We start from the raw sequence: 57,241 nt of genomic DNA, 5'->3' as shown, positions 1-57,241 counted from the left end.
AACTGTCGACAACGTGGTCGGCGCGGCGAAGGGGGGCCGACGGTGCAATCACCCGGAGCGGCGCAGGAGCGCGGGCCCACGGGGCGCGGCAGCCGGCGCAGCGGGGTCGTCGCGCTGGTGGCCGCGGTCGCCGCGACCGCGGCGGTCGTGCTCACCGCGCCCGCCGACGAGCAGGGCGCCGCCGTGCAGGACGTGCTGGGCGAGGAGCAGCTGCGGATCATGGCGCCGGCCTCGCCCGGCGGGGGCTGGGACCAGACGTCGCGGGAGATGCAGGCCGCGCTGCGCGAGCTCGTCGGGCGCACCGAGGTCTACAACGTCTCCGGTGCCGGCGGCACGATCGGGCTCAGCCAGTTCGTGCGGCGCACGGGTGACCCGTCCGAGCTGATGACGACCGGCCTGATCATGATCGGGGCCGTCACCGCGAACGGCTCGCCGCACTCGCTCGACGACACCACCCCGTTGGTCCGGCTCACCACCGACCACCAGGTGGTGGTCGTGGCCGCCGACTCGCCGCTCACCGACGTGCCCGGCCTGGTCGCGGCGATGCAGGCCGACATCGCAGGCGTCTCGATCGCCGGCGGTTCGGCGGGCGGCGCGGAGCAGATCATGGCCGGGCTGCTCGCGCAGGCGGTGGGCGCCGACCCGGCGCAGGTCAGCTACGTCGCGCACTCCGGTGGGGGCGAGGCGCTCAGCACCGTCCTGTCCGGTCGCGCGACCATCGGGATCTTCGGGCTCTCGGAGATCCAGCCCCAGATCGAGGCCGGCACCGTGCGGGCGATCGCGGTGTCCAGCGGCGAGCGGTTGCCCGCGCTGCCCGACGTGCCCACGCTGCCCGAGGCGGGCCTGGACGTGGTGGTGGAGAACTGGCGCGGCGTCGTCGCCCCGGCCGGCATCTCCACCGAGCAGGAGCTGGCCCTGGAGGACCTGCTGGTCGAGATGACGCGCACCGAGTCGTGGCGCGCCGCGCTCGCCGACCGCGGGTGGGGCGACGCGCTGCTGGCCGGGCCGGAGTTCGAGGAGTTCGTGCGGTCCGAGCAGGACCGCGTCTCGCGGGTGCTCGCCGAGATCGGACTGGGGTGATCGCATGAGCGCACCGGAACCGCCGGCCCTCGTCGTCGACCGGCACACCGTTCTCGCGACGGCGGCGCTCGGCGCCCTGATGCTGCTGGCCGCGGTCCTCGTGATCGTCGACGCCGCGCGGCTCCCGGACACCTCGGCCGTGGTCGGGCCCGCCGCGGTGCCGATGCCGGTCGGGGTCGCCCTCGGTGTGGTCGGGGCCGGCCTGCTGGTCGACTCGCGGCGCAAGCTGCCCCGCGCGGGCGCCGGCCGGCCGTGGCAGGCCCACGCCGCGCTGCGGGTGCTCGGGCTCGTGGCCTCGCTGGTCGGGTTCGCGCTGCTGCTGCCGGTGCTCGGGTACGTCGTCACGGCCACCGCGCTGTTCGTGGCGGCCGCACTGCTGCTGGACGCCCCGCGCGACTGGCGGGTGCTCGCCTGGGGATGGGCGCTCGCGGCGGTGGTGTTCCTGGTCTTCGACCGGCTCATCGGGCTCACGCTCCCGGCCGGGCCCTGGGGGTTCTGATGGAACAGCTCGGTCTGCTCCTGGAGGGCTTCGCCTCCGCGCTGACGCCGGGGCACCTGCTGTGGGCGCTGGTCGGCGTCACGATCGGCACCGCGGTCGGCGTGCTGCCCGGCATCGGGCCCGCGCTCACCGTGGCGCTGCTGCTGCCGATCACGTTCCGGCTCGAGCCCTCCAGCGCGCTGATCCTGTTCGCCGGCATCTACTACGGCGGGATGTACGGGGGCTCGACCACCTCGATCCTGCTCAACACGCCCGGTGAGAGCGCCTCGATGATCTCGGCGCTGGAGGGCAACAAGATGGCACGCGCGGGCCGGGCGGCCGCGGCGCTCGCCACCGCCGCCCTGGGCAGCTTCGTCGCCGGCACGATCGGCACGATCGCGCTCACCTTCCTCGCGCCTGTCGTCGCCGACTTCGCCACCGGGTTCGGCCCGCCGGAGTACGTGGCGCTGATGGCCGTGGCGTTCGTGACGGTGAGCGCGCTGCTCGGGCCCAACCTGCTCAAGGGGCTGGCGAGCCTGCTGGTCGGCGTCACGATCGGGCTGATCGGCATCGACGCCCAGACCGGCCAGCCCCGGCTGACCTACGGCGTCGACGCCCTGCTCGACGGCATCGACGTCGTCATCGTGGTGGTCGCGCTCTTCGCGCTCTCCGAGGCGTTCGGGCACCTGCTCACCGGCACCGGGCACGCGACGGTGCAGCCGCTGCGCGGGCCCGCCGTGCTCTCCCGCGCGGACTTCCGCCGGTCATGGCCCGCCTGGCTGCGCGGCACCGCGCTGGGCTTCCCGATCGGCAGTCTGCCCGCGGGCGGGGCCGAGGTGCCCACCTTCCTGTCCTACGCGGCGGAGAAGAAGCTCACGAAGCACCCGGAGGAGTTCGGGCACGGGGCGATCGAGGGCGTCGCCGGGCCGGAGTCGGCGAACAACGCGGCCGCGGCCGGCGTGCTGGTGCCGCTGCTGACGATCGGGCTGCCCACCTCGGCGACCGCGGCGGTGATCCTCACGGCGTTCCAGTCCTACGGGCTGCAGCCGGGCCCGCAGCTGTTCACCGAGTCCGGCCCGCTGGTGTGGACGCTGATCGCGAGCCTGTACGTCGGCAACGTGATGCTGCTGGTGCTCAACCTGCCGCTCGTGCGCGTCTGGGCGCGGCTGCTCGAGATCCCGGCCTACGGGATCTACGCCGGTGTGCTCGTGTTCGCCACGCTCGGGGCGTTCGCCGCCGGCGGCACCACGGTGGACCTGCTGGTGCTGTGCGGGCTCGGCCTGCTGGGCCTGCTGATGCGCACGGCCGCGGTGCCGGTGGCCCCGGCCGTGGTCGGGCTGATCCTCGGCCCGCTCGCCGAGCAGCAGCTGCGCCGCGCCCTCACCCTGTCCGAGGGCGACCCGGCGATCCTGGTGTCCTCGCCGATCACGGTGTTCCTGTGGGTCGTGGTGGTGCTGTCGCTGCTGATCCCGCTGCTGCTGCCGGTGGCCAAGCGCCGTAGGAGGGCCCTCACGAGGGCCTGACGGCAGGCGTGCGGCCGAGCGCCAGCGCCACGAGGGCGCCGATCGCCAGCACCACCGCCCACACCAGGACGGCAGGCGGGCCGAAGCCGTCGACCACCAGGCCGCCGCCGAGCGCGCCGAGCGCGATGGCGCCGTTGAAGACGCCCGCGAAGAGCGAGGAGACCGACTCGCGCGCCTGCGGGGCGGCGGCCATCATCCAGTTCTGCGCCGCGACCGACACCCCGCCGTACGCCAGCCCCCAGACGACGAGCGCGACCGCGGCGCCGGGCACGGAGGGTGCGAGCGCGAGCAGGACCACCGCGGCCGCCAGCAGCCCGGCGAGCCCCGCGAGGGTGCGGCGCGCGGAGCGGGCCGCCGCCGCGCCCGCCACGAAGTTGCCCAGTACGCCGGCGACGCCGTAGACCAGCAACAACATCCCGATCAGCGGTGCGCCCATCCCGCCGATCTCCTCCAGCACGGGCCGGACGTAGGTGTAGGCGCCGAAGTGGCCGACGACGAGCAGGGCCACCACGACGAGCCCGGTGGCGACCCGCGGGTCGCCGAGCAGCGCCAGCACCCCGCGCAGCGGCACCGCGCGCTCGGCCGGCAGCGCCGGGAGCGCCGCGGCCGTCGCGACCGCCACCACGGCCGCCAGCACCCCGACCACGACGAAGGCCGCGCGCCACCCGGCGAGCTCACCGAGGAACGTCCCCGCAGGCACTCCCAGCACGGAGGCCACCGCGATGCCGCTGAAGATCGTCGCGGTGGCGCGCCCGACGGCGGCGGCCGGCACCAGCCGCACCGCGAGGCCGGCGGCGAGCGACCACACCCCGCCCATGGCGATCCCCACCAGCACCCGGGCGACGACCATCACCGCGAACCCCGGCGACCAGGCCGCCAGCAGGTTCGCCGCGGCGAGCAGCACCATCAGCGCCACGAGCGCGCGCCGCCGGTCCAGCCGCCCGAGTGCGGGCACGACCAGCGGTGCGGCGACCGCCGCCACCAGCCCGGTCGTGGTCAGCGTCTGCCCTGCGGTCCCCTCGGTGATCCCCAGCGCCGCGGCCATGGGCGTCAGCAGCCCGACCGGCAGCATCTCCGACGTGACGACCGTGAAGATCCCGGCCGTCACCACGAGCACGGCCGCTCGGACCCTGCCGGACTGCCTCCGCTCCGCTCCGGCGGCTCGTGGGCCCTTCAGGCGCCGTCCTGCTCCTCCCGTGCTCGGTCGCTCGTTCCTCGCTCCCTGCGCGCGTCCCCCACAGGACGGCGCCGGCCCACTCGCTGTCATGCCCCCAGCTCAGCGGGAGGGGCCGCCGGGAACAACGGCCGATCACTCACGCTTCCATGAGTCGGGCTCATCGATCGGGGGAGGCGGCGTGGGCGGGCTGGAGGTCCGGGAGCTGGAGTGCTTCCTCGTGCTGGCCCAGGAGCTGCACTTCGGGCGCACGGGGGAGCGGCTCTACGTGTCGCAGAGCCGGGTGAGCCAGCTCCTCGGCTCCCTGGAGCGCCGCGTCGGCGCCCGGCTGGTGAGCCGCACCAGCCGCAGCGTGCGCCTCACCCCGCTCGGCGAGCGGTTCCGCGACGCGCTCGAGCCCGCCTACGGCGCGCTGCGCGCCGTCGTCGACGACACCCGCCACGCGGCGCGCGAGGTGGCGGGTCGCCTGCGGATCGGCTTCCAGGGCACCGCCGACGACCGCCTGCTCGCCGCGGTCACGGCCTACCAGGAGCGCCATCCCGGCAGCCGGGTCGAGATCACCGAGGTCGCGCTGTCCGACCCATTCGGGCCGCTGCACCGCGGTGAGGTCGACGCCGCCGTGGTGCTGCTGCCCGTCGAGGAGGAGGGGCTCGTGCTGGGGCCGGTGTTCTCCCGGCAGCCGCAACGGCTCACGATCTCGGTGCGGCACCCGCTGGCGGCCCGCTCCGAGGTGTCGGCGGAGGAGCTGGCGGCGGTGCCGCTGATCGCCGCCGCAGGCCCGGCGGGGGAGTACTGGCGCCGCGCGCACGCCCCGCTCGTCACGCCCGGCGGGCGCCCGATCCCCGAGGGGCCCGCGGTCACCACCCTGCAGGAGGGGCTGTGGCTGATCGCGGCGGGGCGCGGGGGGATGCTGCTGTGCGAGCCGACCGCCGCCTACCACCGCCGCGCCGACGTCGTCGACATCCCGGTGACGGGCCTCCCCGAGACCGCGCTCGGGCTGGTGTGGCACCGCGACCACGAGAACGCCCGGATCCGCGCACTGTCCGCGGTGGTGGCCGAGACCGTTCCGTAGCGTGGGAGCCGGCGCGTCACGCCCTGCGCCACCAGCGCGACCTGCGCGGCGGGCGGATCTCCACCGACCCCGCCCGCACCGAGCCGGTGATGCGGAACAGCAGCGGTGACGGGGTGTCGGTGCGCCCCCGCGAGCGGTGCTCGACGCTGCTCAGCGTGGTCTGCAACGCGCTGTGGTCGACGCGGGCACCGGCCGGCAGGCGCAGCTCCACCGAGCCCGCCACGACCTCCAGCTCGATCTCCACGACCTCGTGCGGGATGCGGGCGTCGGTGAAGTCGAGCTCCGCCGAGCCGAGCGTGGTGCGCACGACGAGGTGTGCCGGCACGTCCCACGCGCCGCGCCGGGTGACCGCGCCGAGGGTGCTGCGGACCTCGTCGCCGGTGCCGGTGCTCGTCGGGACGGGGCGCGCGGTGGCCGGGCGCGCGTGCACCGGCACCTGGGCGGGCCGCTCCGGGTGCGTGAGGCCGGGCAGGTCCAGCAGCACGGCGTTCAGCTCGCCGCGGGTACGGGCGGCGATGGCGGTGTCGACGCGGCGGGTGAACTCGTCGAGGTCGAGCAGGCCCGTGCCGGTGGCCCGCTGCAGCAAGCCGATCACGTGCTCGCGTTCGGCGTCGGACACGCGCAGGGACCGGGCGGCGGTCGGGTCGTCGGGCACGGGTCGCACGGTAGCCGGGTCACTCCGGGCTGGTCACCGCAGTCCGCCGCCGGCCCATGCGGTCGAGGAAGGTCTCGGCGGCGCGGGTGCCCCGGCGGAACAGCTCGTCCTGGTCGGCCTCGGTGAGGGAGAAGTCCAGCGCGGGGAACTCGGCGACGTCCACGAAGATCGTGCGCCGGTTCACGCCCTCCTCCTCGAGGTGGTAGCGGTTGACGTCGTCGTTCATCAGCGTGCGCAGCGATGCGACCGCCAGCCCGAGCGGCGTGCGCACGGCCTCGTCCGGCCGTTCGACGGGTGCACCCGAGAGCTTGATCCCCCAGGTGGGCCAGCGCGGCCTGCGGTCGTCGGTGCGGTCGAACACCGTGATCGGGAAGTTCGACAGCAGGCCGCCGTCGACCCAGGTGGCGACGCCGCGCCCGGTGCGCTGCTGCACCGGGCGGAAGAAGAACGGCGTGGCGGCCGACGCGCAGACGGCGTCGGCGACCCGCTGGTCGTCGGGCACGAGGTCGTAGCGGTCGTAGTCCCACGGCAGCCGCGCCAGCACCCGCCGCGTCAGGTCGCTGGTGTGCACGACGAGGGCGTAGCGCTGGTAGGGCGCGAGGCTGGTGTCCGGGTCGGGAGGCAGGCGCAGATCGGCGAACGTGTGGACGCCGACGGCCGCCAGCTCGCGCGCCACCCACGCGGTCAGCCGCTCGGTGCCGTGCACCCCGTTCTGCACGAGCAGCGCGACGCCGTCGCCGAGTGGCCCGGCCGCGCGCTGCAGGGCCGGCTCCTCGACGAGCTCGGCGAGCGGGGCCCGGCGCAGGACCTCCTCGAGCCCGTGCAGGTCGCGCCCGGCGCGCTGGTGGGCGGCCACGAACGCCGCGACGATCGCCCCGGCGCTCGTGCCGGCGATCCGCGGGAACCGGTAGCCCTCCTCGGTCAGGCGCAGCACCGCCCCGAGCAGGGCGATGCCCCGTACGCCGCCGCCCTCGAGCACGAGGTCCACGCATCGCTCGTCGGTCATTCCTGCCCCTCACCCGTCGCGGCTGCCGGGCCCATCGTGGCTCACCCCGCTGTCCCGGCGCGGTGGGCCCGCACCAGCAGGTACAGCAGGACGGGCGCGCCGACGGCGGCGGTCAGCACGCCGACGGGCAGCTCGTACGGGCTGACCAGGCGCCGGGCCGCGAGATCGGCCGCGACGACGACGCACGCCCCGACCCCGGAGGCGGGCAGGAGCCCGGGGGAGCGGGCGTCGAGCACGCGGCGCACGATCTGCGGGGCGACGAGCGCGACGAACGCGATCGGGCCGGCCGCGGCCGTCGCGAGCGCGGCCAGGACGACCGCGGCGGCGAGCAGGGCGGGTCGCGCGAGCCCGACGCGCCCGCCGAGGCCGCGGGCGAGCTCGTCACCCAGCTCCAGCAGCTGCAGCTGGCGGGCCAGCAGGAGGACCACCGGGGCGCCGACGACGAGCCCCGCGGCCACGGCGAGCACGTCCGGCCACGAGCGGCCCGCGACGCTGCCGACCAGCCAGACGGCGGCGCGGAAGGCCTCGTTGCGGTCCGAGCGCGTGAGCAGGTACGACGCCGCCGCGTTCATGAAGGCGCTGACGCCGATGCCGACCAGCACCAGGCGGTAGCCGCTGAACCCGCCCCGGTGCGCGACGGCGTACACGAGGGCGGCGGCCGCCGCGGCGCCGGTGAGCGCCCCGCCGACGACGGCCGCCGCCCCCGCCCCGACGACGATCACGACGACGGCGCCGGCGGAGGCCCCCGCGTTGATGCCGATGACGTCCGGGCTGACGAGCGGGTTGCGCGCCAGGCGCTGGAAGACCGTGCCGGACAGCCCGAGCGCCGCGCCGACGCCCATGGCCACGAGCGCGCGGGGCAGCCGGTTGCGGACCACGATGTCGTAGGTGATCAGCGTGCCGTCCCCGGAGAGGGTCGCGACGACGTCGGCCAGGGGCATCGGGTAGTCCCCGACCGTCACCCCGTAGAGCGCCACGGCGCACGCGAGGAGCCAGGCCACGGTCCCGAGCAGCACCGACGCCGGTGCCACCCGCACGGACACCGCGCCGCGGCGCAGCACACGCACCCCCTTCACAGCTGCGCGACCCGCCGCCTGCGGACCAGGTACAGGAACACCGGGGCGCCCAGGACGGCGGCGGTCACCCCGACCTGGACCTCCTCCGGGCGCAGCAGCACCCGGCCCGCCACGTCGGCCAGCAGCAGCACGAGCGCGCCCAGCAGCGCGGCCAGCGGCAGCACGCGCGCGTGGCCGGAGCCGGCGACGAGCCGGGCGACGTGCGGCACGACGAGCCCGACGAAGCCGATCGGCCCGGCGACCGCCGTGGCGGTGCCGGCGAGGACGACCACGGCGGCGAGACCCAGGCCGCGCACGAGCCCCAGCCGGGTGCCGAGGGTGCGCGCGGTGTCGTCGCCGAGCGTCAGCGCGTCGAGGGGCCGGGCGAGCGCGAGCGCCAGCAGCGTTCCCGCGACGACGAAGGGGAGGGCCTGGCCGAGCATCGCGAGGTCGGCGCGGGTCAGCGAGCCGACCAGCCAGAACCGGTAGCGGGCGAACAGGTCGTGGTCGAGCAGCACGATCGCCGAGGTGAGCGAGTGCAGCAGTGCGGAGACCGCCGCGCCGGCCAGGGCGAGCGTCACCGGCGTCGCACCGCCGCGGCCGGCCGAGCCGATCGCGAAGACCGCCGCCATGGCCAGCGCGGCCCCGGCGAAGCAGAACCACACGTAGCCGCCCAGCGAGCCGAGCCCGGTCAGGGCGAGCGCGGCCACCGCGGCGAGCGACGCGCCGGCGTTCACCCCGAGGACGCCGGGTCCGGCCAGCGGGTTGCGGGTCAGCCCTTGCAGGACCGCCCCCGCGGTGCCGAGCGCCGCCCCGGCGAGCAGCCCGGCGAGCGTGCGGGGCAGCCGCACGTGCCGGACGATCAGGTCGGCGTCGCCGCCCGCGGTACCGGTGAGCCCGGCGAGCACCTGCGCGGGCGTCAGCGGCTGGTTGCCCACGAGCAGTGACAGCGCCGCGGCGCCGCAGACCGCGACGACGGCGAGGCCCAGCGCGGTGACGGCGACGGCCGCCCGGCGGCGCGGGGCCGCGCGGCTCGCCGCCGGGGCGGCGAGGGTCGCGGTCACCGGCGGTCGGGGTGCACGAGGTCGGCCACCATCTCCGCGGCGCGGGGCACGCGCACCCCGGCGGCGCGGTCGGCGAACAGGAACCCGTGCACGCGGCCCTCCCGCACGGCGGTCACGCCGGCCAGTGCGGGGTGGGTGCGGATCCGCTCGACGTCCGGCCCCGCGTCGGCCACGGTGTACGCGCCGTCGCAGCAGGTGCTGGTCAGGATCACCTCGGGGTCGCGGGCGATGATCTCCTCGGCGCCCACGGGCACGTTGCGGCGGGTCGTCAGGTCGGCGAAGACGTTCTCCGCGCCGGCGATCTCGAGGATCCGCGTCGCGAAGTCCCGCCCGCCCGCCACCCGGAACGTGCCGTCGTCCTGCGGGGCCACCACGGCCACCCGGACCGGCGGTGCGCCGGCCACCCGCTGCTGCACCGCCGCGATGCGTGCCTGCATCTCGACCACGAGCGCGTCCGCCCGCTCCTGCACCCCGAACAGCCTGCCCAGCTCACGCACGTCGGTGTAGACGTTCTCCATGCTCACCGCGGCGGGGTCGATGGCCTCGTCGGACAGGCCGTCCGCGCTCGGGCACAGCGGGCCGAAGACCCAGCTCTGGACGCCGAGCTCGCGCAGGCTCGCCCGGGTGCCGATGGTCTCGGTGCCGCTCTCGGCGAACAGGCCGTTGTAGCCGGACACGACGAAGTCGGGGTTGGTCGCCAGCAGCGCCTCGCGGCTGGGCAGCTCGGGGAGGTAGTCGGTCGCGGCCTGGGCCCCGGCGTACTCGGGCAGGACCTGCGCGTCGAGGAACGCGGTGCCGACCACGCGGTCACCGACCCCGAGGGCGTGCACCATCTCGATCGCCGGTTGGAAGGCGGCGTAGATGCGCTGCGGCGGCCCGGGGACCGCGACCTCGATCCCGCAGTTGGTGGCGGTGAGCGGCCCGCCCCCCGTCGGCGCCGTGGCCTGCGGCGGCCCGCCGCACCCCGTGAGGACCGCCGCCACGACCATGATCATCCCGATGCGCCGCACGGCGTGCGACACTACAGTTCATCTGAACAACTATTCAATCGTCTCCGTCGCCCGTGCGGCGAGGAGGAAGCGCTGCGCGTGGGCGACGAACGGGCCGTGGCGCTCGACGAAGTCGTGGAGCTCCGCGAGCCGGTCGCGGTAGGCCTCCACGGTGAAGCCGGGGACGGTCCAGATCACCTTCCGCAGGAAGACGACCACGGCGGCGACGTCGAAGAACTCCATGCGCAGGGCCTCCTGGCGCACGTCGACGACCTCGAGCCCGGCCGCCTCCGCGGCCGCCGTCGCCGCCGTGGGCGCCGCGCCGGCGAACGCGGTGAACCGACCCGGCACGGGGTGGGCCGACTCCGGGTTCGGGCCCATCATGAACTCGGTCAGCTCCCGCACGGAGCCGGCGCCGACGTGCTGGGCCAGGTAGGACCCGCCCGGCCGCAGCACCCGCCGGACCTCGTCGAAGCGGACCGCCACCGGGTGCCTGCCGACGACCAGGTCGAACGCGGCGGGCGGGAACGGCAGGTCGTCCAGCACGTCGGCCTCGGCGACGGTGGCGCCGAACGGGGCGAGGGTGCGCCGTGCGATCTCCACGTTCGGCGGCCACGCCTCGGTGGCCGCGAGGGTGGACGGGGCCGCCGGGATCGCCGCCAGCGCCTCGGCCAGTACCTCACCGCCCCCGGTCTGCAGGTCGAGCGCGGCCCCGGCGGCCGCCAGGCGACCCGCCAGCAGGCGCGCGTAGCCCCAGGACGGGCGCTGCTCGCTGGCCCGGCCGGCGAACCAGGAGAAGTCCCAGCCCTCGGTGGGGACGGCCGCGCCCTCGGCGAGGAGGTCGTCGAATCGTGACATGCGGGGGAGGTTGGCAGACGGTCCCCGGGGCCTGCACGGCGTTTCAGCCGATGATCCGTTCCAGCTCGCGCTCCAACCCGGCCTCGCCCACGTCGAGGACCTCCAGCGGGAGCGCCAGGTACGCCGCCGCGGCCTCGGCGGCCGCCCGCACGCGGGGCAGCGGGTGCTGGGCGAGCCACACCACGCGGCGGTAGTGGCGGAAGTACTCCTCGCGCAGCTGCGGGTAGCGGTCCATGCCCAGCTCGCGCACGACGGAGCGGTCGAAGGAGAGCGCGAGGTAGTCGGTGAGGACGTAGGTGCCGGGCTCGCGATCCAGCAGCTCCCGCATCCGCTCGGCGCCGGCGAACACGTCGTAGCAGGTGGCCCCGCCCAGGCGCGGCACGTCGAGCCGCGCGCACACCTCGTCGAGCGCGCCGTGGGTGCCGCAGTCGGCGTAGGCGACGGCGACGCGCGCGTGCGTCCCGCGCAACGCCAGTACCCGCTCCTCGACAGCGGCGGCGATCCGCTCCGGCCGGTTGTGCAGCAGCGGTGGCAGCGGATGCACGGTCACGTGCCACCGGCGCCGGGCGACGACGGCGGAGACGTGGGAGGCGATCGCCCCGCACGCGACGACGGCAACGCGGCCGGACGTTGCAGCAAAGCCACTTTCCTGCCGCCTCGTTGCGTGGAAGTGGCTTTGCTGCAACTCAGCGGGCGGGGAAGGCCAGCTGGTCGATGAACCGGTCGTTGAAGTCCGGACGGTCGCTGAGCTCGACGTAGCGCACCTCCTCCAGGAGGGCCTGGGCCGCGGCGCGTTCACGGACCGACAGCAGCGCCATCTTCGCGCCCTCGCCCGCGACGTTCCCGGCGCTCACGATCCGCACCGCCGGGACGCCCGGCACCAGCCCGATCCGCACGGCCGCGGTGGGGGAGAGGTAGCTGCCGAACGAGCCGGCGAGCAGCACCTGCTGGACGTCGCCCGGGTCCAGGCCCAGCTCGGCGGCGAGCAGCCGCCAGCCGGTGGCGATCGCGGCCTTCGCGAACTGCAGCTCGCGGACGTCGCGCTGGGACAGGTACACGTTCTGGGCGAGGGCGAACACCCGCTCCTCCCCGACGCTGTGCAGCCGCCCCGCTAGCCCCGGCCGGACCTCGGCGGCGGCCTCGGGCGTGAGCAGTCGGCCGGACGCGTCGAGCAGCCCGACCTGCAGCAGCGCTGCCACCGCGTCGACGAGCCCGGAGCCGCACAACCCGATCGGCGCGACGTCGCCGATCACCTGCAGCGCCACGTCGTCGTCGCTGATCTTGACGCCCTCGATGGCGCCCGGCGCCGCCCGCATGCCGCACCGGATCTGCGCCCCCTCGAACGCCGGGCCGGCGGGCGCCGCGGTGGCCAGCACCCGCTCACCGTCGGAGAGCACGATCTCGCAGTTGGTGCCGACGTCCACGAACAGGCGCACGCGCTTGTCGCGGTCCATCCCGGAGGCGAGCGCGCCGGCCACGATGTCGCCGCCGACGTACGCGCCGAGCGCCGGGAACACGTACGCCCGCGCGGCCGGGTGCACGCGCACGCCCAGGTCGTCGGCCCGCAACCCGGGGAACGAGCGGGTGGACATGACGAACGGCGCCACCCCGAGGGGCTCGGGGTCGATGCCGAGCGCGAGCGCGGTCATCGTCGCGTTGCCGGCGAGCGCGATCTCGTAGACGTCGGTCGGCGCGACCTCGGCCTGGGCGCAGACCTCGTGCGCGAGGCCGTCGAGGGCGGTGCGGGCGTGCGCCGTGAGCCGGTCGAGCGCGCCGGTGTCGAGCATGGTCGCGCTGATCCGCGTGATCACGTCGCCGCCGAGGGGCTGCTGCGGGTTGAGCATGGACCCGACGGCGGCGGGGGTGGCCGTGGTGAGGTCCAGCAGCGTGGCCACGACGGTGGTCGTGCCGAGGTCGAACGCGATGCCGAACACCCGGCCGGTGGTGTCGCCGGGCTCGACGTCGACCAGCACGTCGTCGACGACCACGGCGGTGACCTCGAAGTCCCCCGCCCGCAGGGCGCGCGGCAGGCTGCGCAGGGCGTGCAGGTCGACGGCCGGGTCGAGGTCGTCGAGCGCGGCGCGCAGCCGCTCGAGGTCGGTGCGCTGGTCGGCCAGGGTCGGCTCGGGCAGCCGCACGCAGCGCTTCTGCACGGCGGGCCGCAGGATGACCTGGCGCCCGACGCCGACCGTCGCCGCCTTCGGCCGCGTGACCAGCGGCGGGACCGTCACCTGCACGTCCCCGGTGGCGGCGGCGCGGCAGGCGAGCCGCCAGCCCGCGGCCAGCTCCTCGGGGCCGAACGCGCGGGGGTCCAGCCGCGAGACCGGCACCTGCCCCCCGGTGACCCGGACCTTGCACTTGCGACAGGTGCCGTGCCCGCCGCAGGTGGAGTCGATCGCGACGCCGTTCCAGCTCGCGGCGTCGAACAGGCTGACCCCGGAGGGGACCCGCACGTCCCGGTCCTGCCCGCCCTCGACGGTGTAGGAGATGCGGATCCGGTCGGCGCTCATGACGCCTGCTGCTGGGCCCGGTAGGCCGCGATCCAGGCGGCGCCCCACTCGTCGTTGCCCAGCAGCAGGTCGGCGGCCTTGACGGCCTCCACGATCTGCGGGGTGCGCACGTCCATCACCGCGCTGGTGAGCCCGCAGCGCATCGCCATCGGCAGGAACGCCGCGCCGAGCGCGGGCCGGCCGGGCATGCCGAACGAGACGTTGGACGCGCCGAGCGTCATGTTCAGCCCGAACTCGGCGCGGATCAGCGCGATCGTGTCGAGGGTCTTGGTGACGAGCGTGGAGTCCGCGCCGATCGGCATGGCGAGCGGGTCGATCAGGATGTCGGAGAGCGCGATGCCGTACTCGTCCACGGCGACGTCGACGATCTTGCGGGTGATCTCGAGCCGCTTGCGCGGGTCGTCGGGGATCTCGTCCTCCTCGTTGGGCAGCGCGATCACCGCGGCCCCGTGCTCCTTGACCAGCGGCAGGATCGCGTCGAGCCGCTCCCGCTCCCCGGTGACGGAGTTGACCAGGGCCTTGCCGCGGTAGGCCCGCAGCCCCGCGTCGAGGGCCTCCACCACCGACGAGTCGATGCACAGCGGCAGGTCGGTGAGGTCCTGGATCATCGTGACGGCCGCCGCGAGCAGCTCGGCCTCGTCGCCCAGCGGCACCCCCATGTTGACGTCGAGCATCGTGGCGCCGCCCGCCACCTGCTGCTCGACGTCCACCGCGATCCGGGAGAGGTCGCCCGCGCGCAGCTTCTCGGCGAAGAGCTTGCGACCGGTGGGGTTGATCCGCTCGCCGATGAGGCAGAACGGCCGGTCGGGGCCGATGACGACCTCGCGCGTGGCGGAGCTGACCGTCGTGTGCACGGGCTACACCCCGACCGCGGTGCGCTTGCGGGCGAGCAGCTCCTTGGCGCGGCGCACGGCGGTGGACGCGTCGGCCGCGTACCCGTCGGCGCCGACGGCGTCGGCGTACTCCTGGGTGACCGGTGCCCCGCCGACCATGACGATCACCGACTCGCGCAGGCCCGCCTTCTGCAGTGCGTTGATGTTGGCCTTGAACATCGGCATCGTGGTGGTGAGGAACGCCGAGAAGCCGACGATGTCGGGCTTGTGCTCCAGGACCCCGGCGATCATCTTCTCCGGCGAGACCTGCACGCCGAGGTCGATCACGTGGAAGCCCGCGCCCTCCAGCATGATGTTGACCAGGTTCTTGCCGATGTCGTGGACGTCGCCCTTCACCGTGCTCATCAGGAAGGTGCCGACGGTCTGGGCGCCGGTCTCGGCGAGCAGGGGGCGCAGCAGGTCCAGCGCGCCCGCCATCGCCCGCCCCGCGACCAGCATCTCGGGCACGAAGAAGTCGCCGCGCTCGAACCGGGCGCCGACCTCCTCGAGCGACGGGATGAGCGCGTCGAACAGCATCGTCTCCGGGGTCATGCCCTGGTCGAGCCCGGCGTGGGTCAGCTCGAGCACGCGCGGTCCGTTGCCGACGAGCGTCTCGTCGTACAGCGCCCGGAGGATCTCCTCGTCGGTCATATCGCTTCCTTCCTCGGGGGACCCAGGTGGTGGCCGAGCTGCGCGGACAGCCCGCGCAGCTCGCTGACCAGGAGCTCCCCGAGCCGGGAGATCCCGTGGTCGTTGATCCGGGTGGTGGGACCGGAGACCGAGACGGCCGCGACGACGGCGCCGTCGACGCCGCGGACCGGGCCGGCGACGGCACCCAGCCCCACCTCGAGCTCGTCGAGCGAGACCGCCCACCCGCGCCTGCGGACCTCGGCGAGCGTGCGGTCGAGCTCCGCGTGGTCGGTGGGGGAGCTCGGCGTGGGGCGCTCCAGCGGCCCGGGCGGTGGCGGGAGCGCACCGAAGGCGTAGAGCACCTTGCCCAGAGCCGTGCAGTGGGCCGGCACGTCGACGCCGACCCAGTTGGTGGAACCCAGCAGGTAGCGGCTGTCGACCTGCGCGACCTGCACGACCTCGCGGCCCCTCGGCACGCTCAGGTTGACCGACTCCTGCGTGAGCTCGCCGATCCGCTCCAGGGTGGGACGGGCGAGCTCGACGAGGTCGGTCAGCGCGCTCGGGCGCGCGGCGTAGGTCGAGAACAGCGCGCCGGGCCGGAACGCGCCGCTGTGGTCGCGCTGCAGCAGCCTGCTGCGCTCGAGCGCCTGCAGCAGCCGCGAGGTGGTCGACTTCGCCAGCCCGAGCTCGTCGACGAGCGAGGTGAACGTGCGCGGCCCCCCGGACTCGACGACGAGCGCGAGCAGCGCGCACGCCCGGTCGACGGCCTGGCTGCCCAGTGGGGTCGTGCTCACCTGAATCGGCATCCGCGGACCCGTTCCCGAAAAGAGTTCCACGTTATGGAACCGTTGTTCCCACGAGTGCCGTTAGGATCCAACCGGCACCGGTCCTCGTCAAGTTCCGCTTTCCGGGTCGGCCGCGGGACCGACCTGTCGCAGGGAGGCCCGCATGTTCCGCAACGCCATGCCCCGATACGAGATCCTTTCCGAGGACGCCATGGCCACCCTCGACCGCGGATGGCGCCGGATCGTCGAGGAGATCGGCGTCGAGTTCCTCTCCGACCGCGCACTGGAACTCTTCCGCCAGGCCGGGCAGAAGGTCGAGGAGCAGTGCGTGCGGTTCGATCCGGAGTTCCTGCTCGAGCAGGTGGCGAAGGCGCCGCGCGCGTTCGACGTGCAGGCCCGCAACCCGGCCCACTCGGTGCGCATCGGCGACGACGCCATGGTCTTCGGCAGCGTCTACGGGCCTCCGTTCGTGCGCGAGGGCGACGTCCGCCGCGACGCCACGCTGGCCGACTTCGGCAACTTCGCGAAGCTCGCGCAGAGCTTCCCGGCCATCGACTCCGCAGGTGGGGTGGTGTGCGAGCCGGAGGACGCGCCGCTGGACTCGCGGCACCTGGACATGACCCTCGCCCTGCAGACGCTCACCGACAAGATCTACATGGGCAACGTCGTGTCGGGGGTGAACGCCCGCGACACCCTCGCGATGACCGAGATCCTCTTCGGTGGCCGCGAGGCGATCGAGGCCACGCCCGCCACCATCTCCCTGATCAACTGCAACTCACCGCTGCGGTGGGACGACCGGATGCTGGAGGCGCAGTTCGAGTACTCCGGCGCCAACCAGCCGGTGGTGCTCACCCCGTTCCTGCTCATGGGCGCGATGTCCCCGGTGTCCATTCCCGCGACGCTGGCGCAGCAGATGGCCGAGGCGCTCACCGGCATCGCGCTCTCGCAATTGATCAGGCCCGGGGCACCGGTGATCTTCGGTTCGTTCCTGTCCAACATCGACATGCAGTCCGGGTCGCCGTGTTTCGGCACCCCGGAATCGGGTATCGGGTTGCTCTGCACCGGTCAGATCGCCCGCAGGTTCGGGCTGCCGGTGCGTTCCGGTGGCGGGCTGACCTCCAGCCAGACCCCCGACGCGCAGGCCGGCTACGAGAGCCTCATGACGATGCTCCCCACCTTCCTCGCGGGGATCAACTGGGTGATGCACACGGCGGGCTGGCTGGAGGGCGGCCTCGTGGCCTCCTACGAGAAGTACGTGCTCGACGTGCAGGTGCTGGAGATGTTGCAGCACGAGTTCCGGCCCCTGGAGATCGACGAGGCGGCGCTCGCGTTCGACGCGCACGACGAGGTCCGCCACGGCGGCCACTTCCTCGGCGCCGCGCACACCATGGAGCGCTTCCGCACCTGCTTCTACCGCCCGTTCCTGTCCAGCTCGGACAACTACGACCGCTGGATGCGCGGCGGGGCGAAGGACGCGGCGGTCCGCGCCGCGGAGGTGGCCCGGAAGAAGATCGAGGAGTACGAGCCCCCGCCCCTGGACGACGCGGTCCGCGAGGAGCTGGAGGCGTACGTGACCCGGCGGCGCCGCGAGCTGGGCGACTGATCGGCGCTCGGGGCAAGATCCGCAGTATCGGTCGCCCATGGCTGTGGCGGCAGCAATGAGGACCCGATACTCGAGATCACGGTTGCGCGAACGCGACGTCCGCGGCCGCGGCCACGATCTCGATCTCGTCGCCCAGTGCCCACTCCGCGGCGCGGGAGGCCAGCTCGGCGGGGACTCCCGGGCTGCCCGGGCCGGCCGGCACGTCGTAGGTCGCGTGCGCGTCGTGCGGCAGGACGACGCCGAACCCGCGCTCCAGGGCGCCGCGGGCGGCGGCGCTCACGCAGAACTCCGACAGCACCCCGCACACCGCGAGCCGGGTGACGCCGTGCGCGGTGAGCAGGAACCCCCGCTGCACGTCGACGACGACGAGGGCCTGCGCCGGCCTCACCACGCCACGCACCTTGGAGCCATACGGGTGTTCTGGGGCGCGGAGAACAGCAGTACGGCTCCAAGGTGCGAGGGGTGCGAGGGGTGCGAGGGGTGCGGGGGAGTCACGGCTGCAGGAAGCGGGCGGCGGCCTGCGCGTAGACGTGCGCGCAGCGCACGATGTCGGCCACCTCCACGAACTCGTCGACCTGGTGGGCGATCCACTTGCCGCCCGGGCCGTAGACGACGGTGGGGATGCCGGCGTCGCGGGTGAGGATCGTGCCGTCGGTGGCGCCGGGCACCCCGCCGTAGCGCGCCGGTTCCCCGAGCACGGCCTCGTGGGCGCAGGCGAGCGCGGTCACCAGCGGATGGGTGTGCGCGATCTCGACGCACGGGCGGTCGTCGACGACCCGCGCCTCGGCCGTCACGCCGTCCCGCGCGCCGGCCTCGGCCGCCAGCTCGCGGACCCGCGCCACGAGCGCGGCGTGGTCGACCCCGGGGATCGTGCGCACGTCGACCGCAACGGTGGCCCGCCCGGGGATGACGTTGATCTGGTCGAGCGAGCCGGCGGCGCTCACGGTCGGCGTCACGTACACCGCGCCGAGGTGCTCGTGCGCCGGGTGCGTCGCCTGCAGCCGTTCCTGCAGGTCGGCGAGCGCCACGAGCAGCCGCCCGAGCGCAGGCAGCGGGTTGCGGCCGTGCTGGGGCATCGCGCCGTGCGCCATCGCGCCGTGGAGGTCGATCCTGATCCGCACGGCGCCCTTGGCCGACGTGCAGATCTCGCCCTCCTCGGGCTCGCAGATGATGGCGCCGTCGACGCCGCGGGCGAGCGCGGTGCCCGCGAAGTGCTTCGCGCCGAGCATCATCCCCTCCTCGTCGACGAGCGCGCACACGAGCACCCGGCCGGGGAAGGGGCCCGCGGCCTGCAGTGCGCGCACGCCGTGCAGCATGGCCGCCACCCCGGACTTCATGTCCGCGGCGCCGCGGCCGTAGAGGCGCCCGTCGCGGACCTCGCCTCCGTAGGGGTCGACGCTCCAGCGGTCCGGGTCGCCCTCGGTGACGACGTCGGTGTGGCCCTCGAACGCCAGGGTGCGCCCGGGCCCGCCGCCGCCCTCGACGACCGCGACGACGTTCGGTCGCCCCGGCGCCACCTCGCTCAACTGCGGCTCCCAGCCGAAGGAGCGCATCGTCTCGGCCACCAGCGCCGCGGCGGGCGCCTCCCGCGCGCCGTCCTCGTTCACCGTGCGCAGCCGCACCAGGTCGCGGGTCAGCGCGACGACGGCATCCTCGTCGACGGGGTAGCTCACACCTGCTCCTCGGGGACTCCGCGGGCGAGGTCGGCCGCGGACCGGCCGCCCAGCGCCCCGCGGATCGTGGGGACGGCGGCGACGAGCCGCCGCGTGTACGGGTGCTCGGGGGCGTCCGCGACCTGCGCGGACGGGCCGAGCTCGACCAGTTCGCCGCGGTGCAGCACGGCGGTCGTGTCGCAGACCTGGCGCACCACCGACAGGTCGTGCGAGACGAACACGAGCGTGAGCCGGAAGCGCTGCACGAGGTCGGCGAGCAGGTTGAGGATCTGCGCGCGCACCGACACGTCCAGGGCGCTCACCGGCTCGTCGGCCACCAGCACCGACGGTCGCGGCGCCAGCGCCCGGGCGATCGAGATGCGCTGGCGCTGCCCGCCGGAGAACTGGTGCGGATAGCGGTCACCGGCGTCCGCCGGCAACCCGACGGCCTCCAGGAGCTCGGCCACCCGTCCGAACACGTCCGGCTCCCGTCGTCCGGCCAGCGGCTCGGCGACCGCGTCGCGCACCCGCATCCGGGGGTCGAGCGAGCCCATCGGGTCCTGGAACACCACCTGCAGCCGCTCGCGCAGGAAGCCGAGGCGCCGTTCGGGCTGCCCGCCGACGTCGCGCCCGTCGAAGGTGATCGTGCCGGACGTGGGGGAGTCCAGCCCCGCGAGCAGCCGGATCAGCGTCGACTTGCCCGACCCGGACTCGCCGACCAGCCCGAACCGCTGCCCGGCCGCCACGTCGAACGACACCCCGCGCAGCGCGTGCACCACCGGCGGCGCCTGGGTGAGGGAGGTGCGCGGCCGGCGATAGCTCCGGTGCAGGTCACGGACGGCGATGAGGGGCTCGGCCTGCGGCGGGGGTTCAGGAGAGCCACGTTCCTGAACCTGCAGGACAGGAATGTGGCTCTCCCGAACCAGGGCGGGAGCCGTTCCCACCGGGTGGTGGCACGCGTAGCCGCCGCCGCCCTCGCGGGCGCTCCACCCCGGGAGCACCGCGCAGTCCTGCGCCGCGTTCGGGCAGCGGGTGCGGAACACGCAGCCGTCGGGGAAGCGGCCGGCTGCCGGCACCGAGCCGGGGATGGTGCGCAGGCGCCCGTCGCCGTCGAGGTCGGTCAGGTCGGACGCGGCGAGCAGCCCCCGGGTGTACGGGTGGCGCGGCCGCGTGAACACCTCAGCCACGGGCCCGGACTCGACGATCCGCCCGCCGTACATGACGAGGACGCGCTCGCACACGGTGGCGACGACCGCGAGGTCGTGGGTGATGAACAGCAGCGCCGCGTCGCGCTCGGCGACCCCGGAGAGGACGAGGTCGAGCACCTGGGCCTGCACCGTGACGTCCAGCGCGGTGGTGGGCTCGTCGGCGAGGAGCACCGACGGACCGTTCGCCAGCGCGATGGCGATCATGACGCGCTGGCGTTGGCCGCCGGAGAGCTGGTGCGGGTAGGCGCGCGCCAGGCGGTCCGGTTCCGGCAGGTGCACGCTCTTCAGCAGGGTCACGGCGGCGGCGCGGGCGCGGCGGCGGTCGGGCTGCGTGCCGTGCAGCAGCATCACCTCGGCGACCTGGTCGCCCACCCGCATCGACGGGTTGAGCGCCGACATCGGCTCCTGGAACACCATCGTCATCGCGGCGCCGCGGACGCGGGCCAGCCGCGGCTCCGGCGCGGTCACCAGGTCGGTGTCGACCCCCGCGAGCCGCACCGAGCCGGTGGCGCGCACGCCCTCGGGCAGCAGGCCCATCAGCGCGAGCGCGGTGAGCGACTTCCCCGAGCCGGACTCGCCGATCAGGCCCACCCGCTCGCCGGGCGCGAGGGTGAACGACACGTCGGAGACGAGGCGCAGGTCGGCCGTGCCGACGTGGAGGCCCTCGACCCGCAGCACCTCGGAGGCCGGCTCCGTCAACGGTCGGGTCACCGCTGGTCCACCAGCCTCGGGTCGAAGCGGTCGCGCAGTCCGTCGCCGAGCAGGGTGAAGCCGAGCACGGCGAGCGCGATCGCGAGGCCGGGCCAGAGGGCGAGCTCGGGGGTCGTGTAGAGCAGCTGCTGGGCCTCCTGCAGCATCCGGCCCCATGACGGGGTGGGCGGGCGGGTGCCGAAGCCCAGGAAGGACAGGGCGGCCTCGGCGAGCACCGCGATCGCGAACGACACCGACGACTGCACCAGCAGCAGCCCGGCGATGTTGGGCAGCACGTGCCGCGCGGCGATCGCCGTGCGCGGCCGGCCCGCGGCCCGCGCGGCCAGGACGTACTCGGTGGCGAGCACCTGCAGCGCCGCGCCCCGGGCCAGTCGCGCGAACGACGGCACCGTCGCGATCCCGATCGCGACCATCGCCGTGAGCGTGCTCGGCCCGTACACGGCACCGAACATGATCGCGAGCAGCAGCGCGGGGAACGCCAGCACCAGGTCGCTGGTGCGCATCACGAGCTCGCCCAGCCACCGCGGGCCCATCGCGGCGAGGATCCCGAGCGGGGTGCCGACGACGCCGGCCAGCCCGACCGCGACGACCCCGACGAACAGCGTGGTGCGCGCCCCGACCAGCAGCTGGCTGACGACGTCGCGGCCGAACACGTCGGTGCCCAGCCAGTGCGCGGGGCTCGGCGGGGCGATGCGGGTGGTGGGGTCGATCTGCACCGCGTCGTAGGGCGTCCAGACGAACGACAGCAGCGCGGCACCCACCACCAGCCCCACGAGCACCGCGCCCGCCGTCAGGCTCGCCGGGCGCCTCATGCGGGCTTCCGCAGGCGGGGGTCGAGCACCGTGTACGCCACGTCGACCAGGAAGTTGACCACGAGCACGGCCAGCACCAGCACGATCACCACGCCCTGCACGAGCAGCAGGTCCCGGTTGGCCACACCGTCGAGCAGGAGGCTGCCGAGCCCGGGGATCACGAACACCCGCTCGATGACCACCGCGCCGATCAGGAGCGTGGCCAGCTGCAGGCCCAGCACCGTGACGACCGGGATCGCCGCGTTGCGCAGCCCGTGGCGCACCAGGGCGCGGCCCGGGGTGAGCCCCTTCGAGCGGGCGGTGCGCAGGTAGTCCTCGCGCAGCACGTCGAGCACGGCCGAGCGGACGTAGCGGGTGAGCACGGCGCCCTGCACGAGCCCGAGGGCGAGCGCCGGCAGGACCAGCTTGCTCAGGAACGCGGCCGGGTCCTGCGCGGGCGGGGTCCACCCGCCCGAGGGGAACCAGCCCAGCTGCACGGCGAACACCGTGACCAGCAGGATGCCGGCGAGGAAGCTCGGCACGGCCACCCCGACCTGGCTGACCACCGAGATCACGGTGCCGGTCGCGCGCCGGTGCGCCGCGGCGGCGAGCACGCCCGCCGGCAGCGCCACCACCAGCGCCACCGCCATGCCCGACAGCACCAGCCAGGTCGTCACCAGCAGCCGGTCGACGATCTGCGGTCCGATGTCGACCTGCGTGACGTAGGAGCGGCCGAAGTCGCCCACCGGCAGGCCGCTGACCCAGTCCAGGTACTGGACGACGAGCGGGCGGTCCGTGCCGAACGCCGCGCGCGTGGCGGCCACGGCCTCCTCGGTGGCGTTCAGGCCCAGCGCCACCCGGGCCGGGTCGCCGGGCAGCACCGTCATGAAGGCGAACACGACCACCGTCGCCACCACGAGGCCGGCGACGAACACGGCCGTGCGGCGGACCAGCTGGACGACCACGCGCCTACCCGCGGGAGAGCGCGGTGAGGTCGAGCGCCTCGCCGATCCGGTTCTCCGGCAGGCCCTGCACGTCGACGTCGGCGACGATCAGGTTCGGGAGCAGGAACAGCCAGTCCGCCGCGGCGTCCTCGGCGATCCGCCGCCCCACCTCCTGCAGAGCGCTGACCTGCTGCTCCTGGGTGCCCTGCTCGGACTCCGCGAGCAGGCGCTGCACCTCGGCGTTGTCGTAGCGCCAGTAGTACTGCGGGTTGCCGAAGGTGCGGATGTCGCGGGGCTCGACGTGCGCGACGATCGACAGGTCGTAGTCGGCGTTCGTCAGCACCTCCTCGAGCCAGCGGGCGGGGAACTCCAGCGGCTCGATCTGCGCGTCGATCCCCACCGCGGCGAGCTGGCTCTGCACCACCTGCGCCGACGCGACGGCGTAGGGCAGGTTCGCGATCCGGAAGCGCAGCGTCGGGTTCGGGGTGCCGGCCTCGGCGAGCAGCGCGCGGGCGGCGTCCGGGTCGAAGGGGGTGACGTCGGGGAGCGGCTGGTACCACGGGTCGGTGGGCGGCACCATCGTGTCGATCAGCGTTCCGCGCCCGGCCCACGCCGTGCTCAGCACCGCCTCGTGGTCGATCGCCATCGCGATGGCCCGGCGCACCCGCGGGTCGCTCGTCGGGCCGGCCGCGTTGTTCATGGCGAGGGTGACCTCGCCGTTCGTGGTGCCCTCGATCACCTGGAACCGGTCGTCGCCCTCGAACTGGGCGAGCGACTCGGGCGCCTGCACGGTGCCGATCACGTCGATGCCGTCGGTGAGCAGGGCGTTCGTGGCGGCCGTGGCGTCGTCGAAGTACTGCAGGACGACCTGGCCGATCGCCGGCGCCTCGCCCCAGTAGTCGGCACGGCGGGCGAGCACCAGCGCGTCCCCGCGGCGGAACTCCGCCACCGCGTACGGGCCGGTGCCGACGGCGGTGTTCGCGAGGTCGCCCACGCCGGACGGGTCGAACATCGCCCCGATGCGGGTGGTCATGCGGAACAGCCAGCTGTTGCTCGGCTGCGCGAGCGTGACGCGGGCCTGGGTCGGCGACACCACCTCGACGCCCGAGACGACGCTCATGCCGTCCTTGAGCGAGATCGTCCACTCGTCGGACTGCACCCGCTCGATGCTGAACTTCACGTCGTCCGCGGTGAACGGCTCGCCGTTCGAGAACGTGACGCCCTCGCGGAGGGTGAAGTCGTAGACGAGCCCGTCGGGGCTCACCGTCCACGACTCCGCCAGCGCCGGCACGATCTCACCGGTCTGCTGGTCCAACGCCACGAGGCCTTCGTACACGTTGACCAGCAGCGCCTCCGGGATGGCGGCGCCGTCGGTGCGCGTGAAGTCGAGATTGGCCGGCTCTGCCGTCAACCCGATCCGCAGCGGGGCGTCCGGACCCGTGCCCGCACCGCCGCCCGGTGAGGCGGTGGAACCCGCGGAGCACCCGGCGGCGAGCAGCGCACCGGCCAGGACGACGACGGCCGGGCGGAGGAACGATCGCGACACCGCGAGATCCTCTCAGAGCACCCGGCGCAGGTCGAGGAGCGCGCCCCACGCGCCGGCACGCCCGGGTCCTCGCCGGGTGATCGCCACGTGCTCCCACCCGGACGAATCCCGTTTCCGGAGCCCCCGACCTGGGGGTGCGATCACCTACTTCCGGTAGCGCGCGAGGATCTCGTCCATCTCGTCGAGGCCACGTCACTTCTCGAGGAGGAACTCGCAGACCTGCGCCTCGGTCATCTCGGGGAACTCCTCGCCCATGGTGTCCACGAGGCGGGTGGCCTCGTCCCGGCTCAGGCCACGGGCCAGTGCCTCGGTCAGGTAGGTCTGACGCGCGGCGGACGGGCGCCCGCCGCCTGCGCCGCGTCCCGGAAGGCCGTCACGCCACTGCACCATCTCGTCCAATCGCTCGACCGCCCAGCCCGGCGCCCCGTCGATCTCGACGTCGGGCTCGGGGAAGGGGTGGGGGGAGTCGCTCGGGTAGCGGGAGCGCCACTTGTGCACGGCGTGCCGGCTCACCCCGAGCGCCTCGGCCACGCCGAGGACGCCGAGGTAGCGGTCCGTCATCCGAGCAACCTCGTCTCTGACGTGGACAGAGTAGGCGGGTCGAGGAACGTCGTCAATGGTAGAGACGAGGTTCCGGTCAGCTGCGCAGGAGCTCCACCACGGGCTCGAACGCCTCGTAGTACGGCTCGTGCACGGTGACGTAGGAGAAGCCGTAGCGCTCGCGGGAGGCCCGCAGCTGCTCGGCCATCTGCGCGGGCGTGCCGATGAGGGCGAACGGGGTCTCCAGCGCCTCGTCGACGGACATCGGCGCCGTGAACTGGCTGACCAGCTCGGCGGCGGTGGCGCGCCGGTCGTCGGTGGGCACGACGGCCTGGACGAGCAGGTGCCACTCGACCTGGGCGGCGCGCTCGCCCGCCGCCTCCCGCGCGAACCGAACGCGCTCGTCGGCCTCCGCGGCCGTGCCGATGCGCAGCGTTCCCGGCGGCTCGCCCTTCACCTGGTACACGCCGGCGACGCCGATGATGTCGGCGTACCGCCCCGCGATGGTGAGTACCCGGTCCCCGGTGCCGCCGACGATCAGGGGCGGGCCGGCGCCGTCGAAGCCGGTGCGCTGCACGGGCAGCGGCGCGCGCCCGCCCGGAAGGGCCGCCATGTCGGTGGTGAAGAACCGGCGCAGCTCGGTGATCGTCTCCTCGAGCCGCTGCGCGCGGGCGGTGAAGCCCTCCCACGGGATCCCGGCGGCGTCGAACTCCCACTTCATGTGCCCGGAGCCCAGCCCCAGCTCGAAGCGGCCGTCGCTGAGGATGTCCAGCGACGCGGCCTCGCGCGCCAGCAGTGCGGGGTTCCAGAACGGCGCGTTGAGCACGAGCGTGCCCACCCGCAGGTGTTCGGTGGCGTCGGCCGCGGCCTGCAGCACGGTGAACGGTGCCGGCCCGCCGAGGTGGTCGGGGGCGAACACCGTGTGGAACCCCGCGCTCTCGGCGCGGCGGCAGCGCTCCCGCACCGCCTCGCGCGAGGGGATGCCGAAGACGTTGACGGAGAAGCGGAAGTCGCGCGCCACGCGACCACCCTGCCGACGGCCGTCGCGAAGCGCAATGATCGTTCACTCGTGGCGGAGCGCCCGCCGCTTCGCACACCGACAGCTGCGCCCGCACACCGACTGCAGTCGGTGTGCGGGCGCGGCAATCGGTGTGGGAGTGGTGGAGTCGGTGTGCGAGCGGGCTCAGCGCGAGCGCGCGGCCAGCACCACGACGTCGGGATCGCCGCGTCCTGCCGGCACCTCCAGCGCCTCGACCTCGGTGAACAGGGCTCGGAGGCGCGCGACGAGCGCGGGGGCCGGGGCGGCGCTCCAGATCGCGAGCACCCCGGCGGGGGAGAGCGCGCGGGCCGCGGCGCCCAGCCCCGTGTCGGTGTAGAGGCGGGCGTTGGCGGGGGAGACCAGCCAGTCCGGCCCGTTGTCGGTGTCGAGGCAGACCGCGTCGAAGGAGGCGGGGGCGGCCTCGGCGAGCCGGTCGGCGACGTCGGCCTCGTGCACGGTGACGCGGGGGTCGGCGAGGGCGTCGCCGTGGCGCGCGGCGAGCGGCCCGCGGTTCCAGCGGATGACAGCGGGCTCGAACTCGACCACCTCGACCGTCGTGACGGCCGTGGTCGTGAGCGCGGCGGCCAGCGAGAAGCCGACGCCGAGCCCGCCGATCAGCATCCGCCCGGGCGGGGGCATCCGCTCGGCGGCCGCGGTGACGAGCAGCCGCTCGGAGATCCCGCCGCGCGTGTCCATCAGGAAGACGCCGTTGGCGACGATCTCGTGGTGCTCCCCGGCGCGGCGCAGCACGAGCTCGCCGTTGCGGCCGGTGGTGCGCTCCACGACCTCGGCGCCCGCCTCGGCCGTCACGACGCGGCCGCCGCGAGCGGCCCGGTGCGGTGGTCGGCGTCGATCACCATCGGGAGCATGCCGGAGGCACGCGTGCGTTCCGAATCGGGGTCCACGGGGACGAGTCTTCCACTGTGCGGTGATCGATCAGCCCGTCCGGGCGACGGGCTGGCGCAGGATCGTCCTGAGCTTCGCCGGTTCGACCCTGCGCGCGTCGCCGAGGTAGATCTCGTGGTGCGTGCCGACCATCGTGAGGCCGTGCCCGGGGATGAACTCGTGGTGCATGTGGCGCAGCAGCCCGGCCTCGTCGTCGTAGGAACCGATGTGGAGGGCCTGCACGCAGAGTCCCTCGGCCAGCGGCTCCAGCCGGAGGTCGTCGAGCCGCGTGGGGCGGTTCTTCGCGCCCACCTGCTCGACCGCCTCGGTGACCATGTCCTCCGTGATCCAGTCCGGAGTCATGATCATGAGGGTCCAGTCCCACCGCGCCTTGTCGCGGGCGGCGGTGAAGCCCTCCATGTCCTCGGCCCACCACAGCCCCTCCAGGGGCATGACCACGTAGTCCCGGTCGAGGTTCGTCCTGCTGGCGAACTTCAGCCTGTAGGCGACCGGGTAGAGCGTCGCGGTCGCCTCCGCGAACGCGGGGGTGTTCGGATCGCCGTGCCCGTCCACCATGAGGTAGCGGAGCTCGGGCACCTGCACGATCCGCGGCGTGTCCCGTCGCGCCGAGTAGCAGTCGAGCTCCCGTTTGAAGTCGATCTTCCTGGTCACCGCTCTCCTCGTGGGCCGTGGACGGGGCCGTCCCAGGCTTCCCCGGTCCACCGCGGCTGCGGCGACGCGACGCGGTGTTTGACAGAGGTTAGATATCTAACCTATTTTCCTCCCGCATCCAGGACGAGGAGGTCGGACATGCGCGCAGTCGTGGGATCCAGCCGGCGGTCGGCGCCGTACCGGCTCGGGCTGGTGGTGGCCGCCGCGGCCCTCGCCGCGGCGGGGTGCGCCGGCGGCGGGGACGCCGGTGGCGAGGCAGCGGGAGAGCCGCTGTCGGTGTGGCAGTTCTACGGCGACGAGTCGATGGCGACCGGGAAGCCGTTCTACGACCTTGTGGGCCGCTACGAGCAGCAGCGGGGCGCGGACGTCGACATCCGGTTCATCCCCTACGACGACTTCAACCGCACCCTCACCCAGGCCGCCGCCTCGGGTGACGGGCCGGACATCGCGCTGATCAGCGCGTTCGACACGGCGGCGATGGCCGACGCCGGGGTCGTGCAGGACCTGTCGGAGCAGGTGCAGGCGTGGGGCCAGCAGGACGCCTACTTCCCGACCAGCTGGGAGTCCACCCAGGCCGACGGCCGGACCTTCGGGGTCCCGCACCTGGCCGACGCCTACGCCGTCTACTACAACACCGCGATGTTCGCCGAGGCCGGGGTGGAGCCGCCGAAGACGTGGGCGGAGATGGAGTCGACCGCCGCCGCGCTGGCCGCCGACGGCCGCGCGGGCCTCGCCGTCAGCGGGATCGAGGGCGCCGAGGGGGCCACCGGCCTGCAGATGCGGATGCTGGCCGGGGGTGCCGAGCCCACCGCGATCGACAGCCCCGCCGGGCATGCGGCGCTCGAGTCGTTCCAGCGCATGGTCTCCGGCGGCGCGCTGTCGGAGGGCTTCCTCACCTGGAACGAGGAGGACGCCAAGAACCAGTTCGCCACGGGCCAGGCGGCCATGATGATCAACTCGGCCACGTACGTGAGCATCCTGCGCGAGGAGAACCCCGACCTGCAGTGGAGCGTCGCGGTGCTCCCGAGCGACGTGTCGGGGCAGACGGTGCTCTCCGCGGAGAACCTCACGATCGGCGCCACGAGCGACCAGCCCGACCAGGCATGGGACCTCATCGAGTTCATGCAGCAGCCCGAGGAGCTGGCCACCTACCTGCCCGAGCGCAACAAGCTCCCGGCGCGCGACGACGTGCCCGGCACCGCGGAGGACCCCGTGCGCGCGGTCTTCGCCGAGCAGCTCCAGCAGGCGTGGGCCCCGGACGCCGCGCTCGCGCCGCACAACAACGAGGTGCTGACGGCGCTGCAGGCCGCGCTCCAGTCGACGATCAGCGGGACCCCCGTCCCGGACGCCGCGCGCAGCGCACAGGCCACGATCGACGAGGCCCTCGCCACCTCATGACCACCGTCACGACCGGAGTGCGCGAACGCTCCCGCACCCCCGCGCCGGCCGGGCGATCCCCGCGCCGGCGCGGGGGGAACGGGGCCAACTACCTGTTCCTGGTGCCGGCGGTGCTGTTCGTCGGCGTCACGGTGGTCTACCCGCTGATCTACAACGTCGTGCAGAGCTTCCAGGACGTCGGCCTCAAAGAGGTGATCAACGGCGGGGCGGAGTGGGTCGGGTTCGCGAACTTCGCCGACCAGTTCGGTCGGGCGGAGTTCTGGCAGGCACTCCTGCTCTCGCTCGCCTACACCGTCGGGACGGTGGCGCTCAGCTACGCGGGCGGCCTCGGCCTGGCGCTGTTGTTCCTGCACCGCTTCGCCGGGCGCAACGTGATGCGGGCGCTGCTGATGCTGGCCTGGATCCTGCCGACGGTGGTGGGTGCGAACGTCTGGCGCTGGCTGCTCGACGGCTCCTACGGGCTGCTCAACGCGGTCCTGCGCGGGCTCGGCCTGATCGAGGGCGACGTCTTCTGGCTGGGACAGCCGGGCCCCGCGCTCGTCTCGGTGGTCGTGGCCACGGCGTGGAGCTTCGCGCCGTTCGCGATGATCCTGCTGGTCGCCGGCCTGCAGAGCGTGCCCGGCGTGCTGTACGAGGCCGCGCGCATCGACGGCGCGAGCGCCTGGCAGCAGTTCCGCCACGTCACGCTTCCGGTGCTGCGCCCCGTGAGCGTCACCGTGATGCTGCTGATCTTCATCTTCGCCTTCAAGACCTTCGACACGATCTACCTGATGACCGGCGGCGGGCCCGGCGGGGCGACGCTCACGCTGCCGCTGTACGCCTTCCAGGAGGCCTTCGAGTTCCGCCGCTACGACACCGCGGCCGTGGCCACGACGGTCATGCTCCTGGTGCCGCTGGTGTTGTCGGTCTTCTACTTCCGCTCGCTGCGCCGGGAGGAGTCGGCATGAGCACCCTGACCACCCCCGGGCGCCGGTTCCGCGGGGAGAACGTCCGGCTGGTCGTCGGCGTCGTCATCACCGCCGTGTACCTGCTGCCCGTCTACTGGATGCTCAACACCTCGTTCAAGGCGCAGGCCGACGTGTTCGAGCGCCCGCCCGCGCTGGTGCCGTTGCCGCCGACGCTCGCGGCCTACCAGACCGCGGTGTTCGGCGACCCCGACATCGCGCGGGGCCTGGCCAACACGGCGATCATCGCCACCGGCACCACGGTGCTCACGCTGGTGGTCGCCGTGCCGGCCGCCTTCGCGCTCGCCCGGCTGCGGCTGCGGTTCGTCACCCCGGCGCTGCTGCTGTTCCTCGCGGTGCAGATGATCCCGGCGGTCAACCTCGCGCTGCCGATGTTCGTGCTGTTCGGGCGCGTCGGGCTGGTCAACACCTACGCCGGGCTGATCATCGCCAACTGCTCGCTGTCGATCCCGCTGGCGATCACCATCATGCGGCCCTACTTCCTGTCGGTGCCCGGCGAGGTGCTCGAGGCCGCGCGGGTGGACGGGTGCACGACGTTCGGCGCGTTCGTCCGGGTCGCGCTGCCGGTCAGCATCCCCGGCGTGATCACGATGGCCGTCGTCAGCTTCCTCGGGGCCTGGGGCGAGTTCGTCTTCGGGCTGGCACTCGCGACCGGGGACGAGCTGCAGCCCGTCAGCGTCGTGATCGCGAAGCTCACCAACGCCTTCGGCACCCGCTGGAACGAGCTGATGGCCGTCTCGGCGGTCGTCGCGGTGCCGGTGATCGTGCTGTTCGTGCTGCTCCAGCGCTACATCGTCGCCGGTCTCACCGACGGCGCCACCAAGGGTTAGGGAAAGGGCTTCCTCCATGCTCGAGATCTGGGCCGCCACGCCGACTCCGTTCACGTCCGACGGGAAGCTCGCGCTCGACGTCGTCGCCGCGCAGGCCGCGCACCTGCACGCCGCGGGCGTGACGGGCGCGTTCGTCGGCGGCACGACCGGCGAGTTCCCCGCGATGGACGTCGCGGAGCGTGTGTCGCTGCTGGAGGCATGGCGCGACGCGCGCCCGGAGGGCCTGCGCCTGGGCGTGCACGTCGGGCACTCGGACATGGCGCAGGCGCAGCAGCTCGCCGCGCACGCCCAGTCCTGCGGCGTCGACCTCGTGGCCGCCGTCGGCCCCTACTACGGCGACGCCGCGACCCTCGACGCGCTGGTGGGCCACCTCGCCGACATCGCCGCGGCGGCGCCGTCCACGCCGTTCGGCTTCTACCACATCCCGAGCATGACGGGCTCGGCGTTCCGGCCCTCCGAGGTCGTCGCCGCGCTCGCCGCCGCTGCCCCCACGATGTCGGCGGTGAAGTTCACCGACGGCAACCTGCTGGAGTTCGACCGCACCCGGGCGGCCGCGCCCGGTCTCACCGCGTTCTTCGGGCGCGACGAGCTGCTGCCGGCCGGCCTCGCCTGCGGGGTCGACCGGGTGATCGGCACCCTCTACAACGGCATGGCGCCGCTCGCGCACGCCGTCGCCGCGGCCTTCGAGCGGGGGGACGCGGCGCAGGCCTACCGCCTGCACGCCCCGTTCCGGCAGGTGGCCACGGCCGCCGACGCCAACGGCGGGGTCGGTTTCCTCAAGGCGCTGATGAACGAGCTCGGTCCCGACGCCGGCCCGGCCCGGTCGCCGTGGGGGCGCCTGTCGGCCTCCGCCCGTGCGAAGGTGAGCGAGCTGGCGGGCGTCGTGCGCGCGGCGCTGGAGGGGGCCGATGGCTAGGAACCTGATCTACCGCGAGGCCCAGGCCCGGCTGCGGGACTTCATCCAGGAGGCCGGGCTGGGCCCCGGCGACCGCCTGCCCGCCGAGGCGGCGCTGGCGCAGCGGCTCGGCGTGAGCCGGCTGTCGCTGCGGGAGGCGACGCGCAGCCTGCAGACCCTCGGCGTCATCGAGGCCCGCCACGGCAACGGCCTGTTCGTCTCCGCCTTCTCCTTCCGCCCGCTGATCGAGCAGCTGCCCTACGGGCTCGCCGCCCCGGGCACCGCGCTGGAGGAGATCCTCACCGCGCGCGAGGCGATGGAGGTCGGCCTGATGCCGGCCGTGGCGCGGCTGAACCCGGTGCGGGAGCTGGGCGAGTGCGCCCGGCTCGCCGAGGAGATGTCGGCGCTCGAGGCGCGCGGGGAGTCGACCACCGAGGTGGACAAGCGGTTCCACCTCTCGCTGTACCGCGCGCTGGGCAACCCGCTCGTCGACAACCTCATCGAGGTGTTCTGGGAGCTGTTCACCCGGCTCGGCGACGCCATCCCGGTGCCGCCCGAGGGCGGGCGCGGGCTCGTGCACCTGCACATCATCCGCGCCCTGCAGGAGGGTGACGCCGAGGCGAGCATCTCCGCGATGCAGAAGCACTTCGACGACATCCGGGTGCGTGCCGCGCTGGTCGCGGGCCACGCCCGGCCGTCCGAGAACGCGGGGTGACCGGCGGGATGACCGGGTTGACCGCGCCGGAGCTGCGCGGGGTCTGGGCCACCGTGCTGCTGCCGATCCGGCCCGACGAGAGCATCGACGTCGAACGGCTCGCCGTCGCACTGGACCACGTGCTCGGCGCCGGGGTCCACGGGGTCTACACCAACGGCACTGCGGGGGAGTTCCACACGCTCACCGACGCGGAGTACGACGGGCTGCACGAGCTCGTCGCCGCGCGGTGCAGCGCGGCCGGCGTGCCGTTCCAGCTCGGGGCGGGCCACCCCAGCGGGCAGCTGTCGCTCGAGCGCATCGGGCGTGCCGCCGCGCTCGGGCCCGCGGCGATCCAGGTGGTGCTGCCCGACTGGCTGCCGCTGGGCCCGGACGAGGTCCTCGCCGCCGTCGAGCGGATGGCCTGCGCGGCCTGCGGGGTGCCGCTGGTGCTGTACAACCCGCCCTACGCCAAGACCCAGGTCACGCCGGAGCTGTTCGGGAAGCTCGCCGACGAGGTGCCGGCGCTGATCGGCGTGAAGGTGCCGGGCGGGGACGACGCCTGGTACGCGCGGATGGCCGACGCCGTGGGCGGGCGCCTCGCGGTGTTCGTCGCCGGGCACGCGCTCGCCTCCGGTGTCGCCCGCGGCGCCGCGGGCGCCTACTCCAACGTGGCGTGCCTGAGCCCGGCGGGCGCCGTCCGCTGGTACGCGCAGATGACCGCCGACCCGCCCGCCGCGCTCGCGTTCGAGGAGCGGCTGCGCGGGTTCCTCGACTCCCACATCGCTCCGCTGGCCCGCGCCGGCTACTGCGACCCGGCGCTCGACAAGACCCTGGCCGCGATCGGCGGATGGGCCGCCACCGGCACGCGGGTGCGCTGGCCGCACCGCTCGGTGCCCGAGGACGCGGTCCCGGCCCTGCGCGCCGCGGCCGAGGAGGCGGTTCCGGAACTGTTCGCCCCGGCGTGATCGGTCCGAGTCGCACGTCGCGGTCGGCCGGCGGCGACGGCGTCGGGCTCGGAGACGCGGGCGGCTACCAGGGCGATGATCCTTCTCAGGCGCACCGTGCCGTTGTTCGGACGACGGCGGCGTGCGTCTCGCAGCGATCACGGCCCTGTGATCGGTGCGAGGCGCACGTCGGGGCCGTGTCGAGCACAGTGTTGTGCGGGTCGCAATGATCTCGGCGGCGGGAATGCGCGCCGAGCGGGTCAGGCCGGGAGTGCGCGTGCCGCCTCGGCGCGCGCCTCGTCGGGGGTGAGGCGGCGCCCGCGCGTGAGCGCCGCGGCGAGGGTGGCGTCGTCGAGGGTGGCGTGGACGGCGGCGGTGGCGCGGCCGACGTCGGTGTGCTCGGCCGGGGAGAGCGGCAGCTGTGCCGTGTCGCGGGCCGCGGCGGCGGCGCCCAGCAGCGTGGCTGCCCCCTCGGCGGCGCCGGCGGCGGCGAGGGCGCAGGCCATCCCCTCGAGCGCCTGCACGGAGTCCCGGGGTGCGGCGATCTTCTGCGCGAGGTCGTAGGCGTCGCCGTGCAGGCGCGCGGCGCGGGCCGGGTCGCCGCGCAGCTCGGTGACGTACGCGAGCTCGCTCAGGACCATCGGGAGGTGCACGGCCACGTCCTCGCAGCGGGGCGTGTTGTCCAGCGCCTCGTCGAGGTGGAGCGCCGCCTCGTGCAGCCTGCCGTCCTTGCGCGCGGCGTAACCGAGCACGATGCGGGCGAACAGCTGACCGTCCCGGAAGCCCTGCTCGCCGGCGAGCGTGAGCGCCCGCTCGGCGTGCGCGACGGCCTGTACCTGGTCGCCCGCCTGCATCGCGATCCAGCCCAGCCACGCCAGCCGGGAGGCGACCTCGGGCAACAGGCCCAGCTCCTCGCACCAACGCAGGCCCTCGCGGTGCAGCGCGGCGGCGCGCTCGTGGTCGGCGGCGAGCTCGGCGAGCGCGCCGAGCCAGCACGTGGCCTGCAGCTGCCCCCAGCGGTCGCCCAGGCCCTGGAAGATCTCCGCCGCCCGCCCGGCCTCGCGTTCCAGGCCGGCATGGTCGCCGCGCACGTGGGCGAGCCGGGCGCGTCCCAGGTGCGCGGCGCCCTCCGTCCACGCGTCCCCGCAGGCGCGGCTCGTGTCCAGCGCCCGGTCGAAGAGTCCGGCGGCGCCGGGGAGGTCGCCGGTGGCGCCGGTGTCGGCGAGGAACCACTGGGCCCGCGCCCGTGCCACGGGGTCGGTGACGGTGTCGAGCGTCCGCACCGCCGCGGCGTGCGCGGCGGGGCCGTCCGGGTCGCCCAGCAGGAGGGCGGTCCCCGCCCGCCAGGCGACGACCGTGGCACGCAGCCCGGCCGGCGCCGGGCCGTCGAGCGCGAGCGCCGCGCCGAGGGCCCGGTGCGCCTCGTCCAGGCGCCCGCGCAGCACCCAGTACCACGCCAGCGCCGCGACGAGGCGCAGCGCGCGCTCCGGGGCGTCCGCGCAGGCCGCGAGCGCGGCCCGCAGGTTCGCCACCTCGGCGTCGAGCAGGCGCAGCCGGTGCGGGTGCTGCGGGCCGTGCAGCCCGGCGGCGAGCCGTTCGGCGAGGCCGGTGTAGTGGTCGGCGTGGCGGCGGCGCAGCGCATCGGCCTCGCCCGCCGCGCGCAGCCTGCCCAGGCTGTACTCGGCCACCGACTCGAGCAGCCGGAAGCGCCGTGGCGGGCCGGGGACCACCTCGACGAGGGAGCGGTCCACCAGCCGCGCCAGCAGGTCCGCGACGTCACCCGCGGGCAGGTCGTCGTCCGCGCTCACCGCGGCCGCGGCGTCCGCGGTGGCCCCGTCGGCGTGCACGGCGAGGCGCCGCAGCAGCATCTGCTCGGGCGGGGTGAGGAGGTCCCAGCTCCAGTCGATCATCGCCTGGAGCGTCTGCTGGCGGGGCGGGGCGCCGCGGTGGCCCGCGGCGAGCAACCGGAAGCGGTCGTCGAGCCGGGCGACCACGCCGTCGACGCCGAGTGCGCGCACGCGGGTGGCGGCCAGCTCCAGGGCGAGCGGGATCCCGTCGAGGCGCCGGCAGAGCACGGCGACCGGCGCCGCGGTCTCCGCGTCGAGCCGGAACCCCGTGGCCGCGGCCGCGGCCCGCGCGACGAACAGCCGCACCGCGCTGCTGGTGGCCACGAGCTCCGGGTCGGTCGTCCCGGGCTCGGGCACGTCCAGCGGCGGCACGTTCCAGACGACCTCGCCCGCGAGCGCGAGCGGTTCCCGGCTGGTGGCGAGCACCCGCAGGCCGGGGGCGGCCCGCAGCACGCGGTCGACGAGGTCGGCGGCGTGGGCGACGACGTGCTCGCAGTTGTCCAGCACCAGCAGGAGCTCGCGCTCCCGCAGCGCGTCGGTCAGCCGGACGAGCGGGCCCGCCTGCCCCTGGACGCCGGTGACCCGGACGTCGAGCGCGGCGAGGACGGCGTCGGCGAGCGAGTCGAGCACGTCCGGGTCGCCGGGGCGGCCGGTCGGCGCCAGCTCGACGAGCCACGCGCCGTCGGGGGCGCCGCTCGCCGCGGCCGTGGCGAGCGCGAGCCGCGTCTTGCCCACGCCGCCGGGCCCGGTCAGGGTGACCAGCCGGTCGGCGGACAGCAGCTTGGCGACGTCGGCGACCGCGCTGTCGCGGCCGACGAGCTCGGTGCGCGCGGCGGGGAGGTTGCCCGGGCGCCGGGCGGCGGCGCGCGTCGGCGGGTCGAGCGCCGGGTCGCGCGCGAGGATCGCCCGGTGCAGGGCGACCAGGGCCGGGCTCGGGTCCAGGCCCAGCTCGTCGGCCAGCCGGGCGCGCAGGTCCTGGTAGCTCGCGAGGGCCTCGGACTGGCGGCCCGCGCCGTACAGGGCGCGCAGCGCGAGGCCGCGCAGCCGTTCCCGCAGGGGGTGCTCGGCCACCAGCACGGCGAGCTCGCCGGCCAGCGGCGCGTGCTCGCCGAGCGCGAGCCGGGCCTCGGCCGCGTCCTCCTGCGCCACCAACCGCTGCTCGGCGAGGTGGGCGACGGTGCCGGCGGCGAACGGGGCGTCGGCGAAGTCGGCGAGGGCGGGCCCGCGCCACAGCTCCAGCGCCTCGGCGAGCAGCGTCGCGGCCGCGGGCGGCTCGGCGGTCCGCGCCCGTGCCGCGAGGGCGGCGAACCGGCGCGCGTCCACCGCGTCCGGCTCGGTCCGCAACGCGTACCCCGCGGGACCGGACACCACCAGCGCGCGCCCGCCCGGCTCGGCGTCCTCGAGCACCCGGCGCAGCTGCGAGACCTTCGCCGCGAGGGTGGCGTGCCCGCTCGGTGGGGCCTCGTCGCCCCAGATGTCGTGCAGCAGCCGGTCGGCGGGCACCGCCCGGCCCTCGTGCACGAGCAGGTCGGCGAGCAGGGCGCGCACCTTCCGACCGGGGACGGCGACGGGTGTCCCACCGTCCGTCCACACGGCCAGCGGGCCGAGCACCCCGAAACGCACGTCGCGCAGCCTATGCGGTGCCCGCGCGCGGGACGTCCGACCGCAAGGAAACCGAAAACGCGGCCGCCAGGATGGGGCGGTGCCCGGGCCGTCCCGCCCGCCGGCCGACCCCGCAAGGAGCACTTGATGATCACCGGTACGCGCGTGACGCTCGCCGCCGTCCTCGCGCTCGCCACCGTCGCGGGCTGCGCCGCGGGCGCGGACGGCCCCGGGGCCCCCGTGGAGCCCGCCCCCGCCGCCGACCCCGGTCGGTACGCCTCGGTGGGCGGGCTGGAGATGTACTACGAGGTGCACGGGCCGGAGGCCGGGCGCCCACTGGTGCTGCTGCACGGCTCGCTGTCGGGGATCGGGCCCGACTTCGGCGACCTGCTCCCGGCGCTGGCCGGGAACCGGCGGGTGATCGCGGTCGAGCAGCAGGCGCACGGGCACACCGCCGACGCCGACCGGCCGTTGCGCGTGGAGCAGATGGCCGCCGACACCACGGCGCTGCTGCAGCAGCTCGGCGTCGCGCAGGCCGACGTCCTCGGCTACAGCACGGGGGCGGCCGTCGCGCTGCAGATGGGGCTGACGCAGCCCGACCTCGTGCACAAGCTCGTGCTCGCCTCGCCGATGTACGACGTGTCGGGCATGCACCCCGGCCTGGTGGAGGGCCTGGCGGGCCTGCAGCCGGAGATGCTGCACGGCACCTCGTTCCACGAGTACTACCTGGCGAGCGCGCCCCGGCCCGACGACTTCGGGCAGCTGGTGGAGAAGAACAAGGACCTGCAGGCGAACTACCCGAACCACCCGGCGAGCGCGATCGAGTCGCTCGCGGCGCCCGTCCTGCTGGTGCTCGGCGACTCGGACGTGGTGCAGCTCGACCACGCCACCGAGTTCTTCCGGCTGCTCGGTGGCGGCGTGAACGGCGACATCGCAGGCCTCCCGCAGTCCCAGCTGGCCGTCCTGCCCGGGACGACCCACACAGGGGTGACCCACCGCCCCGAGCTGGCCCCGGCGGTGACGGCGTTCCTGGACGCCCCCGCGGGGAGCTGACACCGCTCGGGGCCGGCGGCTCCCGCGCACGAGTCGTGGCCGGGGTGTCGAGACCGGCGTGGCGGCTCCGTCCCAGGGGCAGATGCGGCCGGCGGGGCCGCGATCGCACGCACCGGGAGGGCAGCCATGCGGAAGCTCGTGGTCCAGCAGTGGGTCACCGTCGACAACATCGCCGCGGAGGAGGACGGCGGGCTCGGCTTCGTGTCGGGGGAGCCCTTCTCCGAGACCAGCAACCCCGCGTTCAAGGCGGAGCTGATGGGTTTCATCGACTCGGTCGACACGATGGTCCTCGGCGCGAACACCTACGCGATGTCCAAGGGCTACTGGCCCTACGCGGACGACCAGGGCGAGTACGGCGAGAAGCTCAACAACCTGACGAAGTTCGTCGCCTCGTCGCGGCTGGACGAGGCCCCATGGGGCGACTTCCCCGCCGCGACCGTGACACGCGACCCGGCCGCCACCATCGGGGACCTCAAGGCGCAGCGCGGCAAGGACATCTGGCGGTGGGGGAGCCTGACGCTCATGCACTCCCTGCTGGGCGCCGGCGTCGTCGACGAGGTCCGGATGCTGGTCTGCCCGGTGTCACGGGGCAAGGGGAGGCGCGTCTTCGAGGATCGGCACGACCTGGAGCTGGTCGACGCCACCGCGTTCGACAACGGCGTGGCACTCCTGCGCTACGGGATCGGGAAGTAGGCGGCGGACCCGGACCGGTCGGAGAGGTCTCAGCGGGGCGTGCGGTGGCGGGCCCTGTGGGCGGCCACGTTCACGCGGTTGCCGCACACCTCCGGCACGCAGTAGCGGCGCCGGCCCGCGCGGCTGGTGTCGACGAAGAGCCCCGCGCAGTCCGGCGCCGCGCAGGCGCGGAAGCGGTCGGGGCCCAGCGTGCGGAGCACGGACAGCAGCGCGGTGCCGGTGAGGAGGGCGAGCTCGTCGACGAGCGGGGCGCCCGGCCGGGACGCGACGCGCCACTGCCAGCGCCCGTCGCCGTCGCGGTGCAGGGCCGGACCGGTGCCCGCCGCGACGGTGAGCGCGGCCGCGGCCGCCGCGTCGGGGGACGCGAGCAGCCCGCGCAGCGTCCTGCGCAGCCGGTGCACGGCCCGGACGTCGGCCGGGGTGGGGTCGCCGGCCGCGGCGACGACCTGGTGGGCGGCCAGGAAGCGGGCGAGGGCTGCGGCGTCGGGGAGCTGCTCGCCGGTGCTGACCATGACCTCCGCGGCGGTGTTGACGAGGTCGGTCGCCACGGCGGCACCGAGCCGGTAATCGTCGAGCTGGACTTGCACCCCTTACGCCTCCACCCGTACCGTGTAATGGATGAACCGATCGTACACCTCTGTACCGGTTCGGCCGGGGGTCGTGCTGCTCGGCCTACTGGCGCTGGCGCTGAACCTGCGCAGCGCCCTGGCCGGCTATCCGCCGCTGATCGAGACCGTCCGCGCCGAGCTCGGGCTCACCGCGGGCGCGGCGGGGCTCGTGCAGACCGGCGCGGTGCTGATGATGGCCGTCGGATCGCTCGTCGGGCCCTCCACCGCCCGGCGGGCGGGCCCGGAACGGGCGCTGGTCGGCGCCGTGGGGCTGGTCGCGCTCGGCAGCCTCGTCCGCGGGATCCCCGCGGCGGTGCCGCTGGTCGCGGGCAGCCTGGTCGTCGGGCTCGGCATCGGCGTCGCGGGGGTCCTGCTCACCGGCGTGGTGAAGGAGCACCTCGCGTCCCGGGCCGGTGCGGTCACCGGGGGCTACGTCGTCGCGATGATGGTCGGCGCCACGGCCGCGAGCGCGGTGGCCGTGCCCCTCGCCGTCGGGGTGGGCGGCTGGTCGCTCGCGCTCGCCGTCTGGGCCGTGCCCGCGGTGCTCGCGGTGGCGGCCTGGGCGCCGGTCGCCGGGCGCATCGCCCGACCGGCCGCGGCGGCACCCCGGCCGCGCCTGCCGTGGCGCAACGGGTTCGCCCGGCTGGCCGCGGCCCACCAGTCCGCGGTGTCGCTGCTGGTGTACGGGTGGATGACCTGGCTGCCGCCCTACGTCACGAGCGAGGGGTGGAGCGCGCGCGACGCCGGCCTGCTGCTCGCCGTGTGGTCGGTGGCCCAGGTGCCCGGCGCGCTCGTGCTGCCCGCGCTCGCGGAGCGGTCGGGGCGGTGGCGGCTCTGGTCGCTGGTGGGGCTGGCCGCCACCGCGGTCGGCACGCTCGGGCTGCTGCTCGCCCCGTTGCCACCGGTGGTGGGACCGTGGCCATGGGTGCTGCTGCTCGGTGTCGGGCTGGGCGCCGGCTTCCCGCTGGGCATCGCGATGATCGCCTGGCGCACGCCGGACGGTGCCGCGAGCGCCGCCGCGAGCGGCATGGCGCTCGGCGTCGGGTACACGGTCGCCGGGATCGGACCGTTCCTGATGGGCCTGCTGATCGACCTGACCGGCGGCTACCCGGCCGCGATCGGCGTGCTGGTCGCGGCCGTGGTGCTGCAGGGGTACGCGATCGTGGCGATCGGCGACACCGCGCGCCGACCGGCACCGCGCGCTACCGCGGTGCCGCGGCGTCCAGCATCTCCGTGAGGTCGCTCCACCGTCGCCCGGCACGGTCCTTGGCGCTCATCACCGACACCGGCAACGGCCAGTCGATCGCGAGGTCGGGATCGTCGTACCGGACGGTCACGTCCTCGCTCGGGTCGTGCTCGGCGTCGATGCGGTAGCAGGTGTCGGACTCGACGAGCGCCTGGAACCCGTGCAGGCACCCGCGCGGGATGTACAGGCTCGCCATGTTCTCGTCGTCGAGCCGGAACGACTCCACGCGTCCCCGCGTCGGCGAGCCGGGCCGGGCGTCCACGACGACGTCGACGATCGCGCCGCGCGCGCAGCGCACCAGCTTCGCCTCGCCGTGCCCGACCCGCCCGTGCAGCCCCCGCAGGCCCCCGGCTACGGTTCGCGACTGGGAGTCCTGCAGGAACGCGTGCGGATCGACGCCCGCCCTGCGCGCCACGTCGGCGTCGAAGGTGCGGCTGAACCACCCGCGTTCGTCGCGGTGCGGCGACGGCTCGAACACCAGGAGGCCGGCGATCGCGGTCTCGCGGACGTGCATCCTGCCTCCGGTTCGACGCCCCGGGGTGACTTCCCCGGCGGATCGGGCGACCCTACCGCCGCGCGCCACCACCGCCGGAACGAGCCGGGAGAGCAGATGCCGATCGCCAGCCCCACCTGCCGCGCCTGTCGCAGTCCCGAGGGTGCCATCGTCCTCGACCTCGGTGCGCAGCCGTCGTCGGAGCTGTTCCCGAAGGTCGACGACCCCGGACCGGACGCGCTGTTCCCCCTGCGGATGTGGCTGTGCGCCCACTGCGGTCTCGCGCAGCTGGCCGACGACGCCGACGTGCCGGAGGAGGTCGTCGGGGCCGAGCCCGCGGCGCTGACCGCCCAGCGGGCCGACGCGGTCCGCGAGCTCGTGGCCGCGGGCGCGCTGCCGGCCGGTGGCACGGCCGTGGAGTTCCCGAGCCCGCACGGCGGCAGCTGGCTCGAGCTGCTCGCCGCGCACGGCTTCGCACCGGTGGCACCCGCCGACGGTGCCGCCCCCTGTGCCGGCCACAGTGCCGACCACAGTGCCGACCCCGGGGCCGACCTGGTCGTCGACGGCTGCTTCGGCGTCATGCACGCGAGTGACCAGCAGGCCGCGTTGCAGGAGCGCGCCGCGACCGTGCGCCCCGGCGGGCGGCTGGTCGTGCAGTTCCACTCGCTGCACGCCATCGTGGCCGGCACCCAGTGGAACGCGCTGCGGCTGGGGCACTACGCCTACTACTCCACGCCCGCGATGGTCGGTCTGCTCGCCCGGGCCGGGCTCACCGCCACGACGGCCCGCCGGTTCCCGCTCTACGGCGGCACCGTGGCCCTGGTGGCGGGCCGGACCGACGAGGACCCCGCCGTGGACACCGCCGCGTTGGACGCCGTGGTCGCGCCGGAGCTGACGGCCGGTGTCCTGCGGCCCGCCGCCGTCGGAGCACTGCAGCACTCGGTGCAGCGCACGGCGGGCTCCCTGCGGGAGATGCTCGTCGCGCAGCGGGCGGCCGGGCGCCGCGTGTACGGCTACGCGGCGGCGTCGCGCGCGGTGTCGCTGCTGCGCCTGGCGGACCTGGACGCCACGCTGCTGCTCGGCGTGGCCGACGCCTCCCCGGGCAAGCAGGACCGGCGGATGCCGGGCACCGACATCCCGATCATCACACCGGACGAGCTCGTGGCCGCCGAACCGGACGTCGTGCTGGTGTTCGTCTCCGAGCTGGTCGCCGAGGCCAAGGCCGCGCTGCCGCAGATCGAGCGCCGCGGCGGCACCTGGGTGGACGCGGGCGCCGGCCGCTAGAAGGGACGAACGGCCGTGAGTGGATACGGGTGCGGGAGCACGCGTATCCACTCACGGCCGCCGGAGGCGGCTGCGGTCAGGAGAGGATGCCGGTCGCCCACATCAGGGCGAGCAGCACCATCCAGATCGCCAGCGCGACGAGCACCCGCAGCCACAACCGCTTGAGCAACAGATCATCCGCCGCTGAGGTTGTCGATGACCAGCATCACCGACAGGAAGCCGAAGAAGACGAACGAGAGGGCCAGCACCGCCAGCCGGATCCCGCTGACCTGCAGCTCCTTCGGCAGTGCCTTCCTGTTCAGCCACGCCAGCAGCCCGGAGTAGAAGAACATCTGGACGCCCGCGATGGAGGACGCGATCACCACGAGCAGGAACGGCTGGTCGACGCCCGCGAGGAGGATCACCGAGCCCACGATGATCATGAGCCACACGGAGACGACGTAGATCCGGCTCTCGGTCCAGGTCGTGCTGTCCTTCAGCGCGTTGACCTTGAACTGGTCGGCGATCAGGCGGCTGGTGTAGTCGAGGATCCCGAGGTTGGTCGAGAAGAGCGCGACGGTGGCGGCGATCCAGAACGCGGTGCCGAACCACGGGGCCACGGTCTGCTGGAGGGTCTGCCCCTCCAGGAACAGGAACTCGAGGTCCTGCTGCTCCACCTGACCGACCGGCAGCGTCGAGTACGCCAGCACCGACAGGATGATCAGCGAGACGACCCCGACGAGGAAGAACGTGATGAACTGCTCCCAGTTCGCCACGCGCCACCAGCCGCGCCAGCGCCGCATGTTCTCGTCGTTGATCGGGAACATGTACCCGAGCGAGGGCCGCGCCTCCTCGTGCCCCGTGATCGGCGAGACGATCTTGGGCATGTGGGCGCCCATGCCCATGCCCTTGTCCCGGATGTAGTTGCTCTGCACCAGGTTGTTCGCGCCACCCGCGCCGGCGAAGGCGAGCGCGCCGAGGAGCAGCGGGATGCTGAGGTCCGGGTGTCCGAGCGGGAAGGTGGCCTGGCCGATGCCCTCCGTGACGAGCGCGCCCCAGGCCTCGCCCGTCGTGGCCACGGGGATCGCGACGATGATGATGAGCATGATGATCGCCACCAGCACGAACTGGATCTTCTCGACGGCCTGGTAGACGACCGGCGAGAGGGTGAGCGTGATGCCGATGGCGATCAGCGCCGCGATCGTGATCGGGACGACCGGTGCGTCCTCGCCCAGATCGAGCACGAACGTCGCGGTCGTGGCCGCGCCGGTCGCCCAGCCGGGCCAGAAGTTCTGGCAGAGCGCGAAGATGATGAACAGCCACCACCACGGCTTCCACAGCCGGGTGAAGCCGGTGATCGCCGACTCCCCGGTCGCGAGCGTGTAGCGCTCGATCTCCATGTTGAGGAAGAACTGGATGCCGAACCCGACGATCGCGGCCCAGATGAACACGAAGCCGATCTGGGAGGTGATGTAGGGCCAGAGGATCGTCTCCCCGGACCCGATGGCGGTGGCCAGGATGATGACGCTCGCCCCGGAGATCTTGCGCAGCGGCAACGGTTCGGGGAGGTCCCGGAAGTCGACCGGTGGCAGGTACTTGCTCGGGAGCGTGGTCTGGCTCTGCGCGGGCTCGGGGACCATCGGCGCCTCCTTGCGCGTCAGGGTGGCCGTTGTCCGCACCACCGTGTACAGACCGCCCGCGCTCACCCGGGTGGGTGAGCGGTTCGCTAGATCGCAGCAGCAGGGGTACGGGCTGTCAAGTTCTGAGGCGGTTCCGGTACCCAGCTGTGCCCGCCGGGCAGGATGCGGGCGTGGCACACCTGCGATGCGACTTCTTCTCCGACGTCCTCGGCCTGAGCACCTCGATGACCGTGCTGCTGCCCCAGCGCACCAGCACCCAGATCGGCATGGCGGGCGGCGGCGGGGACGGCCCGCCGCCCGTGCTCTACCTGCTGCACGGGCTCAGCGACGACGACACGACGTGGCTGCGACGCACCTCGATCGAGCGCTACGCCGCACCGCTCGGGCTCGCCGTGGTGATGCCGCAGGTGCACCGCAGCTTCTACGCCGACCAGGCGGCGGGTGGCCGGTACTGGACGTTCCTGTCAGAGGAGCTGCCCGAGGTCGTCGGCACGTTCTTCCGGGTGTCCGACCGGCGCGAGGACACGTTCGTCGCGGGCCTGTCGATGGGCGGGTACGGCGCGCTGCGCTGGGCGTTGCGGGCACCGGAGCGGTTCGCCGCCGCCGCGAGCCTGTCCGGGGCGCTCGACGTGGCCGCGCGCCGCCGCCCGCGCCCGGAGGACCCGCGCCTGTTCGAGCGCGTGTTCGGTGACGAGGAGGTCGTCGGGAGCCCACACGACCTGCACGCCCTGCTCGAGCACTCCGAGGTCGACGCCCTGCCGGCCCTCTACCTGTGCTGCGGCACCGAGGACGGGCTGCTCGGCGAGAACGAGGCGTTCCGCGACGCGTGCCGGGCCGCCGGGGTGCCGCTGCGCGCCGAGTTCTCGCCGGGGGAGCACGAGTGGGGCTACTGGGACGCCCGGATCCAGGACGTCCTCGCCTGGCTACCGCTGCGGGCCGCCCGCTCCTGACCTCCGGCCGTTCTGCAGGTGATCGATCTGAGCAGCACCTCACGGCTGTCGCGACCACCGTGGGGCGCGGCTCGGACCGATCTCCCTGACGTGATCGACCCGAGCCGCGCGTCAGAGCGGTCCGGACCACCGCCACGCACTTCTCGGACCGGTCTCCCGGACATGATCGGTCCGAGGAGCGCGTCAGGGTTGTCCGGGCAGCGGTGGTGCGCTGGTCGGAGCGATCGCCTTCGAACCCCCGGGCAGATCGGGGCTCCCGTCAGAGGTCGAGCACCAGCTTCGGGCAGGCGGCGCGGGACACGCAGGGGAACATCGTGTCGTGCGCCGCGCGCTCGTCGTCGGTGAGCAGGGAGTCGCGGTGGTCGACCGCGCCCGCGAGCACGGCCGTCTCGCAGGTGCCGCAGGTGCCCTCGCGGCAGGAGGACAGCGGCGCGGTGCCGGCCTCCTCCAGGGCGTCGAGGACCGAGCGGTCCGGCGGCACGGTCACCGTGACGCCCGACTGCGCCAGCTCGACCTCGAACGCCCCGGCCAGTACCGGCGCGCCCACCTCCGCCGGCGCGAACCGCTCGACGTGCAGGGTGCCCGGCGGCCACCCGGCGCAGCGCTGCTCGACGGCGTCCAGCAGCGGCGCCGGCCCGCAGCAGTAGACGAGCGTGTCCGGGGACGGCGCGCCGAGCAGCGCGTCGAGGTCGAGCAGGCCGTGCTCGTCCTGCGGACGCAGGTGGACGCGCTCGCCGTGCGCGGCGCGCAGCTCGGCGGCGAAGGCCATCGTCGCGGCGCTGCGCCCGCCGTACACCAGCCGCCAGTCCGCGCCCGCCGCCGTGGCGGCGGCGAGCATCGCCGCGATCGGGGTGATCCCGACCCCGCCGGCGAGGAACAGGTAGCGCGGCGCCGGGACCAGGGCGAAGTGGTTGCGCGGGCCGCGGACGGGCACGGTCGCGCCGGGCAGCAGCTTCTCGTGCACGAACGCCGAGCCGCCGCGCCCGTCCGGCTCGCGCAGCACGGCGATGCGCCACCGGTCGCGCTCGGCGGGGTCCCCGCAGAGCGAGTACTGCCGGGTCAGGTCCGGGGTGAGCACGAGGTCGACGTGCGCGCCGGGCTCCCAGGCGGGCAGCGGCGCGCCGGACGGGTCGCGCAGCACGAGCGTGACCACGCCCTCCGCGGCGTCGGCCCGTTCGGCGACGACGAGCTCGCGCGGCTCCCCGGTCACCGCGACACCCCGACGAGGGCCGGCTCGGGCCGCGGGTCCGGCGCGGGCGCACCGTGGCCGACCGGGTGGGCGAGCAGCCACTCCCACACCTCGGTCGGACCGTCGGTCACGAGCGTGGCGCCGCAGTGGCAGGTGCCGCGCAGCCGGTCGCTGCCGGGCACCCAGTCCACCCGCAGCACGCCGGTCACGTTCCCGCCCCGGCCGGCGCCGCCGACCCGCGCGCGACGAGCGCCGCGAGCATCCGGCGCGCGGCGAGACCGCCGGTGTCGATGTTGATCGACAGCTCCTGGTAGCCGGCGGGCTCGGTGGCGATCACCTGCTCCAGGACGTCGAGCGCCTCGACGTCCTGCAGGACGACGGTGCGGTTCTGCTCGGCGAGGAAGTCCGAGACGCCCTGGTCGTCGCGGGCGAAGTCGCGGGCGACGGCCCAGAAGTCGTGGGTCGAGCTCTCGGTCTCCGGGGTGATCGCGTAGACGACCTCGACGTGGAAGGCGTCGGGGTCGCTGCCGTCGGGGTTCGGCACGCTGCCGACCGGGGCGATCCGGGAGTGGAGCGTGTAGAGGCACGGGGGCGTGTACTCGATGTCCTGCCAGCGCGCGATCCGCCCGGTGAGGCCGGTGGAGCGCGCGTAGAACGGCGGGCACTCCGCGTCGTCCATGTGCCTGCTGACCGAGACGACCCCGGCCGCCTCGTCCACCTCGGTGCGGATCGGGGTGGAGGCGACCTCGGGGGTGCCGATGTAGCCGCCGTGCAGGTAGGTCTCGTGGGACAGGTCGAGCAGGTTGTCCACGAGCAGCTCGTAGCGCGCGGCCAGCGGCTCCATGCCGCTGACCGTCGTGTAGTCGGGGGAGTCCAACCACGGCGCCCGCGGGACGGGCGTGGCGTCGGCGCGGTCCGGGTCGCCGATGAAGATCCAGACGAAGGAGTCCTGCTCGACGACGGGGTAGGAGCGCAGCCGGGCGGTGCGCGGCACGCGCGTCTGGCCCGGGACGGCGACGCAGCGCCCGTCGGCGGCGTAGGTGAAGCCGTGGTAGCCGCAGACCACCTGGTCGTCGACGAGGCGGGTGGGGGCCTGGGAGAGGGGGAACCGGCGGTGCACGCAACGGTCCGACATCGCCGTCACCGCGCCGGCGGCGGTGCGCCAGAACAGGACGGACTCGCCGCAGATCGTGCGTGAGAACAGCTCGTGGGAGATCTCGCGGCCGTAGGCGGCCACGTACCACTGGTCCCGCGGAATGGTGGTCACCAGGTGGCTCCTTCCGTGCGTCAGGTTTCCTGGCATCTTTCGCGCGGGGTCGCCGTCACCGAACAGCGTTCCCGGGGAGTGGAAGGAAACCTGCGCGCCGGCGTGGGAGCGGGCCCTTCCCGATCGGCCGGTCCGCGGCGCGACCGACGTGACCGGCGCATCCTCCTGGTTAGTGTGTCGCCCATGGCCAGCACGAGGGAGTGGTTCGAGTCGGTCGCCGAGGCGCAGCGCCGGGCGCGCAAGCGGCTGCCGAGGTCGGTGTACCTGGCGCTGGTGGCGGGGTCGGAGCGCGGGCTCACCCTCGCCGACAACGTCGACGCGTTCGACGAGATCGGGTTCCGCCCGCACGTCGCCGACCTCCCGCGCGAGCGCGCGCAGGCCACCACCGTGCTCGGCCAGGACATCTCCTTCCCGGTGGTCATCTCGCCGACCGGCGTGCAGGCCGTGCACCCGGAGGGGGAGGTGGCGGTCGCGCGCGCGGCGGCCGCGGCGGGCACCGCGATGGGGTTGAGCTCGTTCGCGAGCAAGCCGGTGGAGGAGGTCGTCGCGGCCAACCCGGCGACGTTCTTCCAGACCTACTGGGTCGGCAGCCGGGACCGGATCCTGGCGCGCACCGAGCGTGCCCGGGCGGCGGGGGCGAAGGCGCTGATCGTCACGCTCGACTGGACCTTCGCCACCAGGCGGGACTGGGGCAGCCCGCCGATCCCGGAGCGGCTCGACCTCAAGGCGCTGCTGCGCTTCGCGCCCGAGGGCCTGCTGCGCCCGCGTTACCTGCTCGACTGGGCCCGCAGCGGCGCGCTGCCCGACCTGACCACGCCGAACCTCGCGACGGCCGGTGAGCGGGCGCCCACGTTCTTCGGCGCCTACGGCGAGTGGATGCAGACCCCGCTGCCCACCTGGGAGGACATCGCCTGGCTGCGCGAGCAGTGGGGCGGGCCGTTCGCGGTGAAGGGGATCATGCACCCGGACGACGCGCGCCGCGCCGTCGACGCCGGGGCCACCGCGATCTCGGTGTCCAACCACGGCGGCAACAACCTCGACGGCACGCCGGCCTCGATCCGGGCGCTCCCGGCCGTCGTCGCGGCCGTCGGCGACCAGGTGGAGGTCCTGCTCGACGGCGGCGTGCGCCGCGGCAGCGACGTGGTGAAGGCGCTCGCGCTGGGCGCGCGGGCCGTGCTGATCGGCCGGGCCTACCTGTGGGGCATGGCGGCGAACGGCGAGGCCGGGGTGGCGAACGTGCTGCAGATCCTGCGCAGCGGGATCGACGAGTCCCTGCTGGGCCTGGGTCGCGCCTCGATCCACGACCTGGTGCCGGAGGACCTGATCGTCCCGGAAGGCTTCACGCGCGCGCTGGGGTGAGCCCTCCCGAGCTGCGTCACTCGTGGTCGTGGTGCGCGACCGACACGGCCTTGCTGTGGGCGACCAGGCGCTCGTAGTCGACGGCGATCCCGGACAGCAGGGCCTCGACCGCCCGCGTGACCTCGTTCGCGCTCAGGGGGGCGTGCCCGAACAGGGCGCGGTGGTGCACGAGTGACGAGAGCATGTCCAGCACCAGGTCGCGGTCGACGTCCGCGCGCAGGTCGCCTCGGGCGACCGCCGTGTCGAGCATCCGGGCGACGGCGGCCCGCGGCGGGTCGAAGAGCGTGGTGAAGAACGCGTCGCGCAGCTCGGGCACGGCCACGCAGTCGGCGAACAGCGCGGCCGGCACGCCGGGCCGGATGCGCCGGTAGGCGGCCACGAAGACGCCGATCCCCTCGTCGAGGTCGCAGAGCGTGCAGCCGGTGTCCGGCGCGGCCGACTCGCCCAGCCGGGACGCCAGTGCGGCGAGGGCGAGGTGCTGGCGGGTGGGCCAGCGCCGGTAGATCGCGGGCTTGGTGGCCCCGGCCCGGCGCGCCACCTCCTCGATCGTGAGCCGTGCGTACCCGGCCTCGTCGAGCACGTCGAGCGTCGCCTCCAGGACGGCGGAGTCGATCTGCGGGTTCCGGGGTCGACCGGCCATGACGGCCAGCCTATACTTCTATTACGTTCCGGTCCGTAACGTAACTAAGGAGGAAGCCATGGCCGCACCCGACGCGCCACCCGTCCGAGCCGGGCGTCGCGAGTGGACCGCTCTCGCCACGCTGGTGCTCCCGACCCTGATCGTCGCGATGGACCTCGTGGTCCTCATCCTCGCGACACCCGCGCTGACCGCGGCCCTGCGCCCGACCGGCACGCAGCTGTTGTGGATCACCGACGTCTACGGCTTCCTCATCGCCGGGTCGCTCGTCACCATGGGCACCCTCGGCGACCGGATCGGCAGGCGGCGGTTGCTGCTGGCCGGGGCCGCCGCGTTCGGGCTGGCGAGCCTGTTCGCCGCGTTCGCGCCGACCCCCGAGCTGCTGATCCTCGCCCGGGCGCTGCTCGGGATCGCGGGCGCCACCCTGATGCCGTCCACGCTCTCGCTGCTGCGCAGCCTGTTCGCCGACCCCGCGCAGCGCACCGTCGCGATCGGGCTGTGGGTCACGACGTTCTCGGCCGGCACCGTGGTCGGTCCGCTCGTCGCGGGCGTGCTCCTGCAACACTTCTGGTGGGGCTCGGTGTTCCTGATCAACCTGCCGGTGATGGCGCTGCTGCTGCTGGTCGGCCCGCGGCTGCTGCCCGAGGTCCGCGACCCGGCGCCGGGTCGGTTCGACCTCCCCGGCGCGGCCCTCTCGGTCGTCGCCGTGCTCGCCGTGATCTACGGCGTGAAGCGGACGGCCGAGAGCGGTGCCGACGCCACCGCGCTGCTCGCGGTCCTCGCGGGCGTGGTGGTCGGGGCCGTGTTCGCCCGCCGCCAGCTGCGGATCGCGCACCCGCTGATCGACCTGCGGCTGTTCCGCTCCGCGCCGTTCGCCACCTCCGTGGCGGTGAACATCCTGATCGGCGTGACCATGGCCGGGATCTTCCTGTTCGTCGCCCAGTACCTGCAGCTGGTCATCGGGATGAGCCCGCTGGTGGCCGGGCTGTGGCTGATCCCGCCCACCGCCGGGATCATCGCGGCGTCGATGCTGGCCACCGTGCTGGTGCGCCGGATGCCGGCGGCGCACCTCGTCGGTGGCGGGCTCGCCGTCGCCGCGGCCGGGCTGGCCGTGCTCGCGCAGGTCGGTACGGGAGCGGACCTGGCGGTCGTGGTCACCGGCACCGTGCTGCTCGGGATCGGGGCCGGGCCGGCGTCGACGCTGAGCGTGGACCTGATCGTCGGGTCCGCGCCACCGGAGCGGGCCGGGGCGGCGTCGGCCGTCTCCGAGACCGGCAACGAGCTGGGCAACGCGCTGGGCATCGCGCTGCTGGGCAGCATCGGGGTGGCCGTCTACCGCGGCACCATGGCCGACGGGCTCCCGGCCGGTGCCGCGGGGCTGCTGGCGCCCGCGGATGCGGCGGCGGCCGCCGACACGCTCGCCGGCGCCCACGACGCCGCCGCGGGGCTCCCGGCGGGGCCGGCTGCCGAGCTGGTCGACGCGGCGACCGCGGCGTTCGTGGGCGGGATGGCGCTCAGCGCCTGGACCGGGGCGGCCCTCGCCGGGATCGCCGCCCTCGCCGCACCGGTCCTCTTGCGCCGGGCTCCGCGGTAGCGGCCTAAGCTCGGTCCGGACCGCAACGGGGGATGCGGACGTCGCGGTGGGGGAGGGTTCCGTTCGTGATGCAGATCGGCGAGGTCGCGGCGAGGGTGGGGCTCTCGCTGCGGACCATCCGGCATTGGGACGAGATGGGCCTCGTCGTGCCCTCCGAGCGCTCCGCGGGCGGTTTCCGGCTCTACACCGAGGCCGACATCGAGCGGCTCGCACTGGTCAAGACCCTGAAGCCGCTCGACTTCAGCCTGGAGCAGATGCGCGACCTGCTGGACACGATCGACGGGCTGGAGTCCGACCCCGGATCCGACGCCGGGCGCACGGGCGAGCTGCTCGGGCGCCTCGCGATGTACCGGGCGGCCACCGACAGCCGCGTCGAGGCACTGCGCGCCCAGGTGCAGGGGCTCGAGATGCTCTCCCGGGAGCTGCGCAGGCTCGCGAACGCGCGCAACCGCTGAGCGGGGGGCCGCGGACCGCGGCCCCCGCTCAGCGGCCCATGGCCCGGGTCAGCACCTGGAAGGCCGGGGTCGGCACCTCCGGCGCGAGCTCGACGGCGCAGGTGCGGGCCAGCACGTCGAGGGTCGCCGGGCAGGAGTCGGGGCCGTAGTCGACCTCGCGGTGGGCCCATGCGTGCGGGTCGAGCCGGGGGTGGTGGGCGCGCTTGGCGAGCACCGGCTGCCAGTTCGCGTAGACGTGCCGGCCGCTGTCGAGCAGCCGCCGCGCCCCGCGCAGCGCGCCGAACGCCCGCGCCTGCGCCGGGTCGTCGAAGGTCAGGGCCAGCCCGACGGCGGCGTCCGGGTCGTGGTGCGGGGCGACGGTGACGCCGGACCACGAGCTCCCCGCGACCCGGTCGAGCACCCGGCGCCTGCGGTCGCGACGGCGCGCCAGCTGGGCGTCGATGCGGGCGAGCTGGGGGCGCAGCACCGCGGCCGACAGCTCCGGCATCCGGTGGTTGACCCCGGGGAACAGCGCCTCGGTCTCGATCCAGCCCGGCCGCTCGTAGCTTCCGACGTCGTGGTGCATGGCGGCGCGGGCGTGGATGCGCCGGTCGTTCGTCAGCACGGCGCCGCCCTCGCCGGAGGTGATGTTCTTGTGCTGGTTGAAGCTGAACGCGCCGGCGTGCCCGATCGAGCCGACGCGGCGGCCGCGGTGGGTCACGCCGATGGCCTGGCAGGCGTCCTCGATGACGACCAGGTCGTGGTCGGCGGCCACCTTCATGATCGCGTCCATGTCGCAGACGAGGTTCAGCATGTGCACCGGGATCACGGCGCGCGTGTGCGGCGTGATCTTGCGCGCGAGGTCGGCGGCGTCCATCGTCAGGCTCTCGTCGATCTCGACCAGCACCGGCACGGCCCCGACCGCCAGCGGGGCCGCCGCGGTGGCCACCCAGGTGAACGCGGGCACCAGCACCTCGTCACCCGGCCCGATCCCGGCGCCGACGAGTGCCCCGATGAGCGCGCTCGTGCCGCTGTTGACGGCCAGTGCGTGCTCCACCCCGATCGTGGTGCGCAGGTCGCGCTCGAACCGCGCCGTCTCCGAGCTGCCGGACCCGCCGTAGCGCGCCAGGTCGCCCTTGGCCAGCACCCGCACGGCCGCGGCCATCTCCCGGACTCGCATCACCCCAGTGTGCAAGCACGGGCGCCGACCCCGCGATCCGGGCAGCACTACCCTCGGGCGGCGTGCTGATCGATGCGCGCGGCCTCGCGCCGGGGAGCCGGGTGTCGGCCGAGGTCTGTGTGATCGGGACGGGTCCGGCGGGCGCCACCGTGGCCGCCGAGCTGGCCGTCCGCGGGGTCGACGTCCTCGTCCTCGAAGGCGGCGCCGCCCGCTACACCGGCGATCACGTGGACACCTACCGCGCCGCCGAGGGGTCCGAGGCCCACGATCCGGCCGAGGCCGTGCGGCAGAAGCGCCTCGGGGGCACGAGCCTCGTGTGGGGCGGGCGCTGCGCCCCGCTCGACCCGCTCGACCACGCGCCGCGGGAGTGGGCGGGCGCGCCCGGCTGGCCGGTGTCCGCCGACGAGCTCGCCCCGCACCTGCGCCGCGCCCAGGGGCACCTGCAGGCGGGCGAGTACGACTACACCGCACGGGCCGCGGGCCTCCCGCGCGCGGCGGTGCCCCCGTCGGCGACCCTCGACGTGGAGCGGCTGTGGCGGTGGAGCCCGCCCACGGCGTTCGACGGGCGGATGCGCACGCTGGCGCGCGCCCGCAACGTCCGGCTGCTGGTGGAGGCCACCGTCGTGCGGCTGGAGCGCGACCCGGTGGGCGGCGCGGTCACGGAGGCGGTGGTCGTGCCGCGGCCCGGCGCCGAGATCACCGTGGCGGCGGAGACGTTCGTGCTGGCCGCGGGCGGGCTGGAGTCCGCGCGGATCCTGCTCGCCTCCGACGCGCAGACGCCCGCGGGCCTGGGCAACGAGCACGACCAGGTCGGGCGCTACTACATGACCCACCCGGTCGGCGAGGTCGGCACCGTCGTGGTCGGCGACCGGGGCCGCGCGCTCGGGCTGGGCTACCGGCGCACCCGCGACGGCGTCTACGCGCGCCGCATGCTCGCGCTCGCGCCCGCGGTGCAGGAGCGGCACGGGCTGGGCAACCTCAAGGCCGCCCTGTGGTTCGCCGACCCCATGGACCCCGGCCACCGCGACGGGCTGCTCTCGACGTTCTCGCTCACCTACTACGCGCTGCACCGGGCCCGGATGGGTTTCAAGGCCGCGGGCACCCACGCCCGCTACGCGGACACGACGGGGTTGGGCGCGCACGTGGGCAACGTCGTCCGCGACTGGCCGCGCGTCGCCCGGTTCGCCGGGTCCTGGGCGCTGCCGCGGGTCACCGGCGGGCGGATCCTGCCCTCGTTCATGCCGCTGGACGGCGCGACCTGCCGGCTGCGGTTCGACGCCGAGCAGACCCCCGAGCCGCACAACCGCGTCACGCTCTCCCGCGAGCGCGACGCGCTGGGCCAGCGGCGTGTGGAGATCCACTACCGGGTGTCGGACGGCGACCGGGACCGGATCCGGCGCAGCATGGAGCTGATCGGCGCGGAGTTCGCGCGCCTCGGGCTGGGCACGGTCGACGTGGCCGACGCCGAGCGCATCGCGGACATGCCCTTCACCGACGGCACGCACCAGATGGGGCTGCTGCGGATGGCCGACTCGCCCCGGGCCGGCGTCGTCGACCGGGACTGCCGGGTGCACGGCTGCGCCAACCTGTTCGTCGCCGGCAGCGCGGTCTTCCCGACGGCGGGAGCGGTCGGGCCGACACTGGCGATCGTCGCGCTCGCCGTCCGGGTGGCCGAGCGCGTGGCGGCCGACCGAGCACGGGTCCCCGCCCCGTAGGCTGGGGTCCTGATGTCAGAGGTCCATTCAGCGGTCCAGCCAGCGGTCCAGCCAGCGGCCCACGCGGAGCCGGCGGGCGTGCCGGCGCAGGCGCGCAGGCGCCGCACGTTCGCCGTGATCAGCCACCCCGACGCCGGCAAGTCGACGCTCACCGAGGCGCTCGCGCTCTACGCCGAGGTGATCGACGAGGCCGGTGCGGTGCACGGGAAGTCCGGCCGCCGCGGCGTCACGTCGGACTGGATGGAGATGGAGCGCAAGCGCGGCATCTCGATCACGTCCGCGGTGCTGCAGTTCGCCTACCGCGACTGCGTGGTCAACCTGCTCGACACCCCCGGCCACGGCGACTTCTCCGAGGACACCTACCGGGTGCTCGCCGCCGTCGACGCCGCGGTGATGCTGCTGGACGCGGCGAAGGGCCTCGAGCCGCAGACGCTCAAGCTGTTCGACGTCTGCCGCGCCCGCGGCATCCCGGTGCTCACGTTCGTCAACAAGTGGGACCGGCCCGGCCGGGAGGCCCTCGAGCTGCTCGACGAGGTAGAGCAGACGATCGGCCTGCGCCCGATGCCGCTGACGTGGCCGGTGGGGATCGCGGGCGAGCTGCGCGGTCTGGTCGAGTGCGCCACGGGCGAGTTCACCCGCTTCACCCGCACCGCAGGGGGCGCCACCCGCGCCGAGGCGCAGCTGGTGCCCGAGGCGGAGGTCGCTGCGGCCGAGCCGGAGTTCTGGCCCGCGGCGCAGGACGAGCTGGCGCTGCTGCGCGAGATCGGCGCCGAGTACGACGAGAAGGACTTCCTCGCCGGCACCGCCACCCCGGTGCTGTTCGGCGCCGCGCTCACCGGTGTCGGGGTCCGGCGGCTGCTCGACGCGCTGGTCGACCTCGCGCCCGCCCCCGAGCCGCGCGACGACGCCGACGGCAACCCGCGCCCGCTGGAGGCGCCGCTGTCGGGGCTGGTGTTCAAGGTGCAGGCCGGCATGGACCGCGCCCACCGCGACCGGATGGCGTTCGTGCGGATCTGCTCGGGCCGGTTCGAGCGCGGCATGGTGCTCACCCACGCCGCCACCGGGCGCCCGTTCGCCACGAAGTATGCGCAGGCGGTGTTCGGCCAGCAGCGCACCACCGTGGAGGAGGCGTTCCCGGGCGACATCGTCGGCCTGGTCAACGCCGGCGCGCTGCGTCCCGGCGACACCCTCTACGCCGCCGACCCGGTGCACTTCCCGGCGATCCCGAGCTTCGCGCCCGAGCACTTCGCCGTGGTGCGCGCCGCCGACACCGGCGCGTTCAAGCAGTTCCGGCGCGGGATCGAGCAGCTCGACAGCGAGGGCGTGATCCAGGTGCTCGTCTCGGACCTGCGCGGCGACCAGGCCCCCGTGCTCGCCGCGGTGGGGCCGCTGCAGTTCGAGGTGGTGACCTCCCGGCTGGAGTCGGAGTTCCGCGCGCCCGTGACGCTCGAGCCCCTCGGCTACACGGTCACCCGCCGCACCGACGAGGCCGGCGCCGCGCTGCTCGCCGGCCAGAGCGAGGTGGAGGTCCTCACCCGCCGCGCCGACGGCGCGCTGCTCGCGGTGTTCAGCAACAAGTGGCGGATGGAGACGATCCGCCGCAAGTTCGACGACCTGGTCCTGGAACCGCTACCCGCAGGCGTAACGCGCTGACTCCGTCCCACAGCGCACCTACCAGCGACCGCCGCTTCCACAGCGCCGCCTCGAGGTCGGGCGGAGCGGCGCTGCGGACGCCGGCGATCAGGGGCGTGCACGACGCCACCTGCGCGTGCAGCCCGCACACCCGCCGGGCCACGGCGAGCGCGTCCGCCGCGGGCTCGACCAGCAGCTGCCGCCGCGCCCGCCACCGCACCACCTGCCGCCAGGTCACCGACATCGCACCGCACCGCGGCGCGGTGCCACGGTGCAGTCGGAGGGTCCGCTGCAGACGGTCGCCGTTTGGTCCTGCGGCGCCGCGAGCCGCACGTCAGGGTCCTCGCGACCGCGCTCGTGCGCTTCTCGCCGGGTTGATTGCCAGGAGTGGTGTGAGGGCGTCAGATCTGTCGCTCTGACACCTCTTCTGCTGATCAGGGCCGGTCGCGCGTTCCGCGGAACGCGCCTGTGCGGACCCGGTCGACGTCATGGGTCTCCGGCCTCGGTCGCAGATTCATGGTGGTCGATGTGGCGGTGGGTTCTCCTGTGGGCGGGCCGTTCCCGGCTCGCGACCGCTGCCGCCCGCCCTGGCCCGGTCCTCGGCGCAGTCGGCCGGTTCCCCTGCCCCCGCCCGTCGGCGAGATGGTCGGGTTGGGCCAAGTACCGAATATTGTGGTCGGCCGGGCGGCCGTCCCCGACCTGGCCCAGGCCTGTTCGGGACGAGAGCGTCCCTGCTGGGTGGGTGCGCACCTGGCGGTGGTCCCGTTCCACCACTTGCGCATGATCACCGGACTGGTCCGCGGCCCATCCAGGCGCCCTTGACCGGCGGAAACGGGACATGTGTTGCGCGGGTGCGGCTCGGGTACCTGCTTCATTGATCAAGATGGTGTCGAAGGGGTTCTTGAACGGGACCACAGCCGGTTGAGTGGCACCCGGCGGGGACGGGCTCGTCGTGGACCGGCCGGGGCCCGGTCGGGGACGGCCGCCAGAGCGACCACGTCACCCGGTAGTTGTGCCAACCGGGCCACTGTCGACGCCGGGGGCGGGCACGGCGCCGGGGCGACTGCGAGTGACGGCTCGGCGCGGGGCGGGGCAGTTCGCCTCGAGCCGGGAACGGCGCGCCCACCGCAACCCGCGCCGCGGGGCAGGAACCCCCGGGAAGGCGGCCGCGGTGCTCGCGCACCCCTTGTCCGCGCACGCACCTCGATTCGCCCCACGCCACCCGTCGACGGGGTGCGTCGCGGCAGACGGGGGGCGTGAGCCCAGACGGGGGGCGTGGGCGCAGACGGGGTGCGTGGGCTCGGGCACCGGAATCGGCCGCTGCCCGACCCGCGTGAACGTGCGTGGCCGCCGCTCTAGCGGGGCTTGTGCCTCACGAGGGAGCCCTACTGCTCTCCTGGGGCGTGGGAAACAGCAATGTGGCTCCAAGGTGCGGGTGGGGGGCCGGACGTGAAGTCGTCGGGACGGATCGGGGTGCGGGGTAGGGCCAGGCCTGTCGCGTCGCGGAGGGCGTTCAGGATCGCTGGCGTGGAGGACAGTGTCGGGGGCTCGCCGACCCCGTTGAGGCCGTAGGGCGAGTCGGGGTGGGGGTACTCGAAGATCTCGATCGGCATCGGGGGCACGTCGAGGATCGTCGGGATGAGGTAGTCGGTGAACGAGGGGTTGCGCACCCGCCCCTGGTCGTCGACGAGGATCTCCTCCATCAGGGCCAGGCCGAGGCCCTGGGCGTTGCCGCCCTCGATCTGGCCCTCCACGGCGATCGGGTTCATCG

Annotated in this window: 52 protein-coding genes and 1 pseudogene (1 of these 53 cut by a window edge); 21 read left to right on the top strand and 32 right to left on the bottom strand. The window is 74.5% G+C overall.

Annotated features, from left to right (window positions below):
• The first annotated feature begins 42 nt into the window (after positions 1-42).
• From FB558_RS36510 to FB558_RS36500, 3 genes are read left to right on the top strand one after another with little or no spacing between them, the layout of a single operon-like run.
• The gene (locus tag FB558_RS36510) at positions 43-1,080 is read left to right on the top strand and encodes a Bug family tripartite tricarboxylate transporter substrate binding protein (protein ID WP_211367076.1); all 1,038 of its coding nucleotides are present in this window, start codon (positions 43-45) and stop codon (positions 1,078-1,080) included.
• 4 nt (positions 1,081-1,084) lie between these two features.
• Positions 1,085-1,579, top strand: coding sequence for a tripartite tricarboxylate transporter TctB family protein (locus tag FB558_RS36505; RefSeq protein WP_142061753.1), 495 nt, complete (start codon positions 1,085-1,087; stop codon positions 1,577-1,579).
• A complete protein-coding gene (locus FB558_RS36500; RefSeq protein WP_142061750.1) occupies positions 1,579-3,081 on the top strand; it encodes a tripartite tricarboxylate transporter permease in 1,503 nt (500 codons plus the stop codon). The genes FB558_RS36505 and FB558_RS36500 overlap by 1 nt, the downstream gene beginning before the upstream one ends.
• Here FB558_RS36500 and FB558_RS36495 read toward each other — a convergent pair.
• On the bottom strand, positions 3,068-4,198 hold the full coding sequence (locus tag FB558_RS36495) for an MFS transporter (protein ID WP_142061747.1): 1,131 nt from the start codon (positions 4,196-4,198) through the stop codon (positions 3,068-3,070). The two genes, FB558_RS36500 and FB558_RS36495, sit on opposite strands and share 14 nt — an antisense overlap.
• Before the next feature lie 238 nt (positions 4,199-4,436).
• On the opposite strand from FB558_RS36495, the gene FB558_RS36490 reads away from it, so the two are divergent.
• Positions 4,437-5,327 carry a LysR family transcriptional regulator gene (locus FB558_RS36490; protein WP_142061744.1) on the top strand — a complete coding sequence of 297 codons (891 nt, stop codon included), beginning with the start codon at positions 4,437-4,439 and terminating at the stop codon, positions 5,325-5,327.
• 16 nt (positions 5,328-5,343) lie between these two features.
• Here the strand turns inward: FB558_RS36490 and FB558_RS36485 are convergent, their stop codons facing one another.
• The 11 genes from FB558_RS36485 to FB558_RS36435 all read right to left on the bottom strand — a co-directional run bounded on the left by FB558_RS36485 (position 5,344) and on the right by FB558_RS36435 (position 15,760).
• Positions 5,344-5,982 (bottom strand): DUF1707 SHOCT-like domain-containing protein, encoded by a 639-nt coding sequence (locus tag FB558_RS36485; protein WP_246107015.1) that lies wholly within the window; start codon positions 5,980-5,982, stop codon positions 5,344-5,346.
• Positions 5,983-6,001: 19 nt separating this feature from the next.
• The gene (locus FB558_RS36480; protein WP_142061738.1) at positions 6,002-6,988 is read right to left on the bottom strand and encodes a patatin-like phospholipase family protein; all 987 of its coding nucleotides are present in this window, start codon (positions 6,986-6,988) and stop codon (positions 6,002-6,004) included.
• 41 nt (positions 6,989-7,029) lie between these two features.
• Positions 7,030-8,064 carry a FecCD family ABC transporter permease gene (locus FB558_RS36475; protein WP_211367074.1) on the bottom strand — a complete coding sequence of 345 codons (1,035 nt, stop codon included), beginning with the start codon at positions 8,062-8,064 and terminating at the stop codon, positions 7,030-7,032.
• A complete protein-coding gene (locus tag FB558_RS36470) occupies positions 8,061-9,107 on the bottom strand; it encodes a FecCD family ABC transporter permease (RefSeq protein ID WP_211367073.1) in 1,047 nt (348 codons plus the stop codon). Before FB558_RS36470 ends, FB558_RS36475 begins: the two co-directional genes overlap by 4 nt.
• Positions 9,104-10,117 carry an ABC transporter substrate-binding protein gene (locus tag FB558_RS36465; protein ID WP_246107014.1) on the bottom strand — a complete coding sequence of 338 codons (1,014 nt, stop codon included), beginning with the start codon at positions 10,115-10,117 and terminating at the stop codon, positions 9,104-9,106. The genes FB558_RS36470 and FB558_RS36465 overlap by 4 nt, the downstream gene beginning before the upstream one ends.
• A gap of 30 nt (positions 10,118-10,147) precedes the next feature.
• Entirely contained in the window at positions 10,148-10,954 is an 807-nt protein-coding gene (locus FB558_RS36460) for a class I SAM-dependent methyltransferase (protein WP_142061735.1), read from the bottom strand.
• A 43-nt stretch (positions 10,955-10,997) separates the two neighbouring features.
• The gene (locus FB558_RS36455; protein ID WP_211367072.1) at positions 10,998-11,504 is read right to left on the bottom strand and encodes a DUF1638 domain-containing protein; all 507 of its coding nucleotides are present in this window, start codon (positions 11,502-11,504) and stop codon (positions 10,998-11,000) included.
• A gap of 136 nt (positions 11,505-11,640) precedes the next feature.
• The gene (locus FB558_RS36450) at positions 11,641-13,464 is read right to left on the bottom strand and encodes an ASKHA domain-containing protein (protein WP_142061729.1); all 1,824 of its coding nucleotides are present in this window, start codon (positions 13,462-13,464) and stop codon (positions 11,641-11,643) included.
• Positions 13,461-14,318, bottom strand: coding sequence for a dihydropteroate synthase (locus tag FB558_RS36445; RefSeq protein ID WP_142061726.1), 858 nt, complete (start codon positions 14,316-14,318; stop codon positions 13,461-13,463). The genes FB558_RS36450 and FB558_RS36445 overlap by 4 nt, the downstream gene beginning before the upstream one ends.
• A gap of 3 nt (positions 14,319-14,321) precedes the next feature.
• Complete coding sequence (locus FB558_RS36440; RefSeq protein WP_142061723.1) at positions 14,322-14,987, bottom strand: cobalamin B12-binding domain-containing protein; 666 nt, start codon at positions 14,985-14,987, stop codon at positions 14,322-14,324.
• Entirely contained in the window at positions 14,984-15,760 is a 777-nt protein-coding gene (locus tag FB558_RS36435; RefSeq protein WP_211367071.1) for an IclR family transcriptional regulator, read from the bottom strand. The genes FB558_RS36440 and FB558_RS36435 overlap by 4 nt, the downstream gene beginning before the upstream one ends.
• Positions 15,761-15,911: 151 nt before the next feature.
• On the opposite strand from FB558_RS36435, the pseudogene FB558_RS36430 reads away from it, so the two are divergent.
• Positions 15,912-17,354 (top strand): annotated as a pseudogene (locus FB558_RS36430) (trimethylamine methyltransferase family protein); the annotation flags it as partial.
• 76 nt (positions 17,355-17,430) lie between these two features.
• Here the strand turns inward: FB558_RS36430 and FB558_RS36425 are convergent.
• The 10 genes from FB558_RS36425 to FB558_RS36380 all read right to left on the bottom strand — a co-directional run bounded on the left by FB558_RS36425 (position 17,431) and on the right by FB558_RS36380 (position 27,342).
• A complete protein-coding gene (locus tag FB558_RS36425; protein WP_246107013.1) occupies positions 17,431-17,745 on the bottom strand; it encodes an isochorismatase family protein in 315 nt (104 codons plus the stop codon).
• Between the two features lie 100 nt (positions 17,746-17,845).
• Positions 17,846-19,027 carry a M20 family metallopeptidase gene (locus tag FB558_RS36420; RefSeq protein WP_142061711.1) on the bottom strand — a complete coding sequence of 394 codons (1,182 nt, stop codon included), beginning with the start codon at positions 19,025-19,027 and terminating at the stop codon, positions 17,846-17,848.
• Positions 19,024-20,925, bottom strand: a complete 1,902-nt coding sequence (locus FB558_RS36415) for a dipeptide ABC transporter ATP-binding protein (protein WP_246107012.1) — start codon at positions 20,923-20,925, stop codon at positions 19,024-19,026. Before FB558_RS36415 ends, FB558_RS36420 begins: the two co-directional genes overlap by 4 nt.
• The gene (locus tag FB558_RS44155; protein WP_142061708.1) at positions 20,922-21,737 is read right to left on the bottom strand and encodes an ABC transporter permease; all 816 of its coding nucleotides are present in this window, start codon (positions 21,735-21,737) and stop codon (positions 20,922-20,924) included. Before FB558_RS44155 ends, FB558_RS36415 begins: the two co-directional genes overlap by 4 nt.
• Positions 21,734-22,681, bottom strand: coding sequence for an ABC transporter permease (locus FB558_RS36405; RefSeq protein ID WP_142061705.1), 948 nt, complete (start codon positions 22,679-22,681; stop codon positions 21,734-21,736). The genes FB558_RS44155 and FB558_RS36405 overlap by 4 nt, the downstream gene beginning before the upstream one ends.
• Positions 22,682-22,685: 4 nt before the next feature.
• Entirely contained in the window at positions 22,686-24,206 is a 1,521-nt protein-coding gene (locus FB558_RS36400; RefSeq protein ID WP_246107011.1) for an ABC transporter substrate-binding protein, read from the bottom strand.
• A gap of 192 nt (positions 24,207-24,398) precedes the next feature.
• The gene (locus FB558_RS36395; RefSeq protein WP_142061702.1) at positions 24,399-24,767 is read right to left on the bottom strand and encodes a hypothetical protein; all 369 of its coding nucleotides are present in this window, start codon (positions 24,765-24,767) and stop codon (positions 24,399-24,401) included.
• A gap of 76 nt (positions 24,768-24,843) precedes the next feature.
• Positions 24,844-25,767, bottom strand: a complete 924-nt coding sequence (locus tag FB558_RS36390; RefSeq protein WP_211367070.1) for an LLM class F420-dependent oxidoreductase — start codon at positions 25,765-25,767, stop codon at positions 24,844-24,846.
• A 162-nt stretch (positions 25,768-25,929) separates the two neighbouring features.
• On the bottom strand, positions 25,930-26,595 hold the full coding sequence (locus tag FB558_RS36385; protein ID WP_142061696.1) for a spermidine synthase family protein: 666 nt from the start codon (positions 26,593-26,595) through the stop codon (positions 25,930-25,932).
• Between the two features lie 126 nt (positions 26,596-26,721).
• On the bottom strand, positions 26,722-27,342 hold the full coding sequence (locus FB558_RS36380) for a GyrI-like domain-containing protein (RefSeq protein WP_142061693.1): 621 nt from the start codon (positions 27,340-27,342) through the stop codon (positions 26,722-26,724).
• A gap of 138 nt (positions 27,343-27,480) precedes the next feature.
• On the opposite strand from FB558_RS36380, the gene FB558_RS36375 reads away from it, so the two are divergent.
• From FB558_RS36375 to FB558_RS36350, 6 genes are read left to right on the top strand one after another with little or no spacing between them, the layout of a single operon-like run.
• Entirely contained in the window at positions 27,481-28,740 is a 1,260-nt protein-coding gene (locus tag FB558_RS36375; RefSeq protein WP_142061689.1) for an ABC transporter substrate-binding protein, read from the top strand.
• Positions 28,737-29,687 carry a carbohydrate ABC transporter permease gene (locus FB558_RS36370; RefSeq protein WP_142061686.1) on the top strand — a complete coding sequence of 317 codons (951 nt, stop codon included), beginning with the start codon at positions 28,737-28,739 and terminating at the stop codon, positions 29,685-29,687. The genes FB558_RS36375 and FB558_RS36370 overlap by 4 nt, the downstream gene beginning before the upstream one ends.
• Entirely contained in the window at positions 29,684-30,535 is an 852-nt protein-coding gene (locus FB558_RS36365; protein WP_142061683.1) for a carbohydrate ABC transporter permease, read from the top strand. The genes FB558_RS36370 and FB558_RS36365 overlap by 4 nt, the downstream gene beginning before the upstream one ends.
• Before the next feature lie 16 nt (positions 30,536-30,551).
• Positions 30,552-31,451 (top strand): dihydrodipicolinate synthase family protein, encoded by a 900-nt coding sequence (locus FB558_RS36360; protein ID WP_142061680.1) that lies wholly within the window; start codon positions 30,552-30,554, stop codon positions 31,449-31,451.
• Positions 31,444-32,145: a FadR/GntR family transcriptional regulator gene (locus FB558_RS36355; RefSeq protein WP_142061677.1), complete on the top strand. Its 702-nt coding sequence runs from the start codon at positions 31,444-31,446 to the stop codon at positions 32,143-32,145. The genes FB558_RS36360 and FB558_RS36355 overlap by 8 nt, the downstream gene beginning before the upstream one ends.
• 8 nt (positions 32,146-32,153) lie before the next feature.
• A complete protein-coding gene (locus tag FB558_RS36350; protein ID WP_142061674.1) occupies positions 32,154-33,089 on the top strand; it encodes a dihydrodipicolinate synthase family protein in 936 nt (311 codons plus the stop codon).
• A 239-nt stretch (positions 33,090-33,328) separates the two neighbouring features.
• On the opposite strand, the gene FB558_RS36345 is transcribed toward FB558_RS36350, so the two are convergent.
• Positions 33,329-36,538 carry an AfsR/SARP family transcriptional regulator gene (locus FB558_RS36345; protein ID WP_142061671.1) on the bottom strand — a complete coding sequence of 1,070 codons (3,210 nt, stop codon included), beginning with the start codon at positions 36,536-36,538 and terminating at the stop codon, positions 33,329-33,331.
• A 126-nt stretch (positions 36,539-36,664) separates the two neighbouring features.
• On the opposite strand from FB558_RS36345, the gene FB558_RS36340 reads away from it, so the two are divergent.
• Both FB558_RS36340 and FB558_RS36335 read left to right on the top strand, forming a co-directional pair.
• Complete coding sequence (locus FB558_RS36340; RefSeq protein WP_142061668.1) at positions 36,665-37,570, top strand: alpha/beta fold hydrolase; 906 nt, start codon at positions 36,665-36,667, stop codon at positions 37,568-37,570.
• A 126-nt stretch (positions 37,571-37,696) separates the two neighbouring features.
• Positions 37,697-38,263 (top strand): dihydrofolate reductase family protein, encoded by a 567-nt coding sequence (locus FB558_RS36335; RefSeq protein ID WP_142061666.1) that lies wholly within the window; start codon positions 37,697-37,699, stop codon positions 38,261-38,263.
• A gap of 29 nt (positions 38,264-38,292) precedes the next feature.
• On the opposite strand, the gene FB558_RS36330 is transcribed toward FB558_RS36335, so the two are convergent.
• Positions 38,293-38,850 (bottom strand): CGNR zinc finger domain-containing protein, encoded by a 558-nt coding sequence (locus FB558_RS36330; protein WP_142061663.1) that lies wholly within the window; start codon positions 38,848-38,850, stop codon positions 38,293-38,295.
• Positions 38,851-38,923: 73 nt separating this feature from the next.
• Here FB558_RS36330 and FB558_RS36325 point away from each other — a divergent pair, with 73 nt between their 5' ends.
• Complete coding sequence (locus FB558_RS36325; protein WP_246107010.1) at positions 38,924-40,108, top strand: MFS transporter; 1,185 nt, start codon at positions 38,924-38,926, stop codon at positions 40,106-40,108.
• Here the strand turns inward: FB558_RS36325 and FB558_RS36320 are convergent.
• Positions 40,074-40,631, bottom strand: coding sequence for a dTDP-4-dehydrorhamnose 3,5-epimerase family protein (locus FB558_RS36320; RefSeq protein ID WP_142061656.1), 558 nt, complete (start codon positions 40,629-40,631; stop codon positions 40,074-40,076). The two genes, FB558_RS36325 and FB558_RS36320, sit on opposite strands and share 35 nt — an antisense overlap.
• A 96-nt stretch (positions 40,632-40,727) precedes the next feature.
• On the opposite strand from FB558_RS36320, the gene FB558_RS36315 reads away from it, so the two are divergent.
• Positions 40,728-41,894, top strand: coding sequence for a class I SAM-dependent methyltransferase (locus FB558_RS36315; RefSeq protein WP_142061653.1), 1,167 nt, complete (start codon positions 40,728-40,730; stop codon positions 41,892-41,894).
• Between the two features lie 173 nt (positions 41,895-42,067).
• Here FB558_RS36315 and FB558_RS36310 read toward each other — a convergent pair whose 3' ends face one another.
• Positions 42,068-43,513, bottom strand: a complete 1,446-nt coding sequence (locus FB558_RS36310; protein WP_142061650.1) for an Nramp family divalent metal transporter — start codon at positions 43,511-43,513, stop codon at positions 42,068-42,070.
• Positions 43,514-43,683: 170 nt separating this feature from the next.
• Between FB558_RS36310 and FB558_RS36305 the strand changes: the two genes are divergently transcribed.
• Complete coding sequence (locus FB558_RS36305) at positions 43,684-44,463, top strand: alpha/beta hydrolase (protein WP_142061647.1); 780 nt, start codon at positions 43,684-43,686, stop codon at positions 44,461-44,463.
• A gap of 259 nt (positions 44,464-44,722) precedes the next feature.
• On the opposite strand, the gene FB558_RS36300 is transcribed toward FB558_RS36305, so the two are convergent.
• From FB558_RS36300 to FB558_RS36290, 3 genes are read right to left on the bottom strand one after another with little or no spacing between them, the layout of a single operon-like run.
• Positions 44,723-45,673, bottom strand: a complete 951-nt coding sequence (locus FB558_RS36300) for a PDR/VanB family oxidoreductase (RefSeq protein WP_142061644.1) — start codon at positions 45,671-45,673, stop codon at positions 44,723-44,725.
• Entirely contained in the window at positions 45,670-45,861 is a 192-nt protein-coding gene (locus FB558_RS36295; protein ID WP_142061641.1) for a hypothetical protein, read from the bottom strand. Before FB558_RS36295 ends, FB558_RS36300 begins: the two co-directional genes overlap by 4 nt.
• Positions 45,858-46,919, bottom strand: coding sequence for an aromatic ring-hydroxylating oxygenase subunit alpha (locus FB558_RS36290; RefSeq protein WP_142061638.1), 1,062 nt, complete (start codon positions 46,917-46,919; stop codon positions 45,858-45,860). Before FB558_RS36290 ends, FB558_RS36295 begins: the two co-directional genes overlap by 4 nt.
• Before the next feature lie 183 nt (positions 46,920-47,102).
• On the opposite strand from FB558_RS36290, the gene mftD reads away from it, so the two are divergent.
• Complete coding sequence (gene mftD, locus FB558_RS36285) at positions 47,103-48,278, top strand: pre-mycofactocin synthase MftD (RefSeq protein ID WP_142061635.1); 1,176 nt, start codon at positions 47,103-47,105, stop codon at positions 48,276-48,278.
• A gap of 16 nt (positions 48,279-48,294) precedes the next feature.
• Here mftD and FB558_RS36280 read toward each other — a convergent pair whose 3' ends face one another.
• Positions 48,295-48,918: a TetR/AcrR family transcriptional regulator gene (locus FB558_RS36280; protein ID WP_142061632.1), complete on the bottom strand. Its 624-nt coding sequence runs from the start codon at positions 48,916-48,918 to the stop codon at positions 48,295-48,297.
• A gap of 58 nt (positions 48,919-48,976) precedes the next feature.
• On the opposite strand from FB558_RS36280, the gene FB558_RS36275 reads away from it, so the two are divergent.
• On the top strand, positions 48,977-50,509 hold the full coding sequence (locus tag FB558_RS36275; RefSeq protein ID WP_142061629.1) for an MFS transporter: 1,533 nt from the start codon (positions 48,977-48,979) through the stop codon (positions 50,507-50,509).
• A 68-nt stretch (positions 50,510-50,577) separates the two neighbouring features.
• Positions 50,578-50,964, top strand: coding sequence for a MerR family transcriptional regulator (locus tag FB558_RS36270; protein ID WP_142062078.1), 387 nt, complete (start codon positions 50,578-50,580; stop codon positions 50,962-50,964).
• A 28-nt stretch (positions 50,965-50,992) separates the two neighbouring features.
• On the opposite strand, the gene FB558_RS36265 is transcribed toward FB558_RS36270, so the two are convergent.
• Positions 50,993-52,123 carry a DegT/DnrJ/EryC1/StrS family aminotransferase gene (locus FB558_RS36265; protein ID WP_246107009.1) on the bottom strand — a complete coding sequence of 377 codons (1,131 nt, stop codon included), beginning with the start codon at positions 52,121-52,123 and terminating at the stop codon, positions 50,993-50,995.
• Between the two features lie 62 nt (positions 52,124-52,185).
• Here FB558_RS36265 and FB558_RS36260 point away from each other — a divergent pair, with 62 nt between their 5' ends.
• Both FB558_RS36260 and FB558_RS36255 read left to right on the top strand, forming a co-directional pair.
• Complete coding sequence (locus FB558_RS36260) at positions 52,186-53,838, top strand: GMC oxidoreductase (protein ID WP_142061626.1); 1,653 nt, start codon at positions 52,186-52,188, stop codon at positions 53,836-53,838.
• Positions 53,839-53,850: 12 nt separating this feature from the next.
• Positions 53,851-55,491: a peptide chain release factor 3 gene (locus FB558_RS36255; protein ID WP_142061623.1), complete on the top strand. Its 1,641-nt coding sequence runs from the start codon at positions 53,851-53,853 to the stop codon at positions 55,489-55,491.
• Positions 55,492-56,855: 1,364 nt separating this feature from the next.
• Here the strand turns inward: FB558_RS36255 and pucD are convergent.
• Positions 56,856-57,241: the end of a xanthine dehydrogenase subunit D gene (pucD, locus tag FB558_RS36250; protein WP_142061620.1), read on the bottom strand. It continues 1,972 nt past the right edge of the window; only the last 386 of its 2,358 coding nucleotides appear in the window; its start codon lies off the right edge, out of view; the stop codon is at positions 56,856-56,858.

The sequence above is a fragment of the Pseudonocardia kunmingensis genome (assembly GCF_006716445.1).
GTDB classification, from domain to species: Bacteria; Actinomycetota; Actinomycetes; order Mycobacteriales; family Pseudonocardiaceae; genus Pseudonocardia; species Pseudonocardia kunmingensis.
This window is presented reverse-complemented; position numbering and strand designations above follow the sequence as displayed.

Bases quoted from the DNA above. Each gene is read 5' to 3' on its own strand.
- FB558_RS36505 (WP_142061753.1), top strand. From the start codon at position 1,085: ATGAGCGCACCGGAACCGCCGGCCCTCGTCGTCGACCGGCACACCGTT.
- FB558_RS36500 (WP_142061750.1), top strand. From the start codon at position 1,579: ATGGAACAGCTCGGTCTGCTCCTGGAGGGCTTCGCCTCCGCGCTGACG.
- FB558_RS36480 (WP_142061738.1), bottom strand. From the start codon at position 6,988: ATGACCGACGAGCGATGCGTGGACCTCGTGCTCGAGGGCGGCGGCGTA.
- FB558_RS36460 (WP_142061735.1), bottom strand. From the start codon at position 10,954: ATGTCACGATTCGACGACCTCCTCGCCGAGGGCGCGGCCGTCCCCACC.
- FB558_RS36450 (WP_142061729.1), bottom strand. From the start codon at position 13,464: ATGAGCGCCGACCGGATCCGCATCTCCTACACCGTCGAGGGCGGGCAG.
- FB558_RS36440 (WP_142061723.1), bottom strand. From the start codon at position 14,987: ATGACCGACGAGGAGATCCTCCGGGCGCTGTACGACGAGACGCTCGTC.
- FB558_RS44155 (WP_142061708.1), bottom strand. From the start codon at position 21,737: ATGAGGCGCCCGGCGAGCCTGACGGCGGGCGCGGTGCTCGTGGGGCTG.
- FB558_RS36395 (WP_142061702.1), bottom strand. From the start codon at position 24,767: ATGACGGACCGCTACCTCGGCGTCCTCGGCGTGGCCGAGGCGCTCGGG.
- FB558_RS36375 (WP_142061689.1), top strand. From the start codon at position 27,481: ATGCGCGCAGTCGTGGGATCCAGCCGGCGGTCGGCGCCGTACCGGCTC.
- FB558_RS36370 (WP_142061686.1), top strand. From the start codon at position 28,737: ATGACCACCGTCACGACCGGAGTGCGCGAACGCTCCCGCACCCCCGCG.
- FB558_RS36365 (WP_142061683.1), top strand. From the start codon at position 29,684: ATGAGCACCCTGACCACCCCCGGGCGCCGGTTCCGCGGGGAGAACGTC.
- FB558_RS36360 (WP_142061680.1), top strand. From the start codon at position 30,552: ATGCTCGAGATCTGGGCCGCCACGCCGACTCCGTTCACGTCCGACGGG.
- FB558_RS36355 (WP_142061677.1), top strand. From the start codon at position 31,444: ATGGCTAGGAACCTGATCTACCGCGAGGCCCAGGCCCGGCTGCGGGAC.
- FB558_RS36350 (WP_142061674.1), top strand. From the start codon at position 32,154: ATGACCGGGTTGACCGCGCCGGAGCTGCGCGGGGTCTGGGCCACCGTG.
- FB558_RS36340 (WP_142061668.1), top strand. From the start codon at position 36,665: ATGATCACCGGTACGCGCGTGACGCTCGCCGCCGTCCTCGCGCTCGCC.
- FB558_RS36335 (WP_142061666.1), top strand. From the start codon at position 37,697: ATGCGGAAGCTCGTGGTCCAGCAGTGGGTCACCGTCGACAACATCGCC.
- FB558_RS36320 (WP_142061656.1), bottom strand. From the start codon at position 40,631: ATGCACGTCCGCGAGACCGCGATCGCCGGCCTCCTGGTGTTCGAGCCG.
- FB558_RS36315 (WP_142061653.1), top strand. From the start codon at position 40,728: ATGCCGATCGCCAGCCCCACCTGCCGCGCCTGTCGCAGTCCCGAGGGT.
- FB558_RS36310 (WP_142061650.1), bottom strand. From the start codon at position 43,513: ATGGTCCCCGAGCCCGCGCAGAGCCAGACCACGCTCCCGAGCAAGTAC.
- mftD (WP_142061635.1), top strand. From the start codon at position 47,103: ATGGCCAGCACGAGGGAGTGGTTCGAGTCGGTCGCCGAGGCGCAGCGC.
- FB558_RS36280 (WP_142061632.1), bottom strand. From the start codon at position 48,918: ATGGCCGGTCGACCCCGGAACCCGCAGATCGACTCCGCCGTCCTGGAG.
- FB558_RS36275 (WP_142061629.1), top strand. From the start codon at position 48,977: ATGGCCGCACCCGACGCGCCACCCGTCCGAGCCGGGCGTCGCGAGTGG.
- FB558_RS36270 (WP_142062078.1), top strand. From the start codon at position 50,578: ATGCAGATCGGCGAGGTCGCGGCGAGGGTGGGGCTCTCGCTGCGGACC.
- FB558_RS36265 (WP_246107009.1), bottom strand. From the start codon at position 52,123: ATGCGAGTCCGGGAGATGGCCGCGGCCGTGCGGGTGCTGGCCAAGGGC.
- FB558_RS36255 (WP_142061623.1), top strand. From the start codon at position 53,851: ATGTCAGAGGTCCATTCAGCGGTCCAGCCAGCGGTCCAGCCAGCGGCC.